Annotated in this window: 39 protein-coding genes and 4 tRNA genes; 20 read left to right on the plus strand and 23 right to left on the minus strand. The window is 71.8% G+C overall.

Annotation, left to right across the window (positions count from 1 at the left end; genetic code table 11):
* On the plus strand, window positions 1-1866 hold a 1866-nt coding region (locus ACFVGO_RS28800; RefSeq protein WP_380634947.1), incomplete at its 5' end, for a SpoIIE family protein phosphatase.
* Between the two features lie 81 nt (window positions 1867-1947).
* On the opposite strand, the gene ACFVGO_RS28805 is transcribed toward ACFVGO_RS28800, so the two are convergent.
* Together ACFVGO_RS28805 and ACFVGO_RS28810 are read right to left on the minus strand one after the other, a co-directional pair.
* Window positions 1948-2640: a hypothetical protein gene (locus ACFVGO_RS28805; protein WP_359912193.1), complete on the minus strand. Its 693-nt coding sequence runs from the start codon at window positions 2638-2640 to the stop codon at window positions 1948-1950.
* A gap of 275 nt (window positions 2641-2915) precedes the next feature.
* Window positions 2916-4745, minus strand: coding sequence for a phosphatidylglycerol lysyltransferase domain-containing protein (locus ACFVGO_RS28810; protein ID WP_380357471.1), 1830 nt, complete (start codon window positions 4743-4745; stop codon window positions 2916-2918).
* Window positions 4746-5085: 340 nt separating this feature from the next.
* Between ACFVGO_RS28810 and ACFVGO_RS28815 the strand changes: the two genes are divergently transcribed.
* Entirely contained in the window at window positions 5086-5736 is a 651-nt protein-coding gene (locus ACFVGO_RS28815) for a response regulator transcription factor (RefSeq protein ID WP_359912234.1), read from the plus strand.
* The gene (locus ACFVGO_RS28820) at window positions 5733-6878 is read left to right on the plus strand and encodes a histidine kinase (protein WP_359912196.1); all 1146 of its coding nucleotides are present in this window, start codon (window positions 5733-5735) and stop codon (window positions 6876-6878) included. The genes ACFVGO_RS28815 and ACFVGO_RS28820 overlap by 4 nt, the downstream gene beginning before the upstream one ends.
* A gap of 100 nt (window positions 6879-6978) precedes the next feature.
* Here ACFVGO_RS28820 and ACFVGO_RS28825 read toward each other — a convergent pair.
* A tRNA-Leu gene (locus tag ACFVGO_RS28825) sits at window positions 6979-7062 on the minus strand.
* A 422-nt stretch (window positions 7063-7484) separates the two neighbouring features.
* Between ACFVGO_RS28825 and ACFVGO_RS28830 the strand changes: the two genes are divergently transcribed.
* The 6 genes from ACFVGO_RS28830 (at window position 7485) to pknB (ending at window position 15998) form a co-directional block, all read left to right on the plus strand.
* Entirely contained in the window at window positions 7485-8351 is an 867-nt protein-coding gene (locus ACFVGO_RS28830) for a DUF3662 and FHA domain-containing protein (RefSeq protein WP_359912199.1), read from the plus strand.
* A gap of 46 nt (window positions 8352-8397) precedes the next feature.
* The gene (locus ACFVGO_RS28835; protein WP_359912202.1) at window positions 8398-8952 is read left to right on the plus strand and encodes an FHA domain-containing protein; all 555 of its coding nucleotides are present in this window, start codon (window positions 8398-8400) and stop codon (window positions 8950-8952) included.
* 54 nt (window positions 8953-9006) lie between these two features.
* Window positions 9007-10623 carry a protein phosphatase 2C domain-containing protein gene (locus ACFVGO_RS28840; protein WP_359912205.1) on the plus strand — a complete coding sequence of 539 codons (1617 nt, stop codon included), beginning with the start codon at window positions 9007-9009 and terminating at the stop codon, window positions 10621-10623.
* 157 nt (window positions 10624-10780) lie between these two features.
* A complete protein-coding gene (locus tag ACFVGO_RS28845) occupies window positions 10781-12160 on the plus strand; it encodes an FtsW/RodA/SpoVE family cell cycle protein (protein ID WP_359912237.1) in 1380 nt (459 codons plus the stop codon).
* Window positions 12157-13614, plus strand: a complete 1458-nt coding sequence (locus tag ACFVGO_RS28850; RefSeq protein ID WP_359912208.1) for a penicillin-binding protein 2 — start codon at window positions 12157-12159, stop codon at window positions 13612-13614. Before ACFVGO_RS28845 ends, ACFVGO_RS28850 begins: the two co-directional genes overlap by 4 nt.
* Window positions 13615-13874: 260 nt before the next feature.
* The gene (gene pknB, locus ACFVGO_RS28855) at window positions 13875-15998 is read left to right on the plus strand and encodes a Stk1 family PASTA domain-containing Ser/Thr kinase (protein WP_380634952.1); all 2124 of its coding nucleotides are present in this window, start codon (window positions 13875-13877) and stop codon (window positions 15996-15998) included.
* A 154-nt stretch (window positions 15999-16152) separates the two neighbouring features.
* On the opposite strand, the gene ACFVGO_RS28860 is transcribed toward pknB, so the two are convergent.
* The 5 genes from ACFVGO_RS28860 to ACFVGO_RS28880 form a co-directional block, all read right to left on the minus strand.
* The gene (locus ACFVGO_RS28860) at window positions 16153-16986 is read right to left on the minus strand and encodes a class E sortase (protein WP_359912214.1); all 834 of its coding nucleotides are present in this window, start codon (window positions 16984-16986) and stop codon (window positions 16153-16155) included.
* 37 nt (window positions 16987-17023) lie between these two features.
* Window positions 17024-18115 carry a class E sortase gene (locus ACFVGO_RS28865; RefSeq protein ID WP_359912216.1) on the minus strand — a complete coding sequence of 364 codons (1092 nt, stop codon included), beginning with the start codon at window positions 18113-18115 and terminating at the stop codon, window positions 17024-17026.
* 5 nt (window positions 18116-18120) lie between these two features.
* Window positions 18121-18783, minus strand: coding sequence for an aminodeoxychorismate/anthranilate synthase component II (locus ACFVGO_RS28870; protein WP_380634955.1), 663 nt, complete (start codon window positions 18781-18783; stop codon window positions 18121-18123).
* A gap of 55 nt (window positions 18784-18838) precedes the next feature.
* Window positions 18839-19018, minus strand: a complete 180-nt coding sequence (locus ACFVGO_RS28875; protein ID WP_049656795.1) for a hypothetical protein — start codon at window positions 19016-19018, stop codon at window positions 18839-18841.
* Between the two features lie 69 nt (window positions 19019-19087).
* Window positions 19088-19852, minus strand: coding sequence for a DUF881 domain-containing protein (locus tag ACFVGO_RS28880; protein ID WP_380357458.1), 765 nt, complete (start codon window positions 19850-19852; stop codon window positions 19088-19090).
* Window positions 19853-20020: 168 nt separating this feature from the next.
* Between ACFVGO_RS28880 and crgA the strand changes: the two genes are divergently transcribed.
* Window positions 20021-20269 carry a cell division protein CrgA gene (crgA, locus tag ACFVGO_RS28885; RefSeq protein WP_224283164.1) on the plus strand — a complete coding sequence of 83 codons (249 nt, stop codon included), beginning with the start codon at window positions 20021-20023 and terminating at the stop codon, window positions 20267-20269.
* Window positions 20270-20606: 337 nt separating this feature from the next.
* Here crgA and ACFVGO_RS28890 read toward each other — a convergent pair whose 3' ends face one another.
* Window positions 20607-21500: a rhomboid family intramembrane serine protease gene (locus tag ACFVGO_RS28890; protein ID WP_359912225.1), complete on the minus strand. Its 894-nt coding sequence runs from the start codon at window positions 21498-21500 to the stop codon at window positions 20607-20609.
* Between the two features lie 285 nt (window positions 21501-21785).
* Here ACFVGO_RS28890 and ACFVGO_RS28895 point away from each other — a divergent pair, with 285 nt between their 5' ends.
* A complete protein-coding gene (locus tag ACFVGO_RS28895; protein WP_359912228.1) occupies window positions 21786-22523 on the plus strand; it encodes a DUF5324 family protein in 738 nt (245 codons plus the stop codon).
* Between the two features lie 82 nt (window positions 22524-22605).
* Here the strand turns inward: ACFVGO_RS28895 and ACFVGO_RS28900 are convergent.
* From ACFVGO_RS28900 to dnaA, 14 genes are all read right to left on the minus strand, one after another.
* Window positions 22606-22678: transfer RNA gene (locus ACFVGO_RS28900), tRNA-Ala, on the minus strand.
* A gap of 186 nt (window positions 22679-22864) precedes the next feature.
* On the minus strand, window positions 22865-22993 hold the full coding sequence (locus ACFVGO_RS28905) for a DLW-39 family protein (protein WP_014137031.1): 129 nt from the start codon (window positions 22991-22993) through the stop codon (window positions 22865-22867).
* Between the two features lie 259 nt (window positions 22994-23252).
* Entirely contained in the window at window positions 23253-23597 is a 345-nt protein-coding gene (locus ACFVGO_RS28910) for a DUF6191 domain-containing protein (RefSeq protein WP_359906979.1), read from the minus strand.
* Between the two features lie 164 nt (window positions 23598-23761).
* Window positions 23762-23835: transfer RNA gene (locus ACFVGO_RS28915), tRNA-Ile, on the minus strand.
* 104 nt (window positions 23836-23939) lie between these two features.
* Window positions 23940-24013 (minus strand) — tRNA-Ile (locus tag ACFVGO_RS28920).
* 16 nt (window positions 24014-24029) lie between these two features.
* Window positions 24030-25424 carry a cyclopropane-fatty-acyl-phospholipid synthase family protein gene (locus ACFVGO_RS28925; RefSeq protein WP_359906982.1) on the minus strand — a complete coding sequence of 465 codons (1395 nt, stop codon included), beginning with the start codon at window positions 25422-25424 and terminating at the stop codon, window positions 24030-24032.
* Window positions 25425-25685: 261 nt separating this feature from the next.
* Window positions 25686-26435: a DUF3566 domain-containing protein gene (locus ACFVGO_RS28930; RefSeq protein ID WP_359906984.1), complete on the minus strand. Its 750-nt coding sequence runs from the start codon at window positions 26433-26435 to the stop codon at window positions 25686-25688.
* A 150-nt stretch (window positions 26436-26585) separates the two neighbouring features.
* Complete coding sequence (gene gyrA / locus ACFVGO_RS28935; protein WP_380358489.1) at window positions 26586-29132, minus strand: DNA gyrase subunit A; 2547 nt, start codon at window positions 29130-29132, stop codon at window positions 26586-26588.
* Window positions 29133-29263: 131 nt separating this feature from the next.
* The gene (gene gyrB, locus ACFVGO_RS28940) at window positions 29264-31279 is read right to left on the minus strand and encodes a DNA topoisomerase (ATP-hydrolyzing) subunit B (RefSeq protein WP_359906989.1); all 2016 of its coding nucleotides are present in this window, start codon (window positions 31277-31279) and stop codon (window positions 29264-29266) included.
* A 268-nt stretch (window positions 31280-31547) separates the two neighbouring features.
* Window positions 31548-32012 (minus strand): DciA family protein, encoded by a 465-nt coding sequence (locus ACFVGO_RS28945; RefSeq protein ID WP_359907018.1) that lies wholly within the window; start codon window positions 32010-32012, stop codon window positions 31548-31550.
* Between the two features lie 391 nt (window positions 32013-32403).
* A complete protein-coding gene (gene recF / locus ACFVGO_RS28950) occupies window positions 32404-33537 on the minus strand; it encodes a DNA replication/repair protein RecF (protein WP_359906992.1) in 1134 nt (377 codons plus the stop codon).
* Window positions 33538-33578: 41 nt separating this feature from the next.
* Window positions 33579-34454 (minus strand): phosphogluconate dehydrogenase (NAD(+)-dependent, decarboxylating), encoded by an 876-nt coding sequence (gene gnd, locus ACFVGO_RS28955; RefSeq protein WP_359906995.1) that lies wholly within the window; start codon window positions 34452-34454, stop codon window positions 33579-33581.
* A 170-nt stretch (window positions 34455-34624) separates the two neighbouring features.
* Complete coding sequence (gene dnaN, locus ACFVGO_RS28960) at window positions 34625-35755, minus strand: DNA polymerase III subunit beta (RefSeq protein ID WP_074001900.1); 1131 nt, start codon at window positions 35753-35755, stop codon at window positions 34625-34627.
* Between the two features lie 1026 nt (window positions 35756-36781).
* Window positions 36782-38644, minus strand: a complete 1863-nt coding sequence (gene dnaA, locus ACFVGO_RS28965) for a chromosomal replication initiator protein DnaA (protein WP_380634962.1) — start codon at window positions 38642-38644, stop codon at window positions 36782-36784.
* A 353-nt stretch (window positions 38645-38997) separates the two neighbouring features.
* On the opposite strand from dnaA, the gene rpmH reads away from it, so the two are divergent.
* The 9 genes from rpmH (at window position 38998) to ACFVGO_RS29010 (ending at window position 45755) form a co-directional block, all read left to right on the plus strand.
* Window positions 38998-39135 carry a 50S ribosomal protein L34 gene (gene rpmH / locus ACFVGO_RS28970; protein ID WP_030392420.1) on the plus strand — a complete coding sequence of 46 codons (138 nt, stop codon included), beginning with the start codon at window positions 38998-39000 and terminating at the stop codon, window positions 39133-39135.
* Window positions 39136-39153: 18 nt separating this feature from the next.
* Window positions 39154-39582, plus strand: coding sequence for a ribonuclease P protein component (gene rnpA, locus ACFVGO_RS28975; protein ID WP_049655849.1), 429 nt, complete (start codon window positions 39154-39156; stop codon window positions 39580-39582).
* Window positions 39579-39950, plus strand: coding sequence for a membrane protein insertion efficiency factor YidD (gene yidD / locus ACFVGO_RS28980; RefSeq protein ID WP_359907003.1), 372 nt, complete (start codon window positions 39579-39581; stop codon window positions 39948-39950). The genes rnpA and yidD overlap by 4 nt, the downstream gene beginning before the upstream one ends.
* Complete coding sequence (gene yidC / locus ACFVGO_RS28985; RefSeq protein WP_359907006.1) at window positions 39947-41131, plus strand: membrane protein insertase YidC; 1185 nt, start codon at window positions 39947-39949, stop codon at window positions 41129-41131. Before yidD ends, yidC begins: the two co-directional genes overlap by 4 nt.
* 82 nt (window positions 41132-41213) lie before the next feature.
* Complete coding sequence (locus tag ACFVGO_RS28990; protein WP_380358967.1) at window positions 41214-41744, plus strand: protein jag; 531 nt, start codon at window positions 41214-41216, stop codon at window positions 41742-41744.
* A 159-nt stretch (window positions 41745-41903) separates the two neighbouring features.
* Window positions 41904-42722, plus strand: a complete 819-nt coding sequence (gene rsmG / locus ACFVGO_RS28995) for a 16S rRNA (guanine(527)-N(7))-methyltransferase RsmG (RefSeq protein ID WP_359907009.1) — start codon at window positions 41904-41906, stop codon at window positions 42720-42722.
* A 304-nt stretch (window positions 42723-43026) separates the two neighbouring features.
* Window positions 43027-43971, plus strand: coding sequence for a ParA family protein (locus ACFVGO_RS29000; protein ID WP_359907026.1), 945 nt, complete (start codon window positions 43027-43029; stop codon window positions 43969-43971).
* Window positions 43968-45008 carry a ParB/RepB/Spo0J family partition protein gene (locus ACFVGO_RS29005; RefSeq protein WP_359907012.1) on the plus strand — a complete coding sequence of 347 codons (1041 nt, stop codon included), beginning with the start codon at window positions 43968-43970 and terminating at the stop codon, window positions 45006-45008. The genes ACFVGO_RS29000 and ACFVGO_RS29005 overlap by 4 nt, the downstream gene beginning before the upstream one ends.
* Before the next feature lie 129 nt (window positions 45009-45137).
* The gene (locus ACFVGO_RS29010; RefSeq protein ID WP_359907015.1) at window positions 45138-45755 is read left to right on the plus strand and encodes a GNAT family N-acetyltransferase; all 618 of its coding nucleotides are present in this window, start codon (window positions 45138-45140) and stop codon (window positions 45753-45755) included.
* Window positions 45756-45955 lie beyond the last annotated feature (200 nt).

Consider the following 45955-nt stretch of genomic DNA (forward strand, 5'->3'; position numbering starts at 1 on the left):
GTCCCTCCCCCCGCCTCCGGCCGGGAGGCACCCCCGCCCACCGCAGGAGCCCCCGCCATCGAGTACACCGCCGTCGAACCCCCCGCCAACGGCCATCCGTTGCCGCGCACCGACCAGGCCCCGCCCGCCACCGTCCCGGTCCCCGCGCCCGCGGCCGGGGAGGGCCCGCCCGCCGGACGGCTCGGCCCCTTCCTCACCAACGGGCAGGCCGGCGAACAGCTGGCCCTGCTGAACGAGGTCGGCGGCAAGGTCGGCACCACGCTCGACCTCGGCTTCACCGCCCACGAGCTGTGCCAGGTGCTGGTCCCCCGGATCGCCGACTTCGCCTGCGTGGACCTGGTGGACGGGCTGATCTCGGACTCCGAGCTGCCCGCCGCCCGCCCGGACGACGACACCATGCTGCGCCGGGTCGCCCTGGTCTACAACGAGACCGGCGGCGCCTGGGACCACGTGCTCTCCGAGGGCTCGCTGGTCAGCATGCCCCGCCGCACCCCGCCCGGGATGGCCCTGCAGCTGAACCAGCCGGTGCTGGTCCCGGTGGTCAGCCCGGACGTGGCGGTCGACTACGCGATCGCGCTCGGCGGCGCCCGGCTGGCCCCGGTGGTCACCGGCCGCTCGATGCTGGTCGTCCCGCTCTCCGCCCGCGGCACCGTGCTCGGCATCCTCAAGCTGCTGCGGCTGCCGGACCGCGCCCCCTTCGACGAGGGCGACGCCGCGACCTTCAAGGAGCTGGCCGCCCGCGCCGCGCTGTCGCTGGACAACGCCCGGCTGCACCGCGCCGAGGCGCGGGTCGCCACCACCCTGCAGCGCTCGATGATCCCGACCCGCCCGCCGCAGATCCCCGGCGTGCAGATCGCCCACCGCTACCTGCCCGGCGACCCCAAGGCCGAGGTCGGCGGCGACTGGTTCGACGCGATCCAGCTGCCCGGCAGCCGGGTCGCCCTGGTGGTCGGCGACGTGATGGGCCACGGCCTGCACTCGGCGGCCGCGATGGGCCGCTTCCGCACCGCCATGCAGACCCTCGCCGCCCTGGACCTGCCGCCCGGCCAGTTGCTGCGCCACCTGGACAACCTGGCCCACAAGCTCGGCGACGACCACCTCGCGACCTGCCTGTACGCGGTCTACGACCCGATCAACCGGACCTGCGAGCTGGCCAGCGCCGGCCACGTCCCGCCGGTCCTGGTGCACCCGGACGGCAGCGGCGAGCTGCTGGAGATCCCGGCCGGCGCGCCGATCGGCGTCGGCGGGGTGCCGTTCGTCGCCAAGACCATCGACGTCTCGGACGGCTCGATGCTGGTGCTCTGCACCGACGGCCTGGTCGAGGTCCGGGGCGGGGACATAGGGGCCGGCCTGGCCGCGCTCTGCGGCAACCTGATCGACCCCCGGCAGAGCCCCGAACAGGCCTGCGACGAGGTGCTGCGACGGCTGCACTCGGACGACCGCAAGGACGACGTCGCCCTGCTGGTGGCCCGCTTCGACGGGGTCGCCCCGTCCGAGGTGGCGACCTGGGACCTCACCGTGGACCACCGCGAGGTCGGCCGGGCCCGCTCGCTGGTGCGCGAGCAGCTGGCCGGCTGGCACCTGGAGGCGCTCAGCGACACCACCGAACTGCTGGTCAGCGAACTGGTGACGAACGCCGTCCGGGTCGCCCGGGACACCGTGAAGCTCCAGCTGATCCGGGTGGACAAACTGCTCGTCGAGGTCAGCGACGACAACCACAACCTGCCCTCGCTGGAGCCGGCCGAGCAGCTCGGCGAGACCGGTCGCGGCCTCACCCTGGTCACCAAGCTCGCCGAACGCTGGGGCACCGCCCGCAAGGCGGTGGGCAAGGTCGTCTGGTTCGAGCTCCCGCTCCCGCACGCCTGACGGCCGCGCCGACGGCCGCCGGACGCCGAACGGCCGCGTACGGGCACCCGTACGCGGCCGGTGGAACGTCGTCGGCACCCGTCAGGGGATGACGGCGCCCGCCGAGCGGCGCCGCCGGGCCTCCACCGCGACCTCCCGCGAGGCGGCCGCGGCCACCGAGGCGGCGGCGCCGACCCCGGCCAGCACCCTCGGCCAGAAGTCCCCGAAGACCTCGACCGAGACGGCGATCAGCAGCGCGGTGACCACCGCGACCATGTGCTCCAGGCCGGCCAGGTTCGGCAGCACCACCGCCTCGCCGATCATCACCGCCACCACCAGGCCGCCGGTGAACCAGGCCCGGCAGCGGAACGCGATGCAGATCGCCAGCGCCACCACCGCGGCCGAGGGCCCGGTGTCCCGCACGTAGGCGACCCACTTCGGGAAGCCGAACAGGTGGTGCGGGCCGATCGCCACGCCGACCCGGGCGAACAGCGTGCCCGCCAGGGTGCAGGTGTAGGCGACCACCAGGGTCATCCGCCGGCCGAGCACGATCTCGGCGATCGCGAAGACCACGAAGACCTGGGCCAGCGCCCCCCAGACCGGAAGGTCCAGCGCCGGCACGTACAGCGAGAGCGGGGTCCGCAGCAGCGAGACGTCCAGCGGCAGCGCCGCCCGCACCACCCCGATGTTGTTGACGAAACGCTCTCCGCCCGGCAGGTGCTGGACGATGCTGAACAGCAGGATCAGAAACGTCGCGACCGTGGCCAGCGGAACGGCGGCGAACTTCTTTCGCACCACCGCGTCCCGGACCGTCGCGAACAACGTTCCCCACTCGGCGACAGCGGCCGATCCGGCGATTGCCAGCGGCCCCTTTCGCACGCCCCCCGCGTGGGTCCTGTGAATCACAACTTTCTCCGAATCCCCGAACTCTCGACTACTCCAACATTAGAAGCCTCTTAACAAAGCCACATCGGCACGGATGTGGAGCGGGGTCATCCTCTGGGGGGAGGCAATCCCCCCATCGGCCCCCCATTTCGACCGACCGGCCCCCTCCGCCCCCCGACGGAGGGCTACCCCTTCCCGTCCCGGGCCGCGACCGGGACCCGGGGCGCCACCACGGCGGCCCGGGCGTGCCGGCGGCGGAACAGGGCGGGCAGGCTCGGCGCGACGATGAAACCCTCGGCGCGCGCGCTCGCGATGCCGATCCGCGGAATCTCGCTGCTCTTCTCGAAGAGCAGGTAGCGCGGTTCCCAGATCGGCCGGTACTTGGCATTGGCGCGGTACAGCGACTCGATCTGCCACCAGCGCGAGAAGAATCCCAGGACCGAACGCCACAGCCGCAGCACCGGGCCGGCGCCCAGGCGCGAACCGCGTTCGAAGACCGAGCGGAACATCGCGAAGTTCAGCGAGACCCGCTTCAGCCCGACCTCCTCGGCGCGCTGCAGCAGCTCGATGACCATGAACTCCATCAGGCCGTTCTCGGTGTCCCGGGCCCGGCGCATCAGGTCCAGCGAGAGTCCGTCCGGGCCCCACGGCACGAAGCTGAGCAGCGCCTTGAGCTCGCCGTCGCCGTCGTGGCACTCCAGCATCACGCAGCGGCCGTCGCCCGGGTCCCCGAGCCGGCCGAGGGCCATCGAGAAGCCGCGCTCGGTGGCCCCGTCGCGCCACTCGTCGGCCTTGGCCACCAGCTCGGCCATCTCCTCCTCCGAGATGTCCTCGTGGCGGCGGATCCGCACCGTGTACCCGGCCCGCTTGACCCGGTTGTAGGCCTGCCGGACCACCCGCATCGCGCGGCCGTCCAGCGAGAACTCGTCCAGCTCGACGATCGCCTCGTCGCCCAGCTCCAGCGCGTCCAGCCCGTGCCGGGCGTAGATCACCCCGGCCTCCTCGGAGGCGCCCATCACGGCCGGCGCCCAGGCGTGCTCACGGGCCTCGGACAGCCAGGCGTCGATCGCGCCCGGCCAGGCCTCCGGGTCGCCGATCGGGTCGCCCGAGGCGAGCGAGACGCCGCCGATCACCCGGTAGGTGACCGCCGCCTTGCCGCTGGGGGAGAAGATCACCGCCTTGTCCCGGCGCAGCGCGAAGTAGCCGAGCGAGTCCCGCTCGCCCTGCTTGTCCAGCAGGCCGCGCAGCTGCGCCTCGTCCTCGGCGGTGAGCAGTTCCTTGCCGCGCGGGCTGCGGAAGGCCACGTACAGCACCAGCAGGAAGAGCACCGCGCCCATCGCGTTGATCGCGGCGTTCACCCAGGTCGGCGCGGCGATCACCGAGCGCAGGTGCTCGGACGGGGTGATCGTGATCATCCGGCCGACCGAGTAGCGGAACAGGTCCCAGAAGCCGGCGCCGGACAGCTCGTTGGTCAGCCAGACCAGCAGCGCGCCCACCCCGCCGCCGAACGCCAGCCCGGCGACGAAGGTGGCCGCCGCGGTCTTCGGGTTGGAGCTGTCGCCCTTGGACGTGAACTCCTTGCGCCCGATCAGCAGCGCCAGCACGAACAGGCAGGTCAGGACGGTGGAGATGTAGTTGAGCGGGTGGGAGTCGAAGCGCTCGTCCGGCACCAGCATGGCCGCCAGGTACAGCAGCGCGAACATCCCGCCGAGCGCCGTGTTGAAGATCCACGCGGCCCGCTTGCGCCGCCGCATCGCGATCGCGAGGAACACCGACAGCACCGCGCTGGCCAGGCCCGCGGTCATCAGGTACGGGGTGAAGTACTCGCCCTCGTTGTGCTCGTAGACCTGGTCGCGGAAGGGCACCAGGAGCACCGTCGCCACGTTCAGCAGCGCGATCAGCCGCAGGTACCAGACGGAGGCCGCGGCGGCCCTCGGACGCCAGCGGTCCAGCACGTCGCCGGGCCGGGGTCCGTGGGACGTGGCGGACGGCTCCGACTTCACAGTGGACGACACAGCTCAATTCCAAACGATCAGATGATGGGGCGCATCCGCAAACGGCCCGGCGCCGGGCGCCCGCTCGGGCCCGACGGACTGACCGGCGACCTCACCCGGCCGACCGCCCGATTGGAGGATGCGGCCGGAAAAGGGTCAGCCAACTCCATGTTTCCCCACCGAACCTGAGAATTGCGTGAACCGGGTAGCGGATTCCCACCCCCGCCGAACGGCGGGGGTGATCAGCCCCCGGCGTTCGGCACCCCACTCGCACAACCCCTACTCTCGGAACGACCCACGCGGACCGCCCCGACCCGGCCGCCCGAACCGAGGAGGCACCATCACCACCACCCGCGTGCTGATCGTCGACGACGAGATCCTGGTCCGCTCCGGCCTGGGCCTGATCGTCGGCTCCGCCGACGACCTGGAGGTGGTCGGCGACTGCTCCGGCGGACAGGCCGAGGAACACGTCCAGCGGCTTCGCCCGCACGTGGTGCTGCTCGACATCCGGATGCCCGACCTCGACGGCATCTCGGTGCTGCGCCGCCTGCGCGCCCTGCCCGAACCGCCCGCCGTGGCGATGCTCACCACCTTCGACACCGACGAGTACATCGGCACCGCGCTGCGGGCCGGCGCGGCCGGGTTCCTGCTCAAGGACACCGCCCCCGAGCAGCTGGTGCACGCCGTCCGGGTGCTCGCGGCCGGCGGCAACATCCTCTCCCCGACCGTCACCCGCACCGTGATCGGCGGCTACGTGGACGGCGGCGGCCCGGACGCCGAGGCCACCGCGCTCGCCCGCACCCTCACCGGCCGCGAGCTCGACGTGCTCGCGCTGCTCGGCGAGGGCCTGTCCAACGCCGAGATCGCCGACCGGCTCTTCCTCGGCACCGGCACGGTCAAGGACCACATCAGCGCGATCCTCGGCAAGCTCGGCGCCGCCAACCGGGTCCAGGCCGCCGTCCTGGCCCACCGGGCCGGGCTGGTCCGGCCCAAGCCCGGCGACGGGGCATGACGACCGCCGACCAACTGCCGTCCAGACGGCTGCCGGCCTGGTGCACCGCCCCCTGGCTGATGCTGCTGCTGCCCGTCCTCTACTCCCTGCTGGACGCCGCCCTGGTGGCCCGGGAGGCCGCCTGGTGGCAGGTGGCGCTGTCCACGCTGGCCGCCGTCGCCCTGTTCTGGCGACGGCGCTTCCCGGTGACCGTGCTGCTGCTCACCATGCCGGGCAGCTTCGTGGACGAGATCTGGCTGGCCCCGATCACGGCCGTCTACTCGGTGGCCGCCGAGCGCCCCCGCCCCCGGATCGTGATCCCCTGCGGCGTCCTGTTCGCCCTGGTCGAGTTCTTCCACTGGCCGCTGCCCGAGGGCGTCCTCGACCTCAGCCGCGCCACCGCGCTGGACGCCATCCAGGCCGTGATGCTGGCGGCCGGCCCGGCCGCCACCGGTCTGCTCGCCCGCACCCGGCGGGAGCTGGCCGCCCGCCTGGACGAGCTGACCCGCGGCCAGGAGCGGGAGAGCCGGCTGCTGGCCGAGCGGGTGCTGATCAGCGAGCGCGGCCGGCTGGCCCGGGAGATGCACGACGTGGTCTCGCACCAGGTCAGCCTGATCAGCATCCAGGCCGGAGCGCTCCAGGTGAGCAGCCCCGACCCGGCGGCCGTGACCGCCGCCCGCACCATCCGCGAGCTGTCCGTGCGGACCCTGGACGAGCTGCGCCAGATGGTCGGGGTGCTGCGCGGCACCGGCGGGCTGCCGGACGCCCCGCTCGCCCCGCAGCCCCGGCTGGCCGACCTGCCCCGGCTGATCGAGGAGAGCGGCCTGACCGCCGACTCCGAGCTGGTCCCCGGCGACCGCCCGTGGCCGGAGGCGGTCGAACGGGCCGCCTACCGCACCGTCCAGGAGGCGCTCACCAACATCACCAAGTACGCCCCGGAGGCGGCGGTGCACGTGCGGGTCCGGGCGAAGGGCCGCCGGCTGCGGGTCGAGGTCCGCAACGACGCGCCTCCGGTGCACCCCACCGAGACGCTGCCGGGCGGCGGCCACGGGCTCGTCGGCCTGCGCGAGCGCGCCCAGCTGCTGGGCGGCACCCTCACCGCCGGGCCGACCCCGGACGGCGGCTTCGAGGTCCGCGCCGAACTCCCGGCCAGCCGCGGCTGATCCGCCCCGGCCCGGCGAGGGCACCGGTGCCGGCGGCCGTCGGGCGGGGAGCGGACGACAAAAAAGCCCCGCAGATCCGTAGATCTGCGGGGCTTCGCTGTGCGCGAGGGGGGAGTTGAACCCCCACGCCCTTTCGGGCACTGGAACCTGAATCCAGCGCGTCTGCCTATTCCGCCACCCGCGCATGGGTGTTGTCCTCGTTGCCGACCGATCTTCCAGGGCGCTCGGTACCATCGGTACTTCGCACTTCCTTGGACCGGCCTCCCTTTCGGGCGGCCCTTCCGACATGGAAAACATTAGCACGACCTGGGGGGCTGCTCCGAATCCGTTGTCCGGGGACCCCGGTGACACCCGAACCAATGCCCGACGAACGCCCGTACGACTTCCGGAAGGGCGATCCGGCGGGCGCACCTGGCGTGCCGTACCCGAAATGCGTCACCCTGTGTGTCCGAGCCCACCCCCGGGCACCACACGGTCCGGGAACCGTACGGAAGGGCCCGGCGTGGATACGATCAGTACGGAAGTACCGCAAGTAGGAGGCGCGACCGGGTCCCGGGCGGGATCCGGCCGGCAGGCAGGCGAACGAACCCTGGAAGGGGGTGCCCCATGGGAGTGCTGAAGAAGTTCGAGCAGCGGCTCGAGGGTCTCGTCAACGGCACCTTCGCCAAGGTGTTCAAGTCCGAGGTCCAGCCCGTGGAGATCGCCGGAGCGCTGCAGCGCGAGTGCGACAACAACGCGAGCATCTGGAACCGCGACCGCACCGTCGTGCCGAACGACTTCATCGTCGAGCTGAGCCCGCACGACCACGAGCGGCTCAGCCCCTACTCCGGGCAGCTCGGCACCGAGCTGGCCGGCATGGTCCGCGAGTACGCGGAGGCCCAGCGGTACACGTTCATGGGTCCGCTCCAGGTGAACCTGGAGAAGGCCGACGACCTGGACACCGGGCTGTACCGGGTGCGCAGCCGCACCCTCGCGGCCGAGGAGCCCCCGCAGCAGCAGTACGCGCCGCCGCAGCCGGGCTACGACCGTCCGCCGGCCGCTCCCGCCCCCGGCGCACCGTGGCAGCAGCCCGGCGCCGGCCAGTACAGCGCGCCCCCGCCGCCGGCCGCGCCCCCCGCGATGCCCCCCGGCCCGCCCGCGCCCGCCGGCGGCAACGTCCGGGCCTTCCCCGGCGCCGGCCACGGCGGCGCCGGGATGCGCCGCTGGGTCGAGGTGAACGGCGCCCGGCACCAGATCACCGGCTCGGCCTGCGTGCTCGGCCGGTCGACCGAGGCGGACGTGCGGATCGACGACCCCGGGGTCTCCCGCAAGCACGCCGAGATCCGGCCCGGCACGCCCTCGATGGTGCTCGACCTGGGGTCCACCAACGGCATCGTGGTGGACGGACAGCACACCCAGCGCGCTACGCTCCGCGACGGCTCTCGAATCGTCGTGGGCTCCACCACCATCGTCTACCGGCAGGTCGAAGGGTAGTGTCCGAATTGTTCGCGCGCCTCGCTCACCGACTGGCGGGACGGCCATGTCAGAACTGACCCTCACGGTCATGCGGCTGGGCTTCCTGGCCGTGCTGTGGCTGTTCGTCATCGTCGCGATCCAGGTGATCCGCAGCGACCTGTTCGGCACCAAGGTGAACCCGCGGTCCTCCCGTCGCGGCACGAACGCCACGGCCGCCGGCGGCGCCGCCACCGCGACCGCCGCCACCGCCGCGCGCGCCGCGGCACCGGCCCAGGCCGGCCCCGCGGCGGGCCAGACCCAGGGCGGCGGGGGGCGCCGTCGCGGCGGTCCGACCCAGCTCGTCGTGGTGCAGGGCTCGCTGGCCGGCACCACGGTGGCGCTCCAGGGCCAGACCATCACGCTCGGCCGCGCGCACGACTCCACCATCGTGCTGGACGACGACTACGCGTCCTCCCGGCATGCCAGGATCTATCCGGATCAGACTGGGCAGTGGACGGTCGAGGATCTAGGCTCCACCAACGGCACCTATCTGGACCGGCAGCGCCTGACCGCGCCCACCCCGCTCCAGCCGGGCATGCCGATCCGTATCGGCAGGACCGTCATCGAACTGCGGAAGTAGTTGGCGCATGAGGGACAGCATCCCGTCCATGACCCAGAGGGGGGCACAGGTCGCATGACCCTGGTGCTGCGCTTCGCCGCCGGCTCCCACAAGGGACTGATCCGGGAGGGGAACGAGGACTCCGGCTACGCCGGGCCGCGGCTGCTGGCCGTGGCCGACGGCATGGGCGGTGCCGCGGCCGGCGAGGTCGCGTCCTCCGAGGTGCTCGGCTCGATCGTCCGGCTGGACGAGGACGTGCCGGGCGCCGACCTGCTGACCCTGCTGGGCGACGCCGTCCAGGGCGCCAACGACCGGCTCCGGCTGATGGTCGAGGAGGACCCGCAGCTGGAGGGCATGGGTTGCACCCTGACCGCCATGCTGTGGACGGGTCAGCGGATGGGCCTGGTGCACGTCGGCGACTCCCGCGCCTACCTGCTGCGCGACGGCTCCCTGGTGCAGATCACCCAGGACCACACCTGGGTGCAGCGCCTGGTCGACGAGGGCCGGATCACGCCCGAGGAGGCCGAGACCCACCCGCAGCGCTCGCTGCTGATGCGGGCCCTGGACGGCCGCGGCCAGGTCGAGCCCGACCTGTCGATCCGCGAGGTCCGGGCCGGCGACCGCTACCTGATCTGCTCCGACGGCCTCTCCGGCCCGGTCAGCCACCAGACCCTCCAGGACACCCTCGGCAGCTACTACGCGCCCGAGCAGACCGTGCAGGAGCTGATCCAGCTCGCGCTGCGCGGCGGCGGTCCGGACAACATCACCTGCATCGTGGCGGACGTCATCGACGTCGGCGCCACGGACACCATGAGCGGCCAGTTCAACGACGTCCCGGTGGTGGTCGGCGCGGTCGCCGACGCCCCGCCGTCCTCGGCCGCCGCCGACCGCTCGATCGCGGACACCCCGGCCGGCCGCGCCGCCGGCCTCGGCCGCGGCCCGCAGGGCGCCTTCGGCCCGGCCGAGGGCTACCAGGAGGGCTACGGCGCCGCGCACGGCGGCTTCGGCCCCGCCGAGGGGTACGAGGGCGAGTACGGCTCCGGCGAGCCCTCGGTGTACGGCACCGAGGACTTCGACGAGGAGCGGCCCGCGAAGCGCAAGCGCAAGGGCCTGACCGTCTCGCTGGCCGTCCTGGTCACGCTCGGCCTGCTCGGCGGCGCCGGCTGGTTCGGCTACCGGTGGACCCAGGACCAGTACTACGTCGGCACCCAGGACGACCACGTCGCGATCTACCAGGGCATCAACCAGAACCTGGCCGGTCTGAGCCTGTCCTCGGTGCACTCCTCGTACAGCAAGATCCAGCTGAAGTGGCTGCCCGAGGACCAGCAGGTCCACGTGAAGAAGACCATCTCGGTCGGCAGCATGAAGGACGCCCAGTCCACGGTCAACGAGCTCGACGGCTGGGTCCAGCTCTGCCAGCGGGCGGCGAGGGCGACCGCCCCGGCCGCCCCGCCGGCCACCCAGGCGGTGCAGGCCGCGTACCTGGCCACCACGCCCACCCCGACCGAGAAGAACCGCGGCCCGGCCGCGGCGACACCGACCACCTCGCCCTCGGGCACGCCGACGCCGACCGCTCCGGGGGCACCCGCCCCGGCGCCGAACACCACCCCTCCGGTGGCCGGCGCGCAGGGCGACCAGGCTCCGCTGACGGACGAGGAACTCAGCCGGGCCAACTCCTGCCCGAAGCAGTGACGTCCGTGATCCGACATAGGTCCGCCCCGAGCGGGCTTGCCGGCCGTCAGGGAGCGGTCACCACGTGAGCAGCTACGACCTGAGCGAAGAAACCACCCGGTCCGGCCGGCGCCGGGCGGCTGAACGTGCCGTCCCCCGCCGCCGGGGCAACACCACGATCTCCCCGCAGGAGACGCCCAACCGGCGCAACACCGAGCTGGCCCTGCTGGTCTTCGCGGTGCTGGTGCCGGTCCTCGCGTACGCCAACGTCGGCCTCGCGATGGACGGCAAGCTGCCCACCGGCATGCTCGGCTACGGGCTCGGCATGGGCGCCCTGGCGGTGGTCGCGCACCTGCTGGTGCGCCGCTTCGCGCCGTACGCGGACCCGCTGATGCTGCCGATCGCCACCCTGCTGAACGGGCTCGGGGTGGTGATGATCTGGCGGCTCGACAAGGCGGGCAAACTGCTCAGGGGCAACTACCCGGCGGCCGAGAACCAGCTGATGTGGTCGGCCCTCGGGATCGCCGGCTTCATCGGGGTGATGGTGCTGCTGAAGGACCACCGGGTGCTGCAGCGCTACACCTACATCTCGATGGTGGTGGCCCTGGTGCTGCTCGCCGCGCCGGCCTTCTTCCCGTCCCGGGCGGAGGACTTCGGCGCCAAGATCTGGATCCGGATGGGCAGCTTCTCCATCCAGCCGGGCGAGTTCGCCAAGATCGTCCTGACGGTGTTCTTCGCCGGCTACCTGATGGTCAAGCGGGACGCCCTGGCGCTGGCCAGCCGCCGGTTCATGGGCCTGTACCTGCCGCGCGGCCGCGACCTCGGCCCGATCGTCGTGATCTGGCTGCTCAGCCTGCTGATCCTGATCTTCGAGAACGACCTGGGCACGTCCTTCCTGTTCTTCGGCCTGTTCGTGGTGATGCTCTACGTCGCCACCGAGCGGACCAGCTGGATCCTGTTCGGCCTGCTGATGTCGGTCGGCGGCGCCGTCGCGGTCGCCTCGACCGCCAGCCACGTGAAGGTCCGCATCGACGCCTGGCTCGACCCGATGGCCGCCTTCAGCGCGAACCCGCCGAAGGGCGCCACCGAGCAGATCGGCCAGTCGCTGATGGCGCTCGGCTCGGGCGGGGTCACCGGCTCCGGCCTCGGCCAGGGCCGCTCCTGGCTGATCGCCTTCGCGGCCAAGAGCGACTTCATCCTGGGCTCCTTCGGCGAGGAGCTCGGACTGACCGGCCTGATGGCGATCTTCCTGCTGTACGCGCTGCTGGTGCAGCGCGGCCTGCGCACCGCGCTCGCCGCCCGCGACCCGTTCGGCAAGCTGTTCGCCGTCGGCCTCTCCTCGGCGATGGCGATCCAGGTGTTCGTCGTGGCCGGCGGTGTCACCGGGCTGATCCCGCTCACCGGTATGACCATGCCGTTCCTCGCCCAGGGCGGTTCGTCCGTGGTCGCCAACTGGGCGCTGGTCGCGATCCTGCTGAAGATCAGCGACAGCGCCCGCCGGCCCGGGGCCGAACCGGCCCCGGCCGCCACCGAGGGCCAGGGAGGACCCGCCCGATGAACAAGCCGATCCGCCGGGTCTCGATCTTCTGCCTCGTCCTGATCCTGGCCCTGATGGTGCGCACCAACTGGGTGCAGGGCGTCCAGGCCGAGTCCTGGGCCACCAACAAGAACAACAAGCGCCAGCTGTACGACCGCTACGCCCACCCGCGCGGCAACATCATCGTCAGCGGCCAGCCGGTCACGAAGTCGGACTTCGTCGACGGCCTGCGCTACAAGTACAAGCGCTCCTGGGTCGACGGCCCGATGTACGCCCCGGTGACCGGCTACTCCTCCCAGGCCTACGGCTCCAACCAGCTGGAGAACCTGGAGGACGGCATCCTCTCCGGGACGGACGACCGGCTGTTCTTCCGCAACACCCTGGACATGCTGACCGGCGAGCAGAAGCGCGGCGGCGACGTCGTCACCACCATCAACGCCAAGGTCCAGAAGGCGGCCTTCGACGCCATGGGCAACAAGAAGGGCGCGGTGGTCGCACTCGACCCGAAGACCGGCGCGATCCTCGGGCTGGTCTCCACCCCGTCCTACGACCCCGGCACCTTCGCCGGCGGCGAGGCCGCCGACACCAAGGCGTGGACGGACCTCAACGCGGACCCGAACAAGCCGATGCTCAACCGGGCGCTGAAGGAGACCTATCCGCCCGGCTCGACCTTCAAGCTGGTCACCGCGACCGCGGCGTTCGAGAACGGCCGCTACCAGAGCATCGACGACGCCACGGACACGCCCGAGCCGTACATCCTGCCGAACACCACCACCCAGCTGAAGAACGAGAGCCCGAACGAGCGCTGCGAGAACGCGACCGTCAAGTCCGGGATGGACCAGTCCTGCAACACGGTCTTCGCCAAGATGGGCGCGGACCTGGGCAAGGAGCGGATGCGCGCGCAGGCCGAGAAGTTCGGATTCAACAGCACGATCGACACCCCGGTCCGGTCCGAGAAGAGCGTCTTCCCGGACAGCCCGAGCCTGGACGGCACCGCCCAGGACTCGATCGGCCAGCACGACACCCGCGCCACCCCGCTCCAGATGGCCATGGTCTCCGCCGCCATCGCCAACAACGGCAGCCTGATGCAGCCGTACCTGGTCGACCAGGAGCGCTCGGCCACCCTGACCACCGTCTCCAAGCACACCGAGAAGCAGTTCTCCCAGGCGATGAGCCCGGCCACCGCGCAGAAGATGCAGGACCTGATGGTCTCGGTGGTCGAGAACGGCACCGGCACCAACGCCAAGATCCCCGGCCTCCAGGTCGGCGGCAAGACCGGCACCGCGCAGCACGGCGAGGACAACGCGGGGCTGCCCTTCGCCTGGTTCACCTCCTGGGCCAAGACCGCGGACGGCCAGTCGGTCGCGGTCGCGGTGGTGGTCGAGGACGGTTCCCAGAACCGCGACGGCATCAGCGGCGGCCGGCTCGCGGCCCCGATCGCCAAGGCGGTGATGCAGGCCGCTCTCGGCAAGTAGGAGCGTGGATCCGAGGTGAGGGGAACGTCACGATCGCCGGCCCCGTCCGGATACCGGTCTGATATCGGCCGACGGCTGACTCCGGTCCGGTGCGGTGCGACCGGTAGCGTATCCGCCAGCAGCGGGTGTGCCCGTTGCCGCCCGCGAGGCACCGCACGGCTCGGCCGGAGAACCGGTCGCGGACCGCGCGGCGTCACCCAGAGCGTGCGGGGACACCTACGTCACAACCTCACCGGCGGGTGAGGGAGAGGGTCTGAACTATGGAAGAGCCTCGTCGCCTCGGCGGCAGGTACGAGCTCGGCGGCGTCCTAGGACGCGGCGGCATGGCCGAGGTGTACCTCGCCCATGACACCCGACTCGGCCGCTCCGTCGCAGTGAAGACGCTCCGGGCCGACATGGCCCGGGATCCGTCGTTCCAGGCCCGCTTCCGCCGCGAGGCGCAGTCGGCCGCGTCCCTGAACCATCCCGCGATCGTCGCCGTGTACGACACCGGCGAGGACTACATCGACGGCATCTCCATCCCGTACATCGTGATGGAGTACGTCGAGGGGTCCACGCTGCGCGAGCTGCTGCACTCCGGCCGCCGGCTGCTGCCCGAGCGCGCCCTGGAGATGACCATCGGCATCCTCCAGGCCCTGGAGTACTCGCACCGGGCCGGCATCGTGCACCGCGACATCAAGCCGGCCAACGTGATGCTGACCCGGCAGGGCAACGTCAAGGTCATGGACTTCGGCATCGCCCGTGCGATGGGTGACGCCGGTATGACCATGACGCAGACCTCGGCCGTCATCGGCACCGCCCAGTACCTCTCCCCCGAGCAGGCCAAGGGCGAGCAGGTCGACGCCCGCTCCGACCTCTACTCCACCGGCTGCCTGCTCTACGAGCTGCTGACCGTGCGCCCGCCGTTCGTCGGCGACTCGCCGGTCGCGGTGGCCTACCAGCACGTCCGGGAGGAGCCGCAGCCGCCGTCCGTCTTCGACCCCGAGGTGCGCCCCGAGGTCGACGCGATCGTGCTGAAGGCGCTCGCCAAGGACCGCGACTACCGCTACCAGACCGCCGACGAGATGCGCGACGACATCGAGCGCTTCCTCGACGGCCTGCCGGTGGCCGCCGCCCAGCAGGCCGCGTACGGCATGGGCGCGGCCGGGTACGGCTACGACCAGAACGGCTACCCGCAGCAGCACGACCCGTACGGGCAGACCAACGTGCTGCCGCAGCAGCCCGGCGGCGGCCCGACCACCGTCCTGCCGCAGGCCTCCGGGCAGCCCGGCTACGGGCAGCAGGGCGGCTACCAGGACGACGGCTACGGCCAGAACTACGCCGGCGCCGCGGGCGGCGGCAACGACGGCTACGACGACGGCTACGGCCGCGGCGGCGGCCGGCGGGGCGAGGACCCGCCGAAGAAGAGCAACACCTCCTGGGTCGTGCTGGCGGTGGCCGCCGTGCTGGTCCTGGTCGGCACCTTCTTCGTCGCCCAGGCGATGTTCGGCGACAAGGGCACCAAGGAGCCCGCGAAGGTCACCGCCCCGAACCTGGTCGGCAAGACCCTGGCCGAGGCCAAGACGGCCGCCGCCGGGACCGGCCCCAAGCTCGTGGTGACCGAGGGCGACAAGATCGCCTGCCCGGACACCAACGTCAAGAAGGACCAGGTCTGCACCCAGACCCCGACGCCGGGCACCCAGGTCGCGGAGACGTCCACCATCACGGTGCAGGTCTCCTCGGGCCCGGCCAAGGCGCAGGTCCCCGGCGTGGTCGGCAAGCCCAAGGACCAGGCCGTCAAGGCGCTCGCCGACCTCGGCTTCACCAACGTCACCACCGAGTACAAGGACGACGACAACGCCGCGCAGGACACCGTCACCGCCCAGGACCCGGCGGCCAACGCGGCCGTCGACCCGAGCGCCGCGATCAAGCTGACCGTGTCGCAGGGCAAGGCCAAGGTGAACGTGCCGAACGTGGTCGGCGCCCAGAAGGAGGACGCGGTGGCCACCCTCCAGGGCCTCGGCTTCCAGGTGGACGCCTCGAAGACCGCGCCGGCCCCCGACCCGAGCAAGGTCAACACCGTCTCCTTCCAGTCGGTCCCGGCCAACACCAAGGCCCCGGCCAACACCAAGATCGCGCTGACCGTCTTCAAGGCGCAGGACAAGCCGCAGGTCCCGCCGCTGCAGAACGTCAAGCTGAGCGACGTCGGGCCCCAGCTGCAGAAGCTCGGCCTGACCTACATCGTGGTCAGCGGCCCTTCGGACCCGAACGCGACGGTGCAGCAGACCAACCCGCCGGCCGGCACCGCGGTCGACCCGAACACCCAGATCCAGCTGTACACCAAGGCGGCCGAGCCGCCCAAAGGGGGCGACCCCACCACCGCACCCCCCAAAGGGGACCACTAAGCCTCCGATATTCCCCTGGTTCGGCTGAACCGGGGGACCAGCAGCACGGAGCACGCCCGAGGGCCCGCCGCAACGCTTGCGGCGGGCCCTCGGGCGTTCCGTACCCGGCCCCGGAAGGGTCCTCGGGAGGTCCCGAGGACGCCTGTGAGGGGCCTCAGGGGCGCCGCAGCTCCGGCGGCGGGGTGCGCTTGGCGTCCATGTCGTCGACCCGCACCAGGCTGCCCCAGACGGCCATCCGGTAGCGCGAGGTGTACACCGGCGTGCAGGTGGTCAGGGTGATGTAGCGGCCGGGCCCGGCGTAGCCGGAGCGGGCCGGGACGGGCGCCACGATGCCGGTGTCGTACTTGGACGTCTCCGCCAGGGTGCTGTCGACCTTGTAGACGTACCACTTGTCCTGGGTCTCGACCACGACCGCGTCGCCCTGGTGGACGGCGTCCAGGTCGTGGAACTTGGCGCCGTGGCCGTCCCGGTGGGCGGCCAGCGCGAAGTTGCCCTCCTGGTCCCAGGGCATCGCGGCCTTGTACGGCTGCTCGTACACGCCCGCCACGCCGTCGTCCAGGACCTCGGTGGAGGTGCCCAGCCGGATCAGCACCTGGAAGTCCCTGCCCATCGCCGGGACGTGCAGGAAGCCGACGTCGTCCCCGACCGCGAACTGCTTCGGCGCGGCCGTGGGCGCGGCGCCGGGGGCACCGGACGCGCCGGGGGCCGGGGCACCGCCGGGGGCGGCCGGGGGGCCGGGGTTCGGGCCCGCGGCCCAGCTGCCGCGCAGCCGGTCCGCGGCCGCCGAGGCCGAGCGGTCCGCCTGCACGTTGGTCCACCACAGCGAGTAGGCCACGAACAGGCCGAGCACCAGGCCCAGGGTGATCAACAGCTCGCCGAAGACGCCGAGCGCGGCCAGCGCCCGGATCCGGCCCCGCCCCGCCCGCGGCTCGGGCGGGGGGAAGGCCTCCTGCGCCGGTTCGGCCGACTGCGCGGTCTCGTCCTGCATCTGCGGTGTTCCCCCTCCGGGCCGGGCGGCCGGGCGGCTACCCGCCCGTGATCGCGGCCGGCTTGCCCTGGGCACGCGGCCGTTCCTCGATCATCTTGCCAAAGACGATGAGACGGAACTTGGAGGTGAACTCCGGGGTGCACGTCGTCAGCGTGATGTAGCGGCCGGGACCGGTGTACCCGGCGCCGTTCGGCACCGGCTTGATGACGCTCACGTTGTTCGGGGAGGTCTCCGGGATGCCCCCGGTGACCTCGTAGGTGTAGTACCCGGCGGCGGTCTCCACCACGATCTTGTCGCCCTTGCCGAGCTGGTTGATGTACCGGAACGGCTCGCCGTGGGTGTTGCGGTGGGCCGCCAGCGCGAAGTTGCCCGCCTTGTCGCCCGGCATGCCGGTGCCGCTGTAGTGGCCGACCAGGCCGTTGTCGAGCACCCCCGACTTGGAGGTGCCCTCGGCGATCGGGAACTTCAGCCCCAGCTTGGGCAGGTAGATGATGGCGAAGCCCTTGCCGGGCTCGAACACCTCGGGCTTGTTCGGGTCCGGGGCCGGTTGGCCCGGCTGGACGGGCGGGGCGACCGCGTTGAACTGCTGCTCCAGCTTGTTGCGGGCCCCGTCGGCGGCCTCGTCGGCCTGCACGTTGGTCCACCAGAGCTGGTACGCCACGAAGAGCAGCATCACCACGCCGAGCGTTATGCACAGCTCGCCGACGCCCCGGGCGGCCACCACGAGCAGGGACTCCTTGGGACGCACCCGCCCGGCGGCACGGCCGCCCGCCCGGCGCCGGCCGTTGCCGGAGCGCAGCGAGGTGCGGCCCTGGGCGGCGCGGCGGCGCTCGGCCCGGCCGCCGGTGGGGGCCGGTTCGGCGGCCGGCGCGCCGAGGTCCGGGGGCAGCCGCAGCTGGAGGGTCTGGTCGGGCAGCCAGGGGTACTCGGGCCCGTCCACCAGGGGCTCCTGGGCCTGCTCGTAGACGCCCCAGGCGTCCTCGGGCACGGTCTGTCCCGGGTGCTGCCCGTGGGGCGCACCGCCGGTGCCGTCCTCCTGGCCCGGGTACCCGGGCCCGCCGTACTGCTGCACGGTGCCGTACGGGTCCGCCTCCGGCTGGAAGCGCCGCTCCGGACGCAGCGCGGTCACGCCGGTCAGCCCCGGCCGATCACCGGGGCGAGCCCGGCCGACCGGTCGACCGCCTGCGGGAAGCCGCACTCCGCGAGCCAGTTGGCGAGCATCCGGTGCCCGCCCTCGGTGAGCACCGACTCGGGGTGGAACTGCACGCCCTCGACGGGCAGTTCACGGTGCCTCAGGCCCATGATCACGCCGCTCCCGGTGCGCGCGGTGACCACCAGCTCGGCCGGCACGGTGGCCGGCTCGACCGCGAGCGAGTGGTAGCGGGTCGCGGTCAGCGGCGAGGGCAGGCCCTCGAAGACCCCGCCGTCCTCGTGCTCGACCGGCGAGGTCTTGCCGTGCAGCAGCTCGGGCGCCCGGCCGACCACCGCGCCGTACGCGGCCGCGATCGACTGGAGGCCCAGGCAGACGCCGAACACCGGCAGCCCGATCCGCGCGCAGTGGTGCACCATCTCGATGCAGACCCCGGCCTCCTCGGGGGCGCCGGGCCCGGGGGAGAGCAGCACTCCGTCGAAGCCCTCCTCGCCGGCGCGGCGGACGGCGTGCTCGACGGTCACCTCGTCGTTGCGCACCACCTCGCAGGTGGCGCCGAGCTGGTACAGGTACTGGACCAGGTTGAAGACGAAGCTGTCGTAGTTGTCCACCACCAGGATGCGGGGCGGGGTCGTCCGGGTCGTCATGCGCGCGTGGTCTCCGTGGGGTGCGGTGCGGGAAGGGAGTGCCGGGCCCGCCGGCTCAGCCGGTCGCGGCGCCGTCGCCGCCGTCCACTGTGACGTCGCCGAAGGGGAGCAGCGGTTCCGCCCACGGGAAGACGTAGGTGAAGAGGAGGTAGACGATCCCCAGGACGAGGAGCAGCGAAATGACGGCCCGGACCAGGGTGTTCCCCGGGAGGTGACGCCAGATCCAGCCGTACATGGTGCTCCCTCGACGTAGCGGACTGGGTTAAAGAGTAGACCCGCCGTGCACGGCCGCGGGGCCGGTCCGCTACTGCTGCCCGCCCGCCGACCGCAGCTCGGTGGTGCCGGAGTAGCCGGGCAGGTTCAGCTCGCCGCTCTCCTGGACCTTCCAGCCCAGCCCGTACGCCTGGACGTACTGGAGGTACTTGCGGATCGTCGGGTCCGCGTCGACGGCCGAATGCAGGGCGTCGGTCCGGCCCACCGCCTTGACCACGTACGGCGGGGAGTAGACCCGGCCCTGGAGGAGCAGGGTGTTGCCGACGCAGCGGACGGCGCTGGTGGAGATCAGGCGCTGGTCCATCACCTGCACGCCCTCGGCGCCGCCCCGCCACAGCGCGTTGACCACGGCCTGGATGTCCTGCTGGTGGATGACCAGGTCGTTGACGCGGGGCTCGGGCACCCCCGGGATGCGCGCGGTGGCGTTCGGCGGGGCGTCGTTGAGGGTGACGGTCAGGCCGCCGCCCTGGAGCGGCTCCAGCGCGGCGTCGGAGCGCAGGCCGTCCAGCTGCGCGGTGTCGGCGGGGTCGTGGCCCTGCTGCTCGGTGAGCTGCTGGGCGCGGGCCTGGAGGTCGGCGAGCTGGGACTGCGCCTGCTGGTTCTGCGCGCTGCGCTGGCGGACCACGTCGCCGAGGCTGAGCAGCGAGTTGTCGGTCCGCAGGTCGGTGCCGCGGGCGGTCTGCGCGCTGATGTAGAAGAGCAGACCGGCGAGCGCGAAGACGGCGCAGGTCAGGGCACGTCCGACAATTCGGGTGCCGGAACGGCGGGTAGGGGCCGACTCAGGGGGAATCGACAAATTAGTCACCGTACCCTTATCTCCTCAAGACCCGCCGAGCCACTACGCTAACGGACGCCGGTGGCATGTGGCGGAGCGGTCCCCAGGACGTTCTCCACGGCCGACCGCAGCCGATTCCACCCGCTGCACCCTGCGCGGTCTCACAGCGCATCGACAGGAGAGCTCCTCGTGCCGAAGTCTCGACTCCGCAAGAAGTCCGACTACACCCCGCCGACGACGGCTGCGGTGAAGATCAGTTCGGGCCGCAGTTGGGTCGCCCCACTGATGCTGGCGCTGTTCCTGATCGGCCTGGTGTGGATCGTCACCTACTACGTGACGAGCGGCACCTACCCGGTCGAGAGCTGGCGGAACTGGAACATCCTGGTCGGCTTCGGCTTCATCGCCGCAGGGTTCGGCGTCTCCACCCAGTGGAAGTGACGGCCCGCCCGTCCTGAGGCTCTGATTCGAGCCGTTTCCCGCCGCTCCGGATCGCTCGTCCCGGGGCGGCGGTCAGGCGTGCCCGGAACCGGTCGGGAATCCGGTCGTTTGTCCCCACGATCGGACTGGCGTGCTTATCCACATGGTTATCCACACTGGGGAAAAGTCTCCCCAGCCTGTGGATAACTTTCCCGGGCGGGGCCGTGCACAGCTGTGCACAACTCCCCGGAAACGAGAAAACCGCACAGCAGGACACGCGTAGAACAGCAGTCCGCAACCGGGTGGCCGCACAGCCTGTGCACAACCCCGCACCCGCTGTGGACAAACGTCCGGGCGGTCAGGCCCCGTAGAGGGCCATCCCGGTCAGCAGCATCCCCGCCTCGACCGCCACCGCGCCCGCCACCGCCAGCGCCTGGACCGGGCCGCGACGCTCGCGCGGGGCGTACATCAGGCCGGCCGCGGTCAGCGCGCCGAGCACCAGCCCGCCGACGTGCGCCCGCCAGTCGATGCCCGGGCGGGAGAAGGTGACGACCAGGTTGAAGACCAGGAACGCCATCGCCGGGCCGAGCGGGCCCCTGTTCCGCAGCTGGAGCACGATCGTGGCGCCGATCAGCCCGAAGACCGCCCCGGAGGCGCCCACCGAGTTCATCCAGTCGCCGGCCACCAGGAAGGCGAAGGTGCTGCCGCCCAGCCCGGAGACCAGGTACAGGGCCAGGAAGCGCAGCCGGCCGAGCGCCTCCTCCAGCGTCGGGCCGAGCCAGAACAGCACCAGCATGTTCATCCCGACGTGCCACCACTCCAGGTGCAGGAAGGTGGCGGTCAGCAGCCGGTACCACTGGTCCGGACCGTCGGCGATGCCCGCGGGGCCGCCGAGGATGTCCCGCCCCGCGCTGAACAGCGACCAGGTCTGGCCCAGCCGCGGGGTGAGCACGTAGGCCGCCAGCACCCAGACCACGACGTTGAGGCCGATCAGCACCCGGGTGACCAGCCCGCCGTCGGCGGCCAGGGCGCCGCCGAACCGGGTGGTCGCCCGACGCGTCCCGGCGTGGCCGTCGCCGACGCACTCCGGGCACTGGAAGCCCACCGAGGCGGTCACCATGCACTGCGGGCAGATCGGCCGCTCGCAGCGGGCGCAGGAGACCCCGGTGGGGGTCCGCGGGTGCCGGTAGCAGCCGGGCGGACCGGTCTCCGGGGACCGATCGGCCGACGGCCGCGGCTCGTCCGGGAGCATCAGCGGAGTCCCCTTCCCGTACACGACCTCCGAAACCGCCAGCCTACTGCCGCGTGCCCGCTCCCGGACCGGCTCCCCCACAACCGCCCGCCCGCCGCACGGGACCGGGTACCGCCCGCCCCTCCGCCCCCGCCCGTCGCCGCCCGTCGCCGCCCCGCGCCCGCCCGCCACCCCGCGGGGCCCGCGAACGGCCCACCCCGACCTGCCGTCGGACAAATCAGGATGCATGATCAGCATTCAGGTGGATATGTGCATATAGGACGCCACCCAGGAGGAGAGAGACTCGTGAGCTTTTCGGATTCGGCCCGAGAGACGGCCACCAGGACCCGGGACACCGCCGCACACTTCGCGGACGGCGCCAAGCAGCGCCTCGGCCCCGCCTTGGACGCCTTGGGCCCGAAGGCCGCGCTGGCCGCCCACAACCTCCGCATCCAGTACGACAGGCATCTCGCCCCGCAATTCGGCCATGCCTTCGCCAGCCTGCCGCCGGAGGCCCAGCAGAACGTCCTGAAGGCCCTCCACCGGGCCCAGGAGGCCGCTCTGGCGGCCCGCCTGTCCGCCGCCCGGGCCGCGGACCAGGCCCGCACCAACGTGGCCCCCAGGGTCGCCCAGGCGGTCGAGGAGGCCCGCGCCACCGTCGGCCCGGTCGCCCACGAGGCCCAGACCCGCGGCGCCGCCGCGCTGACCGCCCTCCAGGGCAACGTCAGCTCGGCCGAGATCAGCGAGCTGGCCGCCCGGAACGCCAGGAAGAAGGACTGCAACCGCCTGGCCACCGGCCTGGCCGTGGCCGGTCTGCTGGCGATCGGCGGCGGCATCGTGGCCTGGCAGTGGTGGCGCCGGCACAGCAACCCGGAGTGGCTGGTCGAGCCCCCGGCACCGCAGGAGCCCCGGCCCACCGGCGCGCACGCCGCGTCCGCGCCGGTGAACGGCTCCGGCCCGGACGCCGGCGCCGAGAGCACGGACGGGGCCCCGGTCGGCGAGAACGACGGCCCCGCCGCCGAGGACGGCCCCGGGCCGCGCTGACCGTGCGGAGACCGCCCGGAAACGCCGATCGGCCGTCGACCAGGATCCTGGTCGACGGCCGATCGGCTACTGCCGTGAATTGTGGAGCATAGGAGACTCGAACTCCTGACATCTGCCTTGCAAAGGCAGCGCTCTACCAACTGAGCTAATGCCCCTCGACGGCACCGCGCGCGTGCCAACGGGCACTAGCGTACCGGTTTCCGGCGCGATTCCCAGCGCCGTCCCCCTGGAACGGTGCTGTTCCATGGGGTCGGCCGGTCCGGTTCGTCGACCGGGCCGGCCGGCCCGGGAGGCGCCGACGGGCGCCTCCGGAGTTCGTCGATCGTCAGATCGCCGGGGGCTCAGCGACCGGCCGGAACCGGGTCGGTGGCCTCGGTCCACAGGTCCTGCTCGGCGCGGTCCGCCTGGACCTGACGGTAGACAAAGAAGCCGCCGAGGGCGACCAGGGCGACCAGGAGAAGCTTCTTCACCGCGGGACCTCGTCCTTCTTGCGTTGATGGACTCAAGAGCCGGATCCGGCCTGACTGACCGGGCCGACGAGTCCAGTTGTGTTTCGAGCGCGAACGGGCTGCCGAGTGCCAGACTGCCCTTGCGGCCGATGATACACACCGGTGTCCCAATCGTGACCAGCCACCGGTACGGCCAACCCGGCGGTCCGGTCCCGGGATTGACGCCGCACCTCCTGGCGGGCGGTCCGGCCGCCCCCGGACCGTCCGCCGCGCCCACGGGTCAGGCCCCGCCCCCCGGGCCCCGCACCGCCCCGGCCGCGGGGCCGTTCGCCGGGCGGTCCGGCACCACCACCACGGCCGTGCCGCCCGCCAGGTCCACCCTGGTCCGCGGCGGCGCCCCCTCGCCCTCCTCGTCCCGCAGCATCAGCGTGCTGCCGCGTTCGTCCAGCTCGTGCTGCTTTCCCGCGGCGAACTGCGCGTGCAGCTGCTCGAACCCGGTAGCCGAGATCTGCCCCTCCCGACCGGTCCCCCGCCAGGGCACCCAGCGGGCGCGGCCCGCCCTCAGTGCCAGCTGGTCGAGCACCGCCAGCACCGCCAGGGCGCAGACCAGTCCGGGGATGCTCATCGCCCACAACACCGCCATGCCGTCACCAACCCTCCACCGTGTTTCCCCGGGGAACCGTCGGGACGGGCGCACGGTTCCCGGTCCGGCGGCGGGAAAAGCGGCGGGAAGAGCGGCGGGAAACGCCGAAGGGCCCGGAGTGGATCACTCCGGGCCCTTCGGGGAGGTGGGCCTAACAGGACTTGAACCTGTGGCCTCTTCCTTATCAGGGAAGCGCTCTAACCGTCTGAGCTATAGGCCCTCACCGAACAGAGATCGTACCGGATCCCGGCCGCTCCACGGCCCCGCCCGATCTCGAAAGAGTCGAAGGGCCCGGAGTGGATCACTCCGGGCCCTTCGCGGTTGTGGGCCTAACAGGACTTGAACCTGTGGCCTCTTCCTTATCAGGGAAGCGCTCTAACCGTCTGAGCTATAGGCCCTTGCCGCACTGAAAGATTAGCGGACCGACGGCCGATCTCCCAAATCCGGCTCGGCCGGGGCCGCGGCGGCACCCCTCGCGACCAGCCCCGGCGCACCGGCGGAGGGCCGCAGCAGCCACTCCTCGCGGGTCGGCGGCAGGCCCGCCGAGCCCTCCTCGGTGCTGCGGACGGCGAGGACCTGGTTGATCCCGATCCGGTTCTGCTCGAAGGCGAGCGCGGAGGCCGCCATGTACAGCCGCCAGACCCGGGCCCGGCCGCGGCCGACCAGCCGGACCGCCTCCGTCCAGTGCGCCTCCAGGTTGGCCACCCACTCGCGCAGGGTCAGCCCGTAGTGCTCGCGCAGCGACTCGACGTCCCGGACCTCGAAGCCGGCCTCCTCCAGCCGCGCCACGGTGGAACCGACGGGGGAGAGCTCGCCGTCCGGGAAGACGAAGCGGTCGATGAAGGGGCTGGGGCGGTGCTGTTCACCGGGGAGGTCGGGGCGGCGGGCGATCTGGTGGTTGAGCAGCCGGCCGCCGGGCACCAGCAGCCGGTACAGGCCCTCGGCGTAGACCCGGTACTGCTCGGCGCCGACGTGCTCGGCCATCCCGACGCTGGAGATCGCGTCGAAGGGCCCGTCGGCGATCTCCCGGTAGTCCTGCAGCCGGACCTCGACCCGGTCGGACAGGCCGGCCTCCTCGACCCGGGCGCGGGCCAGCGCGACCTGCTCCCGGGAGATGGAGACGCCGACCGCGGTGACCCCGTAGTGCTTCGCCGCGTGCAGCAGCAGTGAGCCCCAGCCGCAGCCGACGTCCAGCAGGCGCATCCCCGGGCGCAGGCCGAGCTTGCGGCAGATCAGGTCGAGCTTGGCCTCCTGGGCGGCCTCCAGGCTCTTCGCCTCCGGCGTCCAGTAGGCGCACGAGTAGACCATCGAGGAGCCCAGCACGATCCGGTAGAAGTCGTTCCCGACGTCGTAGTGGTGGCTGATGGCCGCGCGGTCCCGGCTGCGGCTGTGCAGGCGTCCCGCGGCCCTGCGGACCTCCTCGCGGGGCGGCTCGGGTTCCAGGCCGACCGCGCCGGCCCGCAGCACGGCGGCGAGCACCCGGCGGCCCCTGGCGCCGACCACGTCCCGCGGGCCGAAGGCCAGGGTGCGGATCTCCGGCCGCTCGGCGAAGCGGGCGACGGCGGAGAGCGTCTCGTACAGGTCGGTACCGGGGGCGAGCTCGAGGTCCCCCGCGACGTAGGCCCGGGCCAGGCCCAGTTCGTCCGGCCGCCAGATCAGCCGGCGCAGCGCCCGACGGTTGCGCAGGACCACGGTGGGCGCGCCCGGAGGCCCTGCGACGCTGCCGTCCCAGGCCTGGACCCGCAGCGGTACCGGGACCCCCAACAGCCCTTCCAGGGCCTCCACCAGTTGACCTGCGAGCTTCGCCACCGCGCGCCTCCGTCCAGTCGTCCTGCGGAACCTCAGCCGACCCGGTCGGGCGGATCGGGGGCGGCCTGCGGCACTCCCGGGATTCGGGACGGGTGGCACCCAGCTAATCCCACTGCGGCCGCCCGCTTTCCGGGCGGCGCGCCGCGGGCGGCCGGCTGTCACCCGAAATGCCGACGGGCCCCACCGGCTGCAACAGCCGGTGGGGCCCGTACATTCCGTCCCCGGACGGGAAACTGAGCGTGCGTCAGGATCCGGCCGGAATCAGTCCTCCTCGGCCAGGGTGAGCTCCACGCCGCCGGTGAAGCCGGCCGCCGCGTTGTAGATGAACGCGGAGAGCGTGGACAGGGCCGTCAGCAGGACGACGTCGACCACGGCGATCAGCGTGGTGAAGGTCATCACCTTGCCGAAGCCGACGTAGTCCATCAGGTTGAGGCCGCCGCTGCTGTCCGAGCCGGTGACGTCCTTGAGGGTCTTGGTCAGCGAGTCGAAGACGCCGAGCGAGTCCAGCGTCATCCACAGCACGGCCGCGGCCACGATGATGATGATGCCGACGGCCAGCGACAGCAGGAAGCTGACCTTCATCACGGACCACGGGTCGACCTTGGTCACCCGCAGCCGGGCCTTGCGCGTCCGGCCGAGCGCGGAGCCGCCGGCCGCGGGGGCCGGGGCGGGGGCCGCGCCGGGGCGGCGCGCCGCCCCGCCGGTGGGGGTGCCACCGGGCGGGGTGTGCCCCGGGACCCGGGTGCCCCGGGCCGGGGTCGGCTGCCCCTTGGCGTAGGTGGTCGGCTGCGAGAAGCCGCCCGATCCGGCGGCCTGGCCGCCGCTCGCCGACGCGGCCTGCTGCCCGCCGTAGGTCGCACCGCTCTGGCCCGCTCCACCGGCCGGCGGCATCAGCGAGGTGGACGCGGCCGAGTGATCGGTCGGCGGCTGCGGAACGCCGTACGAACCCCCGCCCTGCGCGCCCGGACGGCCGCCGGAGGTTCCTCCCGCAGCACCCGTGGCTCCACTCACCTGGTCCTCCCGCACTTCCCACCAGGACGGCGGTGCCGCCCTGCTTCGTCAATCGTCATCCAGCGCCCGGCGGGATTGCCCGGAACTGGTCGGCGGCCGGTGCCGCCGCGCCCGTTGATGGGACGCGGCGGCACCGGTCTGCGGTTCGGTTCAGGCCTCGACGTCTCCGTCGACCGCCGTCACCGCACCCTCGGCCGTCTCGGTGGACTCGGTGGACTCGGTACCCGCCACCTCGTCCTCCGCCGTCTCCTCGTCCTCGGCCTCCGCGTTGCGGGCCATGCCCACGACCGCGTCGCGCTTTCCGAGGTTGATCAGTTGGACGCCCATGGTGTCACGTCCGGTTTCACGAACCTCGGAAACCCTCGTGCGGATCACCCCACCCGAGAGGGTGATCGCCATGATCTCGTCGGATTCGTCGACCACGAGCGCGCCGACCAGCGAGCCCCGGCCCTCGACGATCTTCGCCGCCTTGGTGCCGTAGCCGCCGCGCCCCTGGACACGGTACTCGTCCACACCGGTGCGCTTGGCGTACCCGCCGTCAGTGGCGGTGAAGACATAGGTACCCGGACGGACGACGTTCATCGACAGCAGTTCGTCGTCCTCCCGGAACGCCATGCCCTTGACGCCGGAGGTGGCGCGGCCGGTGGGGCGCAGGGCGTCGTCGGTCGCGGTGAAGCGGATCGACTGGGCCTTCTTGGAGACCAGCAGCAGGTCGTCCTCGGCGGAGACCAGCTCGGCGCCGATCAGCTCGTCGTCCTGGCCCTCCTCGTCCTGGCGCAGGTTGATCGCGATCAGGCCGCCGGAGCGCGGCGAGTCGTAGTCCTTGAGCGCGGACTTCTTCACCAGGCCGGCCCGGGTGGCGAGGACCAGGTACGGCTTGTCCTCGTAGGTGCGGACGGCCATCACCTGGGCGATGTGCTCGTCCGGCTGGAAGGCCAGCAGGTTGGCCACGTGCTGGCCGCGGGCGTCGCGCCCGGCGTCCGGCAGCTCGTAGCCCTTGGCCCGGTAGACCCGGCCCTTGTTGGTGAAGAACAGGATCCAGTTGTGGGTCGTCGTCACGAAGAAGTGGTCGACGATGTCGTCCTGCTTCAGCTGGGCACCGCGCACGCCCTTGCCGCCGCGCTTCTGCGAGCGGTAGAGGTCGGAGCGGGTCCGCTTGACGTAGCCGCCACGGGTGATGGTGACGACGATGTCCTCCTCGGCGATGAGGTCCTCGATGGAGAGGTCGCCGTCGGAGGGGATGAGGGTGGAGCGCCGCTCGTCGCCGTACTTCTCGACGATCGCGGTGAGCTCCTCGGAGATGATCTCCCGCTGACGGGTCGGCGAGGCCAGGATCGCGTTGTACTCGTCGATCTTGCGCTGGAGCTCGTCGTGCTCGTCCATGATCCGCTGGCGCTCCAGGGCGGCCAGCCGGCGCAGCTGCATCTCCAGGATGGCGTTGGCCTGGAGCTCGTCGATGTCGAGCAGGCCCATCAGGCCGGTGCGGGCGGCGTCGGCGCTGGCCGAGGCCCGGATCAGCGCGATGACCTCGTCGATCAGGTCCAGGGCCTTGAGCAGCGCGCGCAGGATGTGGGCGCGCTCCTCGGCCTTGCGCAGCCGGAAGGTGGTGCGCCGGACGATGACCTCGACCTGGTGGTTGACCCAGTGCCGGATGAAGGCGTCCAGCGACAGGGTGCGCGGCACGCCGTCGACCAGGGCCAGCATGTTGGCGCCGAAGTTGGTCTGCAGCTCGGTGTGCTTGTAGAGGTTGTTCAGCACCACCTTGGCGACGGCGTCGCGCTTGAGCACGACGACCAGGCGCTGGCCGGTGCGCGAGGAGGACTCGTCGCGGACGTCGGCGATGCCGGCGATCTTGCCGTCCTTCACCAGGTCGGCGATCTTCAGCGCGAGGTTGTCCGGGTTGACCTGGAACGGCAGCTCGGTGATCACCAGGCACTGGCGGCCCTGGATCTCCTCGACCTCGACCACTGCGCGCATGGTGACCGAGCCGCGGCCGGTGCGGTAGTAGTCGTCGATGCCGCGGCGGCCGACGATCAGCGCGCCGGTGGGGAAGTCCGGGCCCTTGATCCGCTCGACCAGGGCGTCCAGCAGCTCCTCGGCGGAGGCCTCCGGGTTCTCCAGGTACCAGAGCGCGCCGGAGGCGACCTCGCGCAGGTTGTGCGGCGGGATGTTGGTGGCCATGCCGACCGCGATGCCGGTGGCACCGTTGACCAGCAGGTTGGGGATGCGCGCGGGCAGGACGGTGGGCTCCTGCGAGCGGCCGTCGTAGTTGGCCGCGAAGTCGACGGTCTCCTCGTCGATGTCGCGCATCATCTCCATGGCGAGCGGCATCATCTTGCACTCGGTGTAGCGCATGGCCGCCGCCGGGTCGTTGCCCGGGGAGCCGAAGTTGCCGTTGCCGTCCACCAGCGGCATCCGCATCGACCACGGCTGGGCCAGGCGGACCACGGTGTCGTAGATCGAGGTGTCACCGTGCGGGTGGTAGTTGCCCATGACGTCGCCGACGACGCGGGCGCACTTGTAGTAGCCCTTCTCGGGGCGGTAGCCGCCGTCGTACATCGCGTAGAGCACGCGGCGGTGCACCGGCTTGAGGCCGTCGCGGACCTCGGGCAGCGCACGACTGACGATCACGCTCATCGCGTAGTCGAGGTACGAGCGCTGCATCTCGGTCTCGAGCTCGACCGGCTCGATCCGCATCGTCACCTGGGCGGTGGCCTCGGCGGCTTCGGGAGTCTCGGGCTGTTCGCCTTCGGGACGGTTGTCGTCGACCACTGGTGGTCAGTTTCCTTTCACGCGGACTGGAACGTGCGGGGCCTGCGGTGCAGGCGTCACACGTCCAGGAAGCGGACGTCCTTGGCGTTGCGCTGGATGAAGGAGCGGCGGGCCTCGACGTCCTCGCCCATCAGCACGGAGAACAGCTCGTCGGCGCGGGCGGCGTCCTCCAGGGTGACCTGGAGCAGCAGCCGGTGCTCGACGTCCATGGTGGTGACCCGGAGCTCCTCGGCGTTCATCTCGCCGAGACCCTTGAAGCGCTGGATCGCGTCGTCCTTGGGCAGCCGGCGCCCGGCCGCCACCCCGGAGGCGATCACGGCGTCGCGCTCGCGGTCGGAGTAGGCGTACTCGAAGTCGTCCTTGCCCCACTTGATCTTGTACAGCGGGGGCATCGCGAGGTAGACGTACCCGGACTCGACCAGCGGCCGCATGAAGCGGAACAGCAGGGTCAGCAGCAGGGTGCGGATGTGCTGTCCGTCGACGTCGGCGTCGGCCATCAGCACGATCTTGTGGTACCGCAGCTTGGACTCGTCGTAGTCCTCCTGGATGCCGCAGCCGAACGCCGAGATCAGCGCCTGGACCTCGGTGTTCTGGAGGACCTTGTCGATCCGGGCCTTCTCGACGTTCAGGATCTTGCCGCGGATCGGCAGGATGGCCTGGGTGCGCGGGTCGCGGCCCTGCTTGGCCGAGCCGCCGGCGGAGTCACCCTCGACGATGAAGATCTCGCACTCGGACGGGTCCTTCGACTGGCAGTCGGAGAGCTTGCCCGGCAGCGAGGCGGACTCCAGCAGGCCCTTGCGGCGCGTCAGGTCGCGGGCCTTGCGGGCGGCGACGCGCGCGGTGGCGGCCTGGATGGACTTGCGGATGATGTCCGCGGCCTCGTTGGGGTTGCGGTCCAGCCAGTCGTTGAGGTGCTCGTGGACGACCTTCTGGACGAAGGTCTTGGCCTCGGTGTTGCCGAGCTTGTCCTTGGTCTGGCCCTCGAACTGCGGCTCGCCGAGCTTGACCGAGATGATCGCGGTCAGGCCCTCGCGGATGTCCTCGCCGGAGAGGTTGTCGTCCTTCTCCCGGAGCAGCTTCTTGTCCCGCGCGTAGCGGTTGACCAGGCCGGTCAGCGCCGCGCGGAAGCCCTCCTCGTGGGTGCCGCCGCCGTGGGTGTGGATGGTGTTGGCGAAGCTGTAGACCCCCTCGGTGTAGGAGGAGTTCCACTGCATCGCGATCTCCACCGAGATCGCCTTGTCCTTGTCCTCCGCCTCGAAGTCGATCACCGAGGGGTGGACGACCTCGCCCTTGCGGGAGTTGAGGTGGGCGACGAAGTCGGCGATGCCGCCGTCGTACTTGTACGTGACGGTGAGCGGCTTGCCGTCCTCGTCCGCGTGCTCGGGGCGCTCGTCGGTCAGCGAGATCGACAGGCCCTTGTTGAGGAAGGCCATCTCCTGGAAGCGCCGGGAGAGCGTCTCGAAGGAGTAGACGGTGGTCTCGAAGATGTCGGGGTCGGCCCAGAAGGTCACCGTGGTGCCGGTGCGGTCGGTCTCCGCGCCCTTGGCGAGGGGGGCGGCCGGGGCACCCATCTTGTAGTCCTGGGTCCAGATGTGGCCGTCCTTGTGGATCTCCACCGAGAGCCGGGTGGACAGTGCGTTCACCACGGACACGCCGACGCCGTGCAGACCGCCGGAGACGGCGTACCCGCCGCCGCCGAACTTGCCGCCCGCGTGCAGGACGGTGAGCACGACCTCGACGGCGGGCTTGTCCTGACCGGGGACGATGTCCACCGGGATGCCGCGGCCGTTGTCGACGCAGCGGATGGCGCCGTCGGCCATGATCGTGACGTCGATGGTGTCGGCGTACCCGGCCATCGCCTCGTCGACGGAGTTGTCCACGACCTCCTGCACCAGGTGGTGCAGGCCGCGCTCGCCCGTCGAACCGATGTACATGCCGGGGCGCTTGCGGACGGCGTCGAGGCCTTCCAGCACCTGGATGTTGCTACCGGTGTAGGAAGCCTGGTCGGACTGGTCTGGGGTCTGGCTGGGGTTGCCGGAATCGGCCACGAAGCGCCCTCTCTGGCACAGCACGGGCCGCACGCCCACCCCGTGCGGGCGGGCGTGCGACCACAGCGTTTCGACTCGGTTGCCACTAGCAACAGTGTTTGGCTCTCAGTCTACCGGTACGACTGACATAGATGGGCGTTTGGCAGCCCTTGAGGGCAGATACGCCGCCCTGAATCCCCTCTGCACATGTCCCGATACTCGACCGGGGGGCCCAGGGCGCCTGGAAGGGCTGTCAGGGGTTCCGGAAGATCGTCGTCCGATCCGTGCCCCCGGCGGCCGCCCGGTCCCCCGGTCAGCCCCAGGTGTCGCCCGGCCCCTTGCTCCCCGGCGCACGCAGCCGGCCGTAGCCGCGGGCGGGCGCCGCCGGGCCGAGCACCTTGATCGTCCGGACCGTCCCGTGTCCCAGCTCGTGGTTCAGACGGGCCACCAACTGCCTTGCCAGCCAGCGCAGTTGGGTGGCCCATGCGGTGGAGTCGCACTGCACGGTGAGCACCGCGGCGGCCTCGTCGTAGGAGGAGGGATGACAGTGCGCGGCGATGTCCGGGCCGACGATCTGCGGCCAGCGGCCCATCACCCCGCCGACGGCGGCCGAGGACTCCCAGCCGCGCTCGGTCAGCAGCCGGTTGAGCGCCGCACCCAACGGGACGGGGTCGCGGCCGTCCGAGCGGGCACCGCTGCGCAGGCCGTACCGCTTCGCCTCGCGCTTCTCGCGGACCTGCTCACCGCGCTGGCGGGCCTGGGCACGGGCCGCCCGCAGCGCGGAGCGGGCGAGGTCGGCACCGGTCGGCGCGGGAGCGCCGGGCTCGGCGGCGTCGGACCGGGGTGCTCCGGGCTTGGGAGCTCCGGGCTTGGATGCTCCGGACCTGGGGGAGTGCTCCGCCGGCTCGCTCACGGCGATCTCCTTTCCCCAGCCTGTGGACAACGGTCGCGGTCGCGCGCCCGCCGAGCCGTCCAGCCTACGGGAGCGGCCGGACCCCTCGGACCGGAGCGGGGGTGGGCGGTGCGCGGAAGTGGTCGCGGTGCGGTGGCGGCGGTGCGGTGGTCCGGGTGCGGCGGCACCGGTGAAAGGGGACACCGGCGGGCGGGGGCACCGCCGGCGCCGGTGAAGGGGGCACCCGGGCGGAAGCCGCCGCCGGAAGAGCGCTCGGTCAGGCGTCGATCCGGCGCACCGCGCCGTCGGAGACCGCGAACCGGGCGCCGGCCAGCGCCTTCGGCACGTCCTCGGCGACCGCCGCGGTCACCAGCACCTGCTCCCCGTCGGCCACCAGCTCGGCCAGCCGGTCCCGGCGGGCGGCGTCCAGCTCGGCGAACACGTCGTCCAGGATCAGCACCGGCTCGCCGCCGTCGGCGCGCAGCAGCTCGTACGAGGCCAGCCGCAGCGCCAGCGCGAACGACCAGGACTCGCCGTGGCTGGCGTAGCCCTTGGCGGGCAGCGGGCCGAGCCTGAGCAGCAGCTCGTCGCGGTGCGGGCCGACCAGGGTGACGCCGCGATCGACCTCCTGCTTGCGGGCCGCCTGCAGCGCGTTCAGCAGCTGCTCCTCGGCCTGCTCGCGACTGGTCGGCAGTTCGCCCTCGAAGGAGCTGCGGTACTCCAGGGCGGTGTCGCCGCCGCCCGGGGCGAGCTGCCCGTACGCGGCCGCCACCAGCGGCTGCAGGGCGGCCACCAGCTGGATCCGGAAGGCCGTCAACTCGGCGCCGGCGCGGGCGAGATGGCCGTCCCAGACCTCCAGGGTGGACAGGTCGGCGCCCTTGCCGCCGCCGGCCCGGCGGGCCATCGCGGCGGTCTTCAGCAGGGCGTTGCGCTGCTTGAGCACCCGCTCGTAGTCCTGCCGCACCCCGGCCAGCCGGGGTGCCCGGGCGGTCAGCAGCTCGTCCAGGAAGCGCCGCCGCTCACCCGGGTCCCCCTTGACCAGGCTGAGGTCCTCGGGGGCGAACAGCACGGTGCGCAGCAGGCCCAGCACGTCGCGCGGGCGGACGTTGTCGGAGCGGTTGATCCGGGCCCGGTTGGCCTTGCCCGGGGTGAGCTCCAGCTCGATCAGGGTGGAGCGGCCGCGGTCCACCACCGAGGTGCGGACCACCGCCCGCTCGGCGCCCAGCCGGATCAGCGGGGCGTCGGTGGCGACCCGGTGGCTGCCCAGGGTGGCGACGTAGCCGATCGCCTCGACCAGGTTGGTCTTGCCCTGGCCGTTCGGTCCGACGAAGGCGGTCACGCCCGGGTCGAGGGGAACCTCGGCCCGGGCGTACGACCGGAAGTCGGCGAGCGACAGATGCGCGACGTGCATGGCTGTGGACTGCGCCCGCCTTCTTGTGGAGGACCTGCTGGTTACTTGGACTCGACCGCGTGGCCGCCGAACTGGTTGCGCAGCGCGGCGATCATCTTCATCTGCGGCGAGTCCTCCTGACGGGAGGCGAAGCGGGCGAACAGCGAGGCGGTGATGGCCGGCAGCGGCACGGCGTGGTCGATCGCGGCCTCGACGGTCCAGCGGCCCTCGCCGGAGTCGGCGGCCCAGCCGCGCAGCTTGTCCAGGTGCTCGTCCTCGTCCAGGGCGCGGACGGACAGGTCCAGCAGCCAGGAGCGGATGACGGTGCCCTCCTGCCAGCTGCGGAAGACCTCGCGCACGTCGGTGACCTCGGGGGCGGCCTCCAGCAGCTCCCAGCCCTCGGCGAAGGCCTGCATCATCGCGTACTCGATGCCGTTGTGGACCATCTTGGCGAAGTGGCCGGCGCCCACGGCACCCGCGTGCACCGAGCCGAACTCGCCCTCGGGCTTGAGGGCGTCGAAGACCGGCTGGGCCTTGGCGACGTGCTCGGCGTCGCCGCCGTACATCAGCGCGTAGCCGTTCTCCAGGCCCCAGACGCCGCCGGAGACGCCGCAGTCCACGAAGCCGATGCCCTTGGCGGCCAGCGCCTCGGCGTGCTTGATGTCGTCGGTCCAGCGGGAGTTGCCGCCGTCGACCACCACGTCACCGGGGGAGAGCAGCTCGGCGAGCTCGTCGACGGTGGCCTGGGTGGCGGCGCCGGCCGGGACCATGACCCAGACCACGCGCGGGCCCTGGAGCTTGGTGACGAGCTCCTGGAGGCTGTCGACGTCGGAGATGTCCGGGTTGCGGTCGTACCCGATGACGGTGTGGCCGGCGCGGCGGATCCGCTCGCGCATGTTGCCGCCCATCTTGCCGAGACCGATGAGGCCGAGCTCCATGACCAAGTCCTTACCTGTGGTGACGTGCCTGCCGGCGGCGCCGTTGCCGCACTCCTTGAGCCTACGCGCTGGAGCGGACCCGGCCGTCTGCGGTCGGGCCGGGCGGGGAGACGTCCACAGGCTGTGCACAGCGGGTGTGCACAGCCTGTGGACGGTAGGACGCGGCGGGATCAGCCGGAGAGGCGGACCGGCATGATCAGGTACTGGTAGGCCTTGTCCTCCTCGGCGTCCACCGAGACCTTGCCGCTGAGCAGCGCGGGCTTGGTCGGGGTGGTGAAGCTGAGCTGGGCGAAGGGGGAGTCGATGGCCTTGAGGCCCTCCTCCAGGTAGCCCGGGTTGAAGGCGATCGAGATGGCGTCGCCCTCCAGGGAGGCCTCGATCCGCTCGGTGGCCTGGGCGTCGTCGCCCGAACCGGCCTCCAGGGTCAGCACGCCCTCCTCGAAGTTGAGGCGGACCGGGGTGTTGCGCTCGGCGACCAGCGAGACGCGCTTGAGCGCCTCCAGGAAGGGCTGGGTCTGGATCGCGGCGATCGCGTTGAACTCGGTCGGGAACAGGCTGCGGAACTTGGGGAACTCGCCCTCCAGCAGCCGGGTGGTGGTCCGGCGGCCGGCGCCCTCGAAACCGATCAGGCCCTCGCCCGCGCCGCCCGAGGAGAGCGCGATGGAGACGTTGTCGCCGCTGCCCAGGGACTTGGCGATGTCCTGGAGGGTCTTGGCGGGGACCAGCGCGACGGCGGAGATGTCCGACTGCTCGGGCTTCCACAGCAGCTCGCGGACGGCGAAGCGGTAGCGGTCGGTGGCGGCCAGGGTGATCCGGTCGCCCTCGATCTCGACCCGGACACCGGTGAGCACCGGGAGGGTGTCGTCCCGGCCGGCGGCGACCGCGGCCTGGCTGACGGCCGAGGCGAAGACGTCGCCGGAGACGGTGCCGGTGGCGGTCGGCATCTGGGGGAGCGCCGGGTACTCGTCCACCGGGAGGGTGGGGAGGGTGAAGCGGGAGCTGCCGCAGACCACGCTGACGCGCTGGCCGTCGGTGGAGATCTCCACCGGCCGGTTGGGGAGGTTGCGGGAGATGTCGTTCAGCAGCCGGCCGGAGACCAGGACGGTGCCGGCCTCCTCGACGTCCGCCTCCAGCTCGACCCGGGCCGAGACCTCGTAGTCGAAGCCGGACAGCGCCAGACTGCCCTCCTGCGCGGTCAGCAGCAGGCCGGCCAGCACCGGCACCGGCGGCCGTGCCGGGAGGCTGCGGGCAGCCCAGGCCACCGCCTCCGCGAGGACGTCACGCTCCACCCGGAACTTCACCGGTAACCGCCTCCTGGATCGAGCGCTCCCGCTCGCACTCTGGTTCGTCTGATCTTGATCGTCGGTTCGGCTGTCCGCCGAGCTCGGTCACTCCGCTTCCAGTCGCAAGGACAGTCTGACGTACTCCGCCGACAGACGGGGCAGACGGGCGGAAGCAACCCGAACGGTTGTCGGAGACCGGTTGTCCACAGATTCGGGGCCCACCCACTTTGAAAGCAAGTCCGGGGTCTAAATGTGTAGTGGTAGTAGTAGGGCCTGTGGAAACCGTGGATAACCCCGTTTCCCCAGGTCAGAGCCCGAATTTTGTCCACAGCGGCTGTGGACGGCGGCTGTGGACGGGCAGGCCTCGCTGTGGACAGCCGAGCGTTACCCACAGGCCACGCTGGGTATCCACAGGTTATCCCCAGGGCTGTCCCCAGATCCGGGCCCGGTTATCCACGGGCGCCGGTCAACTTTTCGTGACGCCTTTCACACCAGGGTATGAACGGTAGCCCACGGTTGTCGAACTGTGGACGCCGCTGTGGACAACCTGGGGATAACCGCCCTTCCCCTGGGGACAACCGGTGGATAACCCGGACGGCCCAGTGGCGGCCCGTCAACTGTCCACAGCCTGTGGATAACCGTTGTGCACAAGTCCACAGGCACTTGACCTGCGCGGAAGAGCGTAGCGGTGACGGGCCTGTGGACGAATTCTGGATAACTCCGCACTCCCCACCCTGTGGACGGTGGAGAAGGGGCCGGTCCTGTGGACAACAGCCTTGCGCGCCCTCGGTTTTCGAATCACCGGTCAGTTGTTCGGCGCGGGCTGTGGACTGGCGGAACGTCCGTCGACGGCATCCCTGCCCAGCCGGCGCGCTCCGCACACCTGTGGACGTGCGAAAGGGCGTCAGGATTCGCTCCTGACGCCCTGGGGCCGTGCCTCGTCGTGCCGTGCCGGGTGTTCGTGCGGTGCCGAGCCGCGTGCCGTGCAGCGCCGGGTGCCGTGCAGCGCCGCGTGGCACCCGGCACCGCACGACGAGGCGTCGGCTAGCTCTTGATGCGGTTGGTGAGTTCGGTGACCTGGTTGTAGATCGAGCGCCGCTCGGCCATCAGCGAGCGGATCTTGCGGTCCGCGTGCATCACCGTGGTGTGGTCGCGGCCGCCGAACTGCGCACCGATCTTCGGCAGCGAGAGGTCGGTGAGCTCGCGGCAGAGGTACATCGCGATCTGCCGGGCCGTCACCAGCACGCGGCTGCGCGAGGATCCGCAGAGGTCGTCCACCCCCAGGCCGAAGTACGCGGCGGTCTGCTGCATGATGACCTGCGCGGTGATCTCCGGGCCGGCGTCCTCGTCCCCGCCGGGGATCAGGTCCTTGAGGACGATCCCGGCCAACTCCAGGTCCACCGGGGCCCGGTTGAGGTTGGCGAAGGCGGTGACCCGGATCAGGGCGCCCTCCAGCTCCCGGATGTTGCGGGTGATCCGGGAGGCGATGAACTCCAACACGTCGGCGGGAGCGTTGAGTTGTTCCTGGATCGCCTTCTTGCGCAGGATCGCGATCCGGGTCTCCAGCTCCGGCGGGGTGACGTCGGTGATCAGACCCCACTCGAAGCGGTTGCGCAGCCGGTCCTCCAGCGTGGTCAGCAGCTTGGGCGGCCGGTCCGAGGAGAGGACGATCTGCTTGTTCGCGTTGTGCAGGGTGTTGAAGGTGTGGAAGAACTCCTCCTGCGTGGACTCCTTGCTCGCGAGGAACTGGATGTCGTCCACGAGCAGGATGTCCATGTCCCGGTAGCGGCGGCGGAAGGTGTCCGCCTTGCCGTCCCGGATCGAGTTGATGAACTCGTTGGTGAACTCCTCCGAGGACACGTAGCGCACCCGGGTGCCCGGGAAGAGGCTGCGCGAGTAGTGCCCGATGGCGTGCAGCAGGTGGGTCTTGCCCAGCCCGGACTCGCCGTAGATGAAGAGCGGGTTGTACGCCTTGGCCGGGGCCTCGGCGACCGCCACCGCCGCCGCGTGCGCGAAGCGGTTGCTGGCGCCGATCACGAAGGTGTCGAACAGGTACTTGGGGTTCAGCCGGGCGGCCGGCTCGTCCTTGCGGGAGCCGCCGGCCGGGGGAGCGCCGGGCGGGGCGGGCACCCCGGGGACGCCGGGACGCTCGGCGGAGCGCTCCGGGGAGGCCTTCTCCGCGGGACGGCCGCCGGTGGGGCGGGAACCGCCGGCCCGGCGGCCGGCGCCGGCCCGCGGCTGCTCGTTCGGGCCGGGGCCGTAGGCACCGCCGAAGAGGTCGCCCTGGGTGGTCGCGGGCGGGCCGGGGACGGGCCGCGGCGCCTGGCGGGGCGCGGGCTCCTCCGGGTCGCGGTAGGCGGGCGGCTGCTCCTGGTAGCCCTGCCAGCCCTGGCCGCCGCCGGGGCCGCCGTACGGGGCCTGGCGCGGGTCGTAGCCGCCGGTGTCGTAGCGGGGCCGCTCGTAGTCCTGCTCGTACGGCTGCCCCTGCCCCTGCTCGTAGGGGTGGCCCTGCTCGTACGGCTGGCCGTGTTCGTACGACTGCGGGTAGTCCTGGCCGCCGTATTCGGGGGCGTCCTCCTCGGCCGGGCCCGGGTAGGGCTCGGCGGGGGACTGGGGGGCGGGTGCGGGGGTGGTCGGCACCGCGTTGGCGTCGACCATCACGGCGATCCGGACCGGGCGGCTGAGCTCACGGCTGAGGGCCTCGGTCAGCTGCGGCAGCAGCCGGCCCTCCAGCACCTGCTTGGCCCGCTCGTTCGGGGTCGCCAGCAGGGCGGTGTCGTGCATCATCCACATCGGCTGGGTGCGCTGCACCCACTGTTTGTCCATCTCCCCGATATCGGGGTCGTTGACCAGCCGCTCGACGACCCTGGCCCAGACCGGGACGAGGTCGCTGTTGACATCAGCCACTGGTGCACGCTTTCCAAGAACAAACCAGACAAGTTCTGCAACGGTAGTCAGCGAACAGGGCGGGATCAAGTCGTTGTCCACAGGCTGTGGGTAAGACGGGCGATCGCGGGCTGGTTTGACCCCCGTGCCCCGTCCCGCGTACCGTAACCAGGTCGAGTTGTCGATGGCCGCTGCCGCATGTCCGCGGGTCCACCCGCTCCATAAGGCGCGCAGCACGGGCGCCGTGGATTGCCTCAGACCCCAGCCGAACTGGGGCGATGGGCCGGATTTCCGAATCAGGGGAGATCACGCGGACGCACGGTGACGGCCAAGCGATTCCCCGTCATCCTACGATTCACCTCAGGAGCCCCCGAGTGAGCAAGCGCACCTTCCAGCCGAACAACCGTCGTCGCGCGAAGACCCACGGCTTCCGGCTGCGTATGCGTACCCGCGCCGGCCGTGCCATCCTGGCCGCCCGCCGTGGCAAGGGCCGCACCAGCCTGTCCGCCTGATCCGCGCCAGAGTCTGTTGTGCTGCCCTCCGAGAATCGGCTGCGGCGGCGCCAGGACTTCGCGACCGCGGTGAAACGCGGTCGTCGGGCCGGCCGGCCCCTTCTGGTCGTCCATCTCAGCAGAGACGGTGACCCGCAGGGGCAGACCGACCGGACCAGCGACTCCCGCCCGCACGTCGCCGAGGGGACTCCTTCGGCGCGTGCGGGTTTCGTCGTGAGCAAGGCCGTTGGCCCGGCGGTCGTCCGCAATCTGGTCAAGCGCCGGTTGCGTCACCTCGTTCGTGATCGTCTGTCCAGGCTGCCCGCCGGTAGCCTGATAGTGGTGCGTGCGCTGCCCCAGGCCGCGACCGCCTCGTACCAGGACCTCGAACGTGACCTGGACGCGGCACTCAAGCGGTTGCTGAGGACGGAGCCCGCCGCCACGGCGCCGACGGGAGCAGGTCGATGAAGTACCTGCTGATGGGTCTGATCAGGGTCTACCAGTGGACCATCAGCCCACTGCTCGGTCCGGTCTGCCGTTATTACCCCTCCTGCTCGCACTACGGCTACGAGGCCGTGAAGGTGCACGGGGCGGTGAAAGGCGGCGGGCTGACCGTGTGGCGCATCCTGCGCTGCAATCCGTGGACGCCCGGCGGGGTCGATCATGTCCCGCCGCGCAAGCATCCGGTGTGGCACCGGCGGTTGCGGGACCGGCTGAAGAGCCGGTCCGCCACCGGAGACCCGGTGACCGCCACCCCCGCCGGTCCGGACCCCGAGGGCCCGGCGACCATTGGTCCCGTGCGGCCAATCCACCTGTCCAAGGAGCCTGACCGGTGACCTTCTCCTTCCTGAATCCCCTGTACACAGCGGTGTCCTGGATCATCGTCCAGTTCCACTCGCTGTACAGCCACATCTTCGACCCGGACGGTGGCTGGGCCTGGGGTCTCGCCATCGCCTCGATGGTGGTCGTCATCCGGATCTGCCTGATCCCGCTCTTCGTGAAGCAGATCAAGGCGACCCGGGCCATGCAGGCGATCCAGCCGAAGATGAAGGCCATCCAGGAGCGCTACAAGAACGACCGGCAGCGCCAGTCCGAAGAGATGATGAAGCTGTACAAGGAGGCGGGTACCAACCCGTTCTCCAGCTGCCTTCCCATCATCGTGCAGGCGCCGTTCTTCACCGCTCTCTACGGCGTGCTCGCCAAGGTCGCCAAGGGCCAGGACATCGGTGTCATCCACGGTGACCTGCTGGTGAGCGCCGGCAAGGCGCACATCTTCGGCGCCCCGCTCTCCGCGACCTTCGTCGGCAGCCCCGAGACCAGCGTCAAGATCGTCACCGCCGTGATGATCATCCTGATGTCGCTGTCGCAGTTCGTCACCCAGCGCCAGCTGATGACCAAGAACGTCGACCTCACGGTGAAGACGCCGTTCATGCAGCAGCAGAAGATGCTGATGTACGTCTTCCCGATCATGTTCGCCGTGATGGGCATCAACTTCCCGGTCGGTGTCCTGGTCTACTGGCTGACCACCAACGTCTGGTCGATGGGCCAGCAGCTGATCGTCATCCACAACAACCCGACCCCGGGCAGCATGGCCTTCCAGGAGCGCCAGGAGCGCCTGAAGAAGGCCGGCCGACTGCGTCCGGACGGTACGGAGATCAAGGGCGCGCTCTGGGGCATGCTGCCCCCGTCCAAGGCGGCCGTGAGCGAGGCGGCCAGCGCCGCCGCGGTGGTCGAGGAGTCGGTGCAGGCGCGCCGCCAGCAGCCCCGTCGGCAGAGCAAGGCCCAGCGCCAGCAGGGCGGCGTCGGACAGCCGACCGTGGAGCCGGGCAAGGACGCCGCGGCCGAGGAGCCCACCGACGCGGCTCCGGCCGACACCGCCCCGGCGGACTCCCCGGCCGATGCCGGTGGCAAGCCGGCGGCCGCCAAGCAGAGCACGGCCAAGCCGGCCGGTACCAAGCAGGGCACCCGGCAGCAGCCGAAGCGCGGTGGCGGCCAGCGGCCGAAGAAGAAGTCCTGACCGGCCCCAAGCCTGTTGTGACAGCCGCGAAGAGCTTCGTTCCCGGCCCGGCAGACGGGCCCATCTCCGAAGGAGTCCATCAGTGACGGAAGGCACCACCTCCGCCGTCGAGGCCGAGACCGCCGCCAGTTCCGACGAGAGCGTCATCTCCCGTCTGGAGCAGGAGGGCGACATCGCGGCGGACTACCTGGAGGGTCTGCTCGACATCGCCGACCTCGACGGTGACATCGACATGGACGTCGAGGGCGACCGCGCCCTGGTCTCCATCGTCAGTGACGGCAACGACCGCGCGCTGCAGCGCCTGGTCGGCCAGGACGGCGAGGTGCTGGAGGCCCTCCAGGAGCTGACCCGGTTGGCTGTCCACCGGGAGACCGGCGAGCGCAGCCGCCTCATGCTGGACATTGCCGGCTTCCGGGCCCGCAAGCGCGAGGAGCTGGCGGTGCTCGGGGCCAAGGCCGCGGAGCAGGCCAAGAGCAGTGGCGAGCAGGTCAAGCTGCGGCCGATGACTCCCTTCGAGCGCAAGGTCGTCCACGACGCGGTCGCCGCGGCCGGCCTGCGCAGCGAGTCCGAGGGCGAAGAGCCCCAGCGGTTCGTGGTCGTGCTGCCGGTCTGAGGCCGACAGGCCGACGACCGGCCGCCGTGGCGGCCGGAGAGCTTCACCGGACGTGACCCCGTCCGCCTCGTGCGGGCGGGGTCGTCGTCCCTTCTGGGATGTTTCACGTGAAACAGTGCGTTGAGCGGGTCGGTGGATCCGGGGATCGGAGAGGTCGAGATGGACACGGAGAACGCGGCTGCCGGCCGGCCGGGGGCGGACGTGGACCCGGCCGCTGAGGGGCGGGCCACCGAGCTGGACCAGCTGTCCGAGGCGCCGGCCGTCGCCCGGGAGGTCTTCGGGGAACGCTACGACGCCGCGGTCCGCTACACGGAGCTGCTGGCCACCGCGGGCGTGCAGCGCGGGCTGATCGGGCCCCGCGAGGTGCCCCGGCTCTGGGACCGCCACGTGCTGAACTGCGCGGTGCTGGCCGAGCTGCTGCCCGCCGGCACCACCCTGTGCGACGTCGGCTCCGGGGCCGGCCTGCCGGGCATCCCGGTGGCGCTGGCCCGTCCGGACGTCTCGGTGACGCTGCTGGAGCCGCTGCTGCGCCGGACCACCTTCCTGGAGGAGGTCGTCCGGGAGCTGGGCCTGGACAACGTCACGGTGCTGCGCGGTCGCGCGGAGGAGATGGTCGGCAAGCTCGCGGTGGACGTGGTGACCGCCCGGGCGGTGGCGCCGCTGGACCGGCTGGCCGGCTGGGGCATGCCGCTGCTGCGCCCGCACGGACAGATGCTGGCGCTCAAGGGCGACAGCGCGGAGCAGGAGCTGGCCGAATCGCGGGCCGGTCTGGCCAGGCTGGGTGCGGTCGAGTGGAGCGTCATCGCGGTCGGCGAGGGCACCCTGGAGACCTCGACCCGGGTGATCCAGGTGAAGGCGGGGGAGAGCCCCGGCGGGGTGAAGGCGGCCACCCGGCGCGCCAAGGCGGCCCGGGCGGGTCGCACCGCGAGCGTCCGGAACGGCGAGCGCGGCCGGGGCGGGCGGCGCCGCAGCCGCTGATCCGGCGCGACGCCGAAGACGTACCGAACACGGGCGGACGGGCCTCCTGCGAGGGAGGATCGTCCGCCCGTCGTCGTTCAGGTGGCGGACGGGCCGCTGTTCCCCCCGGCGTTCGGCCGGGTGGTGCCCCCGGGACACCGGAGTGTCGCAACGTCAGATTTCCGGCATAGCGGGCATGGTGTTTCACGTGAAACGTCGCTCCTTGCTCTCGGGCATCCTCCGCCGTGACCGGGCGGCGACTGTTGCCGCTCCGGTTTCACGTGAAACACTGACCCCCATGCAGGACTCGGAGACCGTCGACCAGATCGATGACACGCCCATCGCACGGGCTGCCCAGGCTGCGGTTCAGGCGATCGGCCGAGCGGGCGAGGGACTGCCCCGGCCCGCCGCCACCCGGGTGATCGTGGTCGCCAACCAGAAGGGTGGGGTGGGCAAGACCACCACCACCGTGAACATGGCCGCCTCGCTCGCCATGCACGGCCTGCGCGTCCTGGTCGTCGACCTCGACCCGCAAGGCAACGCCTCCACGGCGCTCGGCATCGACCACCACGCCGAGGTGCCGTCCATCTACGACGTCCTGGTGGAGGGCAAGCCGCTGGCCGACGTGGTGCAGCCGGTGCACGACGTCGAGGGGCTGTTCTGCGTCCCCGCCACCATCGACCTGGCCGGCGCCGAGATCGAGCTGGTCTCCCTGGTGGCCCGGGAGAGCCGGCTCCAGCGGGCCATCGCCGCCTACGAGCAGCCGCTCGACTACATCCTGATCGACTGTCCGCCCTCGCTGGGTCTGCTGACGGTCAACGCCCTGGTCGCCGGCCAGGAGGTGATGATCCCGATCCAGTGCGAGTACTACGCCCTGGAGGGCCTCGGCCAGCTGCTGCGCAACGTCGAGCTGGTGCGCGCGCACCTCAATCCCGCACTGCACGTGTCGACCATCCTGCTCACCATGTACGACGCCCGGACCAGGCTGGCCGCCCAGGTCGCCGAGGAGGTCCGGACCCACTTCCACCAAGAGGTGCTGAGCACGGCGATCCCGCGCTCGGTGCGCATCTCGGAGGCGCCCAGCTACGGGCAGACGGTGCTCACCTACGACCCGGGCTCGACCGGGGCGCTCTCCTACCTGGAGGCCGCCCGCGAGCTCGCGCTGCGTGCGGTGGGCCAGGGCGGCTCGCTGGTGGGTCAGCAGCGGGACGGCCAGCAGGGGCACGGCGCCCCGGTGGCACAGCACGGCACGACGGAGGGTCATCAGTGAGTGCTCGCAGGGTTGGTCTGGGACGAGGGCTGGAGGCGTTGATCCGCCCCGCCGCGCCGGTGGACGGCGGGGCGGAGGCGAAGCCCGCGGCAGCCGCGCCCGCACCGGCCTCGGTGACGCCGCTGCCGAGCGGCCGCGGCACGGTGGCGGCCCGGGCGGCCGCGGAGAAGCGGGCCGAGCAGGCGCAGCCGGCCGGTGCGTACTTCGCCGAGCTGCCGCTGGACGCGATCACCCCGAACCCGCGCCAGCCGCGTGAGGTCTTCGACGAGGACAAGCTGGCCGAGCTGGTCACCTCCATCAAGGAGGTCGGGCTGCTCCAGCCGATCGTGGTGCGCCAGGTCGGTGCGGACAGCTTCGAGCTGATCATGGGCGAGCGCCGCTGGCGCGCCTCCCGGGAGGCCGGGCTGGAGCGGATCCCGGCGATCGTCCGGGCCACCGAGGACGACAAGCTGCTGCTGGACGCCCTCCTGGAGAACCTGCACCGCGCCGAGCTGAACCCGGTGGAGGAGGCGGCCGCCTACGACCAGCTGCTGCGGGACTTCGCCTGCACCCACGAGGAGCTGGCCGACCGGATCGGCCGCTCCCGCACGCACGTCTCCAACACCCTGCGGCTGATGAAGCTCCCGCCGTCCGTCCAGACCCGCCTGGTGGCCGGGACGCTGATGGCCGGACACGCCCGGGCGCTGCTCGGCCTTTCGGGGCCCGAGCAGCAGGAGCGGCTGGCGGCGCGGGTCATCGCCGAGGGCCTCACGGTGCGCAACGTCGAGGAGATCGTCGTGCTGATGCGCTCGGAGGAACCGGAGGAGCCCAAGCGCCAGGCGCCGAAGGCGGGCAAGCTGAACTCCCCGGCCTTCAACGACCTGGCGAGCCGGCTGTCCGACCGCTTCGACACCCGGGTCAAGGTCGAGGTGTCGCAGCGCGGCGGGAAGCTGGGCAAGGGCAAGGTGGTGCTGGAGTTCGGCTCGGTGGAGGACCTGAACCGGATCCTGGACAGCATGGCCCCGGGTGAGGACGGTCTGCGGCTGTCGCAGGGCTGAGCCGGACCGGCCGGCCGAGGGCAACGACCCGATGGGTGCGTGTTCCACGTGAGCGCTGTTTCACGTGAAACATGCACCCTTCGGCGTTCGTGGGGGAATGCTCGACCGTGAGAGGGAGGAGGTGCGGCCATGGGACGGCGGATCGCTCCGCTGACGCTGGACAACCTCGGGGACCTGCCGAACGGCTGTCGCTCCTGCGTGTTCTGGGAGCTGGACCCGGTCAGCGCGAAGGAGGCGGTGGAGGCGGGCAAGCCGGAGCTGGAGAAGGAGGGGTGGATCTCCACGGTGCTGCTGGAGTGGGGCTCCTGCGGGCGGATCGTCTACGTGGACGACCGGCCCGCCGGGTTCGTGCTCTACGCACCGCCCGCCTACGTCCCCCGCTCGCAGTCCTTCCCGACCAGCCCGGTGTCGGCGGACGCCGTTCAGCTGATGGTCAGCCGGGTGCTGCCGGGCTACCAGCGCCAGGGCCTCGGCCGGGTGCTGGTGCAGACGGTGGCCAAGGACCTGATCGGGCGAGGGGTGCGGGCGATCGAGGCCTTCGGCTCGTCCGGGCGGGTGCCGACCAGCTGCGTGCTGCCGGCCGACCATCTGCTCGCGGTCGGCTTCAAGACCGTCCGCCCGCACCAGCGCTACCCGCGGCTGCGTCTGGAGGCGCGGACGACGCTCTCCTGGCGGGGCGATGTGGAGGGGGCGCTGGAGCGGCTGTTGGGCGGTGGGCGCAAGGAGCCCGCGCTGCGGCCGTTCTAGCGGGCGCCTCCGGAGGGCGCCTCCGTAGGGCGTCGCCGCGGGTGTCGCGAGGGGTGTTTGGAGGGCCCGGAAACGACGGCGGCGGGGGGGGCCCCCCCCCCCGCCCCCCCCCCCCCCCCCCCCCCCCCCCCCCCCACCCCCCCCACCCCCCCCCCCCCCCCCCCCACCCCCCCCCCCCCCCCCCCCCCCCCCCACGTAGT

Source organism: Kitasatospora sp. NPDC057738 (genome assembly GCF_042798815.1).
GTDB lineage: Bacteria > Actinomycetota > Actinomycetes > Streptomycetales > Streptomycetaceae > Kitasatospora > Kitasatospora lactacystinica.

Bases quoted from the DNA above. Each gene is read 5' to 3' on its own strand.
- ACFVGO_RS28820 (WP_359912196.1), top strand. From the start codon at position 5,733: ATGACGACCGCCGACCAACTGCCGTCCAGACGGCTGCCGGCCTGGTGC.
- ACFVGO_RS28830 (WP_359912199.1), top strand. From the start codon at position 7,485: ATGGGAGTGCTGAAGAAGTTCGAGCAGCGGCTCGAGGGTCTCGTCAAC.
- ACFVGO_RS28835 (WP_359912202.1), top strand. From the start codon at position 8,398: ATGTCAGAACTGACCCTCACGGTCATGCGGCTGGGCTTCCTGGCCGTG.
- ACFVGO_RS28840 (WP_359912205.1), top strand. From the start codon at position 9,007: ATGACCCTGGTGCTGCGCTTCGCCGCCGGCTCCCACAAGGGACTGATC.
- ACFVGO_RS28850 (WP_359912208.1), top strand. From the start codon at position 12,157: ATGAACAAGCCGATCCGCCGGGTCTCGATCTTCTGCCTCGTCCTGATC.
- pknB (WP_380634952.1), top strand. From the start codon at position 13,875: ATGGAAGAGCCTCGTCGCCTCGGCGGCAGGTACGAGCTCGGCGGCGTC.
- ACFVGO_RS28860 (WP_359912214.1), bottom strand. From the start codon at position 16,986: ATGCAGGACGAGACCGCGCAGTCGGCCGAACCGGCGCAGGAGGCCTTC.
- ACFVGO_RS28870 (WP_380634955.1), bottom strand. From the start codon at position 18,783: ATGACGACCCGGACGACCCCGCCCCGCATCCTGGTGGTGGACAACTAC.
- ACFVGO_RS28875 (WP_049656795.1), bottom strand. From the start codon at position 19,018: ATGTACGGCTGGATCTGGCGTCACCTCCCGGGGAACACCCTGGTCCGG.
- ACFVGO_RS28890 (WP_359912225.1), bottom strand. From the start codon at position 21,500: ATGCTCCCGGACGAGCCGCGGCCGTCGGCCGATCGGTCCCCGGAGACC.
- ACFVGO_RS28910 (WP_359906979.1), bottom strand. From the start codon at position 23,597: ATGAGCATCCCCGGACTGGTCTGCGCCCTGGCGGTGCTGGCGGTGCTC.
- gyrA (WP_380358489.1), bottom strand. From the start codon at position 29,132: ATGCGGATCGAGCCGGTCGAGCTCGAGACCGAGATGCAGCGCTCGTAC.
- recF (WP_359906992.1), bottom strand. From the start codon at position 33,537: ATGCACGTCGCGCATCTGTCGCTCGCCGACTTCCGGTCGTACGCCCGG.
- gnd (WP_359906995.1), bottom strand. From the start codon at position 34,454: ATGGAGCTCGGCCTCATCGGTCTCGGCAAGATGGGCGGCAACATGCGC.
- yidD (WP_359907003.1), top strand. From the start codon at position 39,579: ATGAAGTACCTGCTGATGGGTCTGATCAGGGTCTACCAGTGGACCATC.
- rsmG (WP_359907009.1), top strand. From the start codon at position 41,904: ATGGACACGGAGAACGCGGCTGCCGGCCGGCCGGGGGCGGACGTGGAC.
- ACFVGO_RS29010 (WP_359907015.1), top strand. From the start codon at position 45,138: ATGGGACGGCGGATCGCTCCGCTGACGCTGGACAACCTCGGGGACCTG.